This window comes from Argonema antarcticum A004/B2 (assembly GCF_023333585.1).
Classification (GTDB): Bacteria; Cyanobacteriota; Cyanobacteriia; order Cyanobacteriales; family Aerosakkonemataceae; genus Argonema; species Argonema antarcticum.
Map to the genome: position 1 here is coordinate 18,137 of NZ_JAIQZN010000038.1, position 49,441 is coordinate 67,577.

25 protein-coding genes and 1 CRISPR repeat array are annotated in these 49,441 nt (G+C 44.5%); of the genes, 11 read left to right on the forward strand and 14 right to left on the reverse strand.

Going from position 1 to position 49,441, the window contains the following annotated elements; genetic code table 11:
• Positions 1–1,758: CHAT domain-containing protein (locus LAY57_RS17285; protein WP_249068029.1), on the forward strand; the 1,758-nt coding region annotated here is incomplete at its 5' end.
• Between the two features lie 36 nt (positions 1,759–1,794).
• Here LAY57_RS17285 and LAY57_RS17290 read toward each other — a convergent pair.
• The 4 genes from LAY57_RS17290 to pyk all read right to left on the reverse strand — a co-directional run bounded on the left by LAY57_RS17290 (position 1,795) and on the right by pyk (position 10,889).
• Positions 1,795–2,163 carry a four helix bundle protein gene (locus LAY57_RS17290; protein WP_249068030.1) on the reverse strand — a complete coding sequence of 123 codons (369 nt, stop codon included), beginning with the start codon at positions 2,161–2,163 and terminating at the stop codon, positions 1,795–1,797.
• A 43-nt stretch (positions 2,164–2,206) separates the two neighbouring features.
• Positions 2,207–3,325: a dual-specificity RNA methyltransferase RlmN gene (gene rlmN / locus LAY57_RS17295; RefSeq protein WP_249068031.1), complete on the reverse strand. Its 1,119-nt coding sequence runs from the start codon at positions 3,323–3,325 to the stop codon at positions 2,207–2,209.
• Between the two features lie 295 nt (positions 3,326–3,620).
• Positions 3,621–8,600: a PAS domain S-box protein gene (locus LAY57_RS17300; RefSeq protein ID WP_249068032.1), complete on the reverse strand. Its 4,980-nt coding sequence runs from the start codon at positions 8,598–8,600 to the stop codon at positions 3,621–3,623.
• A gap of 495 nt (positions 8,601–9,095) precedes the next feature.
• Positions 9,096–10,889 (reverse strand): pyruvate kinase, encoded by a 1,794-nt coding sequence (pyk, locus tag LAY57_RS17305; RefSeq protein WP_249068033.1) that lies wholly within the window; start codon positions 10,887–10,889, stop codon positions 9,096–9,098.
• Between the two features lie 332 nt (positions 10,890–11,221).
• On the opposite strand from pyk, the gene crtR reads away from it, so the two are divergent.
• The gene (crtR, locus tag LAY57_RS17310) at positions 11,222–12,130 is read left to right on the forward strand and encodes a beta-carotene hydroxylase (protein WP_249068034.1); all 909 of its coding nucleotides are present in this window, start codon (positions 11,222–11,224) and stop codon (positions 12,128–12,130) included.
• Between the two features lie 217 nt (positions 12,131–12,347).
• Here crtR and LAY57_RS17315 read toward each other — a convergent pair whose 3' ends face one another.
• The 4 genes from LAY57_RS17315 to LAY57_RS17330 all read right to left on the reverse strand — a co-directional run bounded on the left by LAY57_RS17315 (position 12,348) and on the right by LAY57_RS17330 (position 16,026).
• Positions 12,348–12,764, reverse strand: coding sequence for a retroviral-like aspartic protease family protein (locus tag LAY57_RS17315; protein ID WP_249068058.1), 417 nt, complete (start codon positions 12,762–12,764; stop codon positions 12,348–12,350).
• A gap of 46 nt (positions 12,765–12,810) precedes the next feature.
• A complete protein-coding gene (locus LAY57_RS17320) occupies positions 12,811–13,251 on the reverse strand; it encodes a retroviral-like aspartic protease family protein (RefSeq protein WP_249068035.1) in 441 nt (146 codons plus the stop codon).
• Between the two features lie 99 nt (positions 13,252–13,350).
• Entirely contained in the window at positions 13,351–14,415 is a 1,065-nt protein-coding gene (gene rtcA, locus LAY57_RS17325; protein WP_249068036.1) for an RNA 3'-terminal phosphate cyclase, read from the reverse strand.
• Between the two features lie 255 nt (positions 14,416–14,670).
• Entirely contained in the window at positions 14,671–16,026 is a 1,356-nt protein-coding gene (locus LAY57_RS17330; protein ID WP_249068037.1) for an FAD-binding oxidoreductase, read from the reverse strand.
• Between the two features lie 152 nt (positions 16,027–16,178).
• Between LAY57_RS17330 and LAY57_RS17335 the strand changes: the two genes are divergently transcribed.
• From LAY57_RS17335 to LAY57_RS17370, 8 genes are all read left to right on the forward strand, one after another.
• Positions 16,179–16,409 carry a hypothetical protein gene (locus tag LAY57_RS17335; protein ID WP_249068038.1) on the forward strand — a complete coding sequence of 77 codons (231 nt, stop codon included), beginning with the start codon at positions 16,179–16,181 and terminating at the stop codon, positions 16,407–16,409.
• Positions 16,410–16,543: 134 nt separating this feature from the next.
• The gene (locus tag LAY57_RS17340) at positions 16,544–19,222 is read left to right on the forward strand and encodes a bifunctional diguanylate cyclase/phosphodiesterase (RefSeq protein WP_249068039.1); all 2,679 of its coding nucleotides are present in this window, start codon (positions 16,544–16,546) and stop codon (positions 19,220–19,222) included.
• 70 nt (positions 19,223–19,292) lie between these two features.
• Positions 19,293–20,252, forward strand: coding sequence for a GTPase Era (era, locus tag LAY57_RS17345; RefSeq protein ID WP_249068040.1), 960 nt, complete (start codon positions 19,293–19,295; stop codon positions 20,250–20,252).
• Between the two features lie 285 nt (positions 20,253–20,537).
• A complete protein-coding gene (locus tag LAY57_RS17350; protein WP_249068041.1) occupies positions 20,538–26,285 on the forward strand; it encodes a trifunctional serine/threonine-protein kinase/ATP-binding protein/sensor histidine kinase in 5,748 nt (1,915 codons plus the stop codon).
• Positions 26,286–26,529: 244 nt separating this feature from the next.
• Positions 26,530–33,117: a non-ribosomal peptide synthetase gene (locus LAY57_RS17355; RefSeq protein WP_249068042.1), complete on the forward strand. Its 6,588-nt coding sequence runs from the start codon at positions 26,530–26,532 to the stop codon at positions 33,115–33,117.
• A 109-nt stretch (positions 33,118–33,226) separates the two neighbouring features.
• Complete coding sequence (locus LAY57_RS17360; RefSeq protein ID WP_249068043.1) at positions 33,227–34,006, forward strand: DUF4058 family protein; 780 nt, start codon at positions 33,227–33,229, stop codon at positions 34,004–34,006.
• Positions 34,007–34,040: 34 nt separating this feature from the next.
• Positions 34,041–37,901 carry a type I polyketide synthase gene (locus tag LAY57_RS17365; RefSeq protein WP_249068044.1) on the forward strand — a complete coding sequence of 1,287 codons (3,861 nt, stop codon included), beginning with the start codon at positions 34,041–34,043 and terminating at the stop codon, positions 37,899–37,901.
• Positions 37,902–38,016: 115 nt separating this feature from the next.
• A complete protein-coding gene (locus tag LAY57_RS17370) occupies positions 38,017–39,051 on the forward strand; it encodes a methyltransferase (protein ID WP_249068046.1) in 1,035 nt (344 codons plus the stop codon).
• Between the two features lie 128 nt (positions 39,052–39,179).
• On the opposite strand, the gene LAY57_RS17375 is transcribed toward LAY57_RS17370, so the two are convergent.
• The 5 genes from LAY57_RS17375 to cas10 are packed head-to-tail and all read right to left on the reverse strand — an operon-like array spanning position 39,180 to position 46,614.
• On the reverse strand, positions 39,180–40,904 hold the full coding sequence (locus LAY57_RS17375) for an RAMP superfamily CRISPR-associated protein (RefSeq protein ID WP_249068047.1): 1,725 nt from the start codon (positions 40,902–40,904) through the stop codon (positions 39,180–39,182).
• Positions 40,904–41,497 carry a protein kinase family protein gene (locus LAY57_RS17380; protein ID WP_249068049.1) on the reverse strand — a complete coding sequence of 198 codons (594 nt, stop codon included), beginning with the start codon at positions 41,495–41,497 and terminating at the stop codon, positions 40,904–40,906. Before LAY57_RS17380 ends, LAY57_RS17375 begins: the two co-directional genes overlap by 1 nt.
• Positions 41,498–41,499: 2 nt before the next feature.
• A complete protein-coding gene (cmr4, locus tag LAY57_RS17385; RefSeq protein ID WP_249068051.1) occupies positions 41,500–42,399 on the reverse strand; it encodes a type III-B CRISPR module RAMP protein Cmr4 in 900 nt (299 codons plus the stop codon).
• Positions 42,400–42,404: 5 nt separating this feature from the next.
• Entirely contained in the window at positions 42,405–43,511 is a 1,107-nt protein-coding gene (locus LAY57_RS17390) for a type III-B CRISPR module-associated Cmr3 family protein (RefSeq protein ID WP_249068052.1), read from the reverse strand.
• On the reverse strand, positions 43,498–46,614 hold the full coding sequence (cas10, locus tag LAY57_RS17395; protein WP_249068054.1) for a type III-B CRISPR-associated protein Cas10/Cmr2: 3,117 nt from the start codon (positions 46,612–46,614) through the stop codon (positions 43,498–43,500). Before cas10 ends, LAY57_RS17390 begins: the two co-directional genes overlap by 14 nt.
• A gap of 236 nt (positions 46,615–46,850) precedes the next feature.
• Between cas10 and LAY57_RS36545 the strand changes: the two genes are divergently transcribed.
• Positions 46,851–47,297 carry a hypothetical protein gene (locus tag LAY57_RS36545; protein ID WP_420839096.1) on the forward strand — a complete coding sequence of 149 codons (447 nt, stop codon included), beginning with the start codon at positions 46,851–46,853 and terminating at the stop codon, positions 47,295–47,297.
• Between the two features lie 46 nt (positions 47,298–47,343).
• Positions 47,344–48,852: a CRISPR direct-repeat array (repeat unit 36 nt; unit sequence GTTTCCATTCAACTAATTTCCCTAGCGAGTAGGGAG).
• Positions 48,853–49,037: 185 nt separating this feature from the next.
• On the opposite strand, the gene cas2 is transcribed toward LAY57_RS36545, so the two are convergent.
• Positions 49,038–49,292, reverse strand: coding sequence for a CRISPR-associated endonuclease Cas2, Ssr7093 family (gene cas2 / locus LAY57_RS17400; RefSeq protein WP_338022429.1), 255 nt, complete (start codon positions 49,290–49,292; stop codon positions 49,038–49,040).
• Positions 49,293–49,441: the final 149 nt, after the last annotated feature.

Sequence of the window (49,441 nt, forward strand, 5' to 3'; positions counted from 1 at the left end):
CCCAATCCCGGTAATCCCAATCCCGGTAATCCCAATCCCGGTAATCCCAATCCCGGTAATCCCAATCCCGGTAATCCCAATCCCGGTAATCCTGACCCAGTTAATCCCAATCCGGGTAATCCCAATCCGGGTAATCCAGACCCAGGTAATCCCAATCCGGGTAATCCAGACCCAGGTAATCCCAATCCGGGTAATCCCAATCCGGGTAATCCTGACCCAGTTAATCCCAATCCGGGTAATCCCAATCCGGGTAATCCTGACCCAGTTAATCCCAATCCGGGTAATCCCACTCCAGTTAATCCCACTCCAGTTAATCCCACTCCAGTTAATCCCACTCCAGTTAATCCCAATCCTGGTAATAATCCTATGAATGGATTGTCGCCAGCGAACCAAATAACAATTTCAACAGACCTCCAAACGATAAGTATTTCGCCCGCACAGGCAGGAAATGCTAGCAGTACAGGCAGAAGTTCTCTAGATACAACTGGGTTACTGCGCGAGAACGTTGCGACAGCCCTTCAAAGAGGCAATTTAGAGGTATTCGTACCCGAAATTGAAAAACTCAGGCAGCAGGAATATGAGAATTACTTTGGCGAAAATATCCCTGGAAACAGTAAAAATTCACTGTCTCTTGTACAGGTTCAGCGCATCCTCAAAAGAATAGCCGAAAGACCGGGGAAAAAGCCAGCAATTCTCTACGTATTTATCCAACCAGAGCAATTAGAACTCGTGTTGGTTACGCCATCAGGCAGACCCATTCACCGCACCATCAGGGCGGCCAATCGCAATGCGCTGCTTAAAGTAGTTGCAGAGTTTCGTTCAGAAGTAACTGATAGTTCTAAAACTGATACGACTTCGTACCTCCCTTCTGCTAAAAAGCTTTATCAGTGGCTAATTGCACCTATCGAAGCCGAACTGCGATCGCAAGGCATAGAAACCCTCGCTTTTTCTTTAGACTCAGGGCTGAGATCGATACCGATAGCCGCCCTCCACGATGGACAAAAGTTTTTAGTAGAAAAGTACAGTATCGGCTTAATTCCCAGCGTCAATTTGATCGATAGCGATTACAAAGATATTAGAAACTCTCAAGTTCTAGCAATGGGAGCCTCAAAATTTACTGACTTAAGTCCTTTACCCGCTGTGCCAGTAGAGTTATTCACCATTGCGAAAGAAATATGGCAAGGTAAAACTTTCCTCAATGAAGGTTTTACATTAGCAAATCTCAAATTACAACGCTCTAACCAACCATTTTCAATTATTCACCTAGCAACGCACGCCGAATTTAGGGCGGGGAAACCAAATAACTCTTTTATCCAGCTTTGGAACTCGCAACTGGGGTTAGATCAATTACGGCAAATGAGATGGAATAAACCACAAGTGGAACTATTGGTACTAAGTGCCTGTCGCACCGCTTTGGGAGATGAACAAGCTGAGTTAGGGTTTGCGGGTTTGGCTGTAGCATCTGGTGTGAAGTCGGCTTTGGCGAGTTTGTGGTATGTGTCAGATCAAGGAACTCTGGGACTGATGACAGCGTTTTATCAGCATTTGAAAACAGCACCTATCAAAGCACAAGCCCTCCAGGAGGCTCAAATCTCTATGATTAGAGGGGATATCCGTATAGAGGATGGTAAAGTGCTAGGACTGGTTTCTCACCCCGAAGGAGTGCCTCTGCCACCAGAACTAGCTTCGCAAGGAAATCAAAATCTCTCCCATCCTTACTTCTGGGCAGGTTTTACGATGATTGGCAGCCCTTGGTAAGTCAAAAGTCAAAAGTCAAAAGTCAAAAGTCAAAAATTACTTTTTCTTGTTTTCTTTAGATTTGACAATCATGGCAGCAATAATGTTCATCAATTCATTTATCTCATTCAGGAGGGGCTGTAATCTGTTTTCTGGAACTATGTTAGCAGCAACAATTAACCTGATCCAGTACCTAGTTTCTCTAGCTTCTTTTAAGGCGATTTCTAGTTTATGGATAAAATCAGCTGTACTTTGTGCAGATCTTGATTCTTCCACATTCGCACCTATGGAAGTTCCCGAACGAATCAATTGTTTTGATAATTCCCTTGCTGGCCCTGGTGTTTCACTTAGAAAACTGCAAAGATTGACTATACGAACAGAAAACTGGAAAGTTCTCTCACAAATATCAAAAGGTTTGTCTGACATATTTTTTGACTTCCTTTGATCCCAGTCTTTTGACTTTTGACTTTTAACTTTTGACTTTTGACTGTCGCAATTGTCCGCAAGCTGCATCAGCTTCCAATCCCCGCGAATAGCGCACGCTAACGGCAATATTTCGCTTTTTCAGGGCAGCAACAAAAGCTTGAATGCGTTTCGTAGTGGGGCGTTGATAGTCAGCTTCCTGGATGGGATTGTAAGGAATCAGATTAACGTGACTCTGGAAACCTTTAACTTGTGCGGCTAGTTCTTCAGCGTGTTCTGGCAGGTCATTGACTCCAGCGAGGAGAATGTATTCAAATGTTACTCTGCGACCAGTGAGTTCGACATATTCCCGACATTCTGCAAGCATTGCTTTCAAGGGATAGTTTTTGGCGGTGGGTATCATGCTTTCCCGCAGAGTTTGATTGGAAGCGTGCAGGCTGACTGCTAAAGTGACTTGCAGTTGATATTGCGCCAGTTGCCGAATGCGATCGCGTATTCCTACAGTTGAGAGAGTGATCGATCGCTGTCCGATCCCCACATCTTCGTTGAGCGATTTAATTGCTCCGACTACATTTTCCACATTTAATAAAGGTTCACCCATACCCATGAATACAATATGGCTGACGCGCCGTTTAAAGTCTTCTTGAACAGTTAAAACCTGATCGATGATTTCATGGCGGGCCAGATTGCGGGTGAAACCTCCCTTCCCAGTAGCGCAGAAGTCGCAAGCCATCGGACAGCCCACTTGGGAAGAAACGCAAACGGTGAGGCGCTTTTCTGTAGGAATGCCAACAGTTTCGATAATTTGACCGTCTGCAAGTCGCAAAAGATATTTAATTGTGTCATCTGGGGCGACAGAGTGATGGTGTAGGGCCGATCGGCCAATCGGCACATCTGCTTGTGCTTCCCGCCACTGTTTGGGAAATACGGAGATTTCGCCGATACTTCTAGCACCTTGTTGATAAATCCACTGGTACAGCTGGCGTCCCCTGTACGCCGGTTGTCCCCGCTGCTGCACCCACTCCGTTAATTGTGTCAAATTTGCCCCCAGAAGAGAAGTGGGAGAGTAGGGAAGCGGGGGAGTGGGAGAGATGGGGAGAATTTCCCTAGACTTGAGATTATTGCCTTTTGGGGCCGATCGCTTCCTTAATTTGCTCTGTACCATAATTCCTGCCAAAAAACGTTCGACTTCTAGGCTAACTGTTTTGGCAACTAATGATCTCGTTTCCGGTTACATCGTTAGTACATGAGTGATGTCGTCAAATTGTTTGTTTTCATCCTTGGTTTGATTTTTTAACGCAGATGAAGACAGATGAACGCAGATAAACGCAGATAAGAATAAGAACAGGAATTTTTTAGATAAACGATGCGTAACGACATCGCACTCACCGAAAAACTGCAACTGGATGTAGTTCTCATGGAGGTGCGGATGCCGTTTGGGCTAAACAATATTTGTCTGGTTAATTTTTAGCTTTTTCAAGAAGTGGTAGCTTCACCGTAAAAGTCGCGCCCTGTCCTTCACCTGAACTGTAGGCAATAACAGTACCGCCATGTAATTCTACGAGATTGCGGACGATCGCTAAACCCAAACCGAGTCCAGTCTGCGATCGCGTCAGTGTGCTGTTAGCATTTTGCTTACTGCTAGTATTCTCTTGACGAAAGCGATCGAATACAAAAGGCATAAACTTAGGACTAATGCCTTTGCCTGTGTCGGTTACCGTAATTTGGGCATTGGCAATTGGCAATTCTTTCCCATTCCCCATTCCCCATTCCCCATTCCCCAATTCGAGTCGAATTTCCACCCGTCCCCCTTTTGGGGTAAACTTGATCGCATTGGAGAGCAAATTCCACACGATCTGCTGCAAGCGATCGCTATCACCCGCAATTTGTCCCACGGGATTGAGGTCATAGTTTAGCACAATACCTTTAGCCTCAGCTGTCGGTCGTACCGTATCGAGAGCAGCCATAATGACGGGGATGGGGTCAATCGGACAGAGATCCAGTTGGAGTTGGCCCCGAATAATGCGCGAAACATCGAGCAAGTCAGAAACCATTTCAGTTTGCAAACGGGCATTGCGCTCGATCGTTTCCAAGGCACGTTCTGTCATAGTAGCGTTAACTTTTCCAGCCCGTAGCAAACTCACCCAGCCCAGGATAGCGTGTAGGGGCGTTCGGAGTTCGTGAGAGAGGATAGCCAGAAATTCGTCTTTGAGGCGATTGGCTTCTTGCGCTTCCAAGTGTGTTCTGGAGTTGTCTACTGCTAGGGCGGCGCGATTAGCTAACTCCTCCGCCAAGGTCAGATCTTCGCTAGTGTAGTAGCGTCCAGATTCCCCAAAAGCAAAGCCCAAAGCCCCCAGAATTCGGCCTTGAGTAACTAAGGGCACGATCGTGACAGATCGGGGTTTTAATGCGTCAAACAGCTGGAGTTGTTCGGGATCGATCGCACTCTCCTGGAGTATGACATCGGGAATTTCAGGATAGAAAGCTGGCTTACCTGTGCGTAAAACTTCTACGACTGGGTGCGATCGATCCGAGTCAAGTCCAGAATTGCTTTGCAGTTGCAGGAGCAGTTTTTCCTGGGTTGAGTCTCTATGGGCGACTGCCAACCGACCGATCTCTCCATCTTCTTTAATAATATAAACGATACACCAGTCAGCAAGGTAAGGCACCGAAAGGCGTGCTAGCTGAGCCAGAGTAGTTTCGTAGTCGAGAGAAGAAGCCAGCACCATGCTAGCCTGGGCGAGGAAAGCAAATCGTCGCTGTTGATCTTCTGCCAAGACACGAGCTGCTTGTTCGCGAATCAGTTGGGCGCGTTCTTCTTCAGCTTGTTTGAGTTCGGTAATATCGCGAATGACAATTAGCGCTGATTCTATTGCACCTTCTTTGTTCAACTCTGGAACTAAGCGAGATTGATAGGCACGCAATCCCAGCACCGTGGGGCTCTCAAATTCAATCGTTTGTTGGATACCACTTTCAAAAACTTGATACAGCGTCCTCTCCCAAAGCAGGCATAAATCTTCGGGCGTTCCCATTTCTCGGAAAGTCTTGCCGATCGAGTTTTGGATTGGCGTTCCTGTTAACTTTTCCACGATTGGATTTGCATACAAGTAACGCATTTCTTTGTCGCAGCGGATAATGATATCGGGTGTATTTTCCACCAATGTTTTGAATTGTTGTTTGCGGCGATGCAATACCTCTTCTGAGAGCTTGCGATCGGTGATATCGCGTTGTATAGCGATCCAGTGCGTGTACCACCCTGTTTCGTCAGCCACGGGAACAACGCTGAGTTCAACCCAGAATTGGGAGCCATCTTTGCGGTAGTTAATTAATTCAACTACCGATGGTTGCCAGTTTTGCAAAGCTGTCCGAAGTTTGTTTAAGGCAGTGCGATCGCTCTTCGGGCCTTGCAAAATTCGCGGCGTTTTGCCCAGCACTTCCTGCTGAGTGTAGCCCGTCATGCGGGTGAAGGCATCGTTAACGTAAATAATTCGAGGCCCTGACTCCTCAATCGGTTCGGCTTCGGTAATGATAACGGCGTCATTGGCGTTGACTACCACCGATTCTAGTAGCCGCAGCCTCTCAAAAGCTTGTACGCGATCGGTAATGTCCTGAACTAAAACAACAAAATAATCAATTGACCTGTCAGCACGACGGACGCATTGGAGTGCAATGGTGGCATTAATCACCCCCCCATCTTTGCGAATAAACCGCTTGTCCATTGAATAGCTTTCGCTTTTGCCCGTCAAAATTAAGTTGAAATACTCAATGTCCGCCGCTAAATCATCGGGATGAGTTAAATCAACCCAAGTCATCTCGCTCAGTTCTTGCCGGGAATAGCCAAAAATGTCGCACAATTTATCGTTTACTTGCAGCCAATTTTTTTCCAGGGATGTGATGGCGATACCGATCAGAGGCAATTCAAAGTAGCTGCGAAAACGTTGTTCGCTTTGCCGCAAGGCTTCCTTTTCTATCTCTAATTCGGTAATCTTTTCTTGCAGCAGCGTATTTGCTTCTGCCAGAGCGGCAGTGCGTTGGGCAACTAAAATTTCTAATTCGGAAGCGAACTTTTGCAGCGCCGCTTCTGCTTGCTTGCGATCGGTAATATCTTCCGCAATCCCAGCGATGCGATCAACTTTTCCTGACTCGTCTTTAATCGGAAAAGCTCGATCCCATATCCACCGCAGCGTCCCATCAGGCTGAAGGATTCGATATTCTGTTTCAGTTCGATCTCCTTGTATGTGTCTAGCTGTGAGAGATTGCACGAACTCGCGATCGTCCGGGTGGATAGCGTCCAAAAAAGATCTAGGTCTAGAGTACAAACTCTGGCAAGTGCGACCCCATATTTGTTCGTAAGCCGGACTGATATACAGAATCTGAACGTTTTCGGGTTCAAACAGCCAGAAAATCTCGTGAATATGTTCTGCCAGTTGGCGGAAGCGTTGCTCGGATTCTTGCAAAAACAAGAGCGTTGTTTGCAATTCTTGCTGACGAATTTGTACTTCTTTCGCTAACACTGCCAAGTTTTCAGTAGCAGATCCCAACTCCTGCTGGAGTATTTCTCTAGCACGCTTCATAGCAATCAGATTGCCCACTCGCGCCTTCAGTTCTTCAACTGAAAAAGGTTTCATCACATAGTCTTGTGCTACTTCTCGCAACAGCTGCACGCGCAACTCATCGTCAGCTTTGGCCGTCAGCAGCACAATTGGCACAACATCAAGTTCTGGGCGTAGGCGGATCTCCCACACCAGTTCTTCGCCGCTCATTTCGGGCATCATCACATCGGTGAGAATCAAGTCGGGACGCAACTCAATCGCCAATTCCAGTGCTGTTCGCCCGTTAAAAGCTGTTACTGTTCTATATTCAGGTGTCAGCGTCTGTGTGATAAACCGATTCATTTCTGGATTATCTTCGACTACCAGTATTAGTGGGGATTCGGAAGAAGGGGATAGAGGAAGAGGGCAAAAATCATCCCGATCCGTAATTTCCTCTACTTGCAGTTCTGCGAGTGTTTGGCGGGCGAGTTCATTATTGATATTTTCCTTATCAATGGGAGTTTGTAAGGTAACACCTGCTGGTGCTAGCAACGGCAGTTCTACAGTAAACTTTGCTCCACCCAAGGCTGAGTCTTCAACTGCGATCGTACCACCGTGCAACTCAATAAATTCCTTGACAATCGCTAATCCCAGTCCAGTACTGCCAAAATTACGACTAATCCCCCGTTCTTCTTGGCGGAAAGGCTCGAAAATAACTTCTCGTAACTCTGGTGGCACGCCAGGGCCACTGTCTTCAACGATGATGGTAACGCGAAGGGGGAGTGGGGGAGTGGGGGAGTGGGGGAGTGGGGGAGTGGGGGAGTGGGGGAGTGGGGGAGTGGGGGAATTATGATGTACATTTTCTCCCGTTCTCCCGTTCTCCCGCTCTCCCGTTCTCCCGCTCTCTAGTTCTGCACTCTCCCCTGCTTCTCTCTGAATTTGCAGAATGCACCCGATCGTGCCACCATTAGGAGTAAATTTGAAAGCGTTGGAAAGCAAATTGAAGCATATACGCTGCAACTTCTCAGGATCGACCTGTGCAGGCAGGGATTGGGGCCCTTCAACTGCAAATGAAATGTGTAAATCTTCGGCTAGCGTTTCAAAGTGAGCGGCAGTGAGTCGTACAAGTTCCGCTAAATCGACTTGAGCGTAGTTCACACTCATTTTGCCTGCTTCTAACTTAGAAACATCAAGCAAATCGTTAACCTGTTTGAGCAAGGTTTGGGCGTTGCGACGCACTACTTGTAAGTCATGGCGATGTTCCTGGGGGAGCTGTTCCGACGCCAGCAATTTCTCTGTTGGGCCCAGGATCAAGGCTAAGGGCGTTCGCAGTTCGTGACTGACGTTAGCGAAAAACTGACTTTTGATGCGATCGAGTTCTTGAAGTTGGTGTGCTACTGTCTCCAGTTCAAGGTTAGCAGTTTCCAGTTTCAGTTTTCGCTCTTGAGAAATTTTAGCCACTTCCACAAGTGTCAACACTTGCGGAACCAGCGAAGGCAATACCGTAGCTGTTGTCACAGATACAACTGCCGTCATTAACTTCAATTCTCCCGATAACCAATAAGTCGGCGTCCACAGCGTCCACACTTCCATCAAGTGGGTACTGCCACAGGCAATAATGAATGTTCCAAATAAGAGAAACATCCAGTGGAACGGGATATCTTGATGAGATTTGTAGACTAAATAGGCTAGGGTAGCTGAAATGGCAATATATGCTCCACCAATCAGCAGATCGGCAGTAACGTGAAGCGACACCAATGCCGGTTTCCACAGATAGCAATGCCCGTGGGGAATAAAATCCTTCGCAACTAATAAATTTTTCAACACCCCCGGCCACAGTACCATTAACGCTAATGCTACTGCCAATACTCCTATGCCATATCCTGTCTTGGGATGATGTATTTTCATTTGTTTTGAAAATTTGGCTCTTTCGGAGTTGTTCTGCTTTTGTGCAAAAAGATAACCTTTTTATTCCTCGGCTCCCGATTTCCTCTGCTACCCTACTCAAATAGCATAGTAAATATGGAAGAGCCTATTTCTAGTTTAATATCAAATCTGTTAGCATTGGTAGTCTATAGTTAATGTTCATTGCTCATTGTTTATTTAAATAGCGATGAACCATGAAGACTCATACAATACCGATGCAACTGGACAGCTATAGCAAAGTGCTTCTGCTTTAGTGCTGAGTGCTGAGTAAAAACACAGTTTCTGCCTTGCTTTGAGCGTTTAATACTGTCCTAAGCGCCAAGGCGGTTGCTATATAAAATATAGTATAATAATTTGTTAAAAAAATTGCTACGGCACAATCAAGCATTTACCCTTTGGGGAGTTATGAGTTACGAGTTTTGAATTAAGAGCTTTCTTTAACTCAAAACTCAAAACTCAAAACTCAAAACTTTTGAGCTAAATCGTCACAGTAACATCGGTCTGAGTATTTGCCATCGCACCGGAATAAACCAGACCCCGCTGCATATCCAGGGTGAGAATTGCCCCATCGCGAATGGTCTGAGTGGCATTCTTGACACCGACAATTACCGGCACGCCCAAACGCAAGCCTATAATGGCCGCATGAGAAGTTAAACTCTCCTCCTCAGTAATCACGCCAGCTGCCTTGCGAATTGCATCTAGAAACTCGGCACTGGTGCGGGGTGCCACTAAAATTTCGCCATGATTGAAATTGCTGATATCCACAGCATTATGAGCCACCCGCGCCCGACCGCTGACGGAACCCGATCCTAAGCCGGTTCCCTTGCCCAGCACAGCGGTTACCACCTCAACTTTAATCAAATCCGTGGAGCCTGCGACCCCTTGGAGAGTACCGGCAGTCATTACTACCAAATCTCCCTGAGAAAGCAGGCCCCTTTCTTGGGCAACGTTAAGGGCGGCTTGAAAGGTTTGACTGGTTGAAGCTAACTCCAACATCAACAGAGGTTTGACGCCCCATACCATTTGGAGTTGCCGCGCCACATCAACGTGGGGAGTAACGGCGAGGATAGGTGTTTTGGGTCGGAATTTAGATACATTCCGAGCAGTAGCACCCGTTTTTGTCAAGCTCATAATTGCAGCAGCTCCCAGTTGCTCGGAAATTTGGCTGACTGCTTGACTGATGGCGTTGGGTATTGAGCGACCGTTGTTTGTGACTGTCTGAGTAGTTATTTGTCGCGCCTGTTCTTGCTCAATTCTGATGGCAATGCGAGCCATTGTGGCTACTGCTTCTACTGGGTATTTGCCGACGGCTGTTTCGTTGGAGAGCATGACGGCATCTGTTCCGTCGAGAATGGCATTGGCTACATCAGAAATCTCGGCACGGGTGGGTCGGGGGTTGCTAGCCATGCTATCGAGCATCTGGGTAGCGGTAATGATGGGAATTCCCAGATGGTTGGCTAAGACAATCAGGCGCTTTTGCAGGATGGGTACGTCTTCGGCGGGTAGTTCGACGCCTAAGTCGCCTCTGGCTATCATGACGCCATCGCATAAGGCCAGAATGGCTTCCATTTGCTCGATCGCTTCGTGCTTTTCTATTTTGGCAATCACCGGCACTCGTTTACCGGCACTGGAAATAAGTTCTTTTATTTCCAGTACGTCTTGGGGATTGCGGACAAACGAGAGCGCTACCCAGTCTACGCCTTGGTCTAGACCAAATACGAGGTCTTTACGGTCTTTGTCGGTTAATGCTCTGATCGATAGGTAAACTCCTGGGAAGTTGACGCCTTTGCTGTTGGAGAGCGTTCCGCCTACAACGATGCGACAGTGCAATTCTTCGGTGGTGCGGTCTACTTTCTCTACAACCATTTCGACTCTACCATCGTCGAGAAGAATGGTTGCCCCCGCTGGAACTTCGGCTGCTAGACGATCGTAGGTGACGGAGCTGATTTCCTGAGTACCTTTGATTTGGCGGTTGGTCAAAATAAAGGGATCGCCTTTTTTAACCTCAATGGAACCAGTTTCAAATTGCCCCAGTCTAATTTTCGGGCCTTGCAAATCTTGCAGTATGCCCACCGGCTGATTCAGCTCGAAGGAAGTCTGCCTGATTAGGCGGATATTCCGCTGGTGTTGGTCATGTGTTCCGTGAGAAAAGTTCAGCCGCAAGGTGGTAGCACCAGCTTCAATCAAAGCCTTCAGGACTTCTGGGCTGCTACAGGCTGGGCCAATGGTGGCGACTATTTTGGTTCGACGCAGGGAATTTCGCAGTTGCATGGATAATTTGGGGGCTAGGGCTAGGGGCTAGGGGAATTTTAGATTTTAGATTTTAGATTTTATTTCAATTTAAAATCTGAAATCTCAAATCTGAAATCTGAAATAAAATGGCTAGGGGCTAGGGGCTAGGGGCTAGAGTTGAGAAAAAGGGCTAAGGAAGAATATACACTAGCCTCTTTGCCCCCTCCCCTAACCCCTTTTCCCTCTTGTGCCTTTTTTCTTTTGAATGAGTGACTTTTGACTTTTCCTAGCAAGTAACTAAACAAAACTTTATTGTTACAGTGTCCGTATCGTATACTACGCGATGGATGTTAACAGGAGTAAAGATACTGATGTCGGAGGCACAGAGGCCGCTGACAGTACCTAAAGAGTTATTGGGTCCTCCCGGCGATTTTAATCCTACGCTACTTATGTTTGTAGCCGCTGTTATTATGGTCATACTTTCGACCTGCGGTTACTGGCTTTGGAATTGGCCAGATCCCTGCTGCTTTTTGACTAATGTCATTGCTTTGCACATGGCAGGGACGGTGATTCACGATGCTTCTCATAATGCGGCTCATCGCGATCGCGTCGCTAATGCTATTTTGGGACACGGTAGTGCGCTGATGTTGGGCTTCGCCTTTCCCGTGTTTACGCGAGTTCATATGCAGCACCACGCCCATGTCAACGATCCGGATAATGACCCGGATCATTTTGTTTCGACTGGTGGGCCACTCTGGCTGATTGCCGCCCGGTTTTTCTATCACGAGGTGTTTTTCTTCAAGCGGCGTTTGTGGCGAAAGTATGAGCTGCTGGAATGGTTTTTGAGCCGGTTATTTGTAGCTACGATTGTCTATATTGCCTGTCAATATGGCTTTTTGGGCTATATTCTCAATTTTTGGTTTTCACCGGCATTGGTGGTGGGGCTAGCATTGGGGTTGTTTTTTGATTATTTGCCGCACCGACCATTTCAGGAGCGCGATCGCTGGAAAAATGCCCGCGTCTATCCCAGTCCTATTCTCAATGTGCTGATTCTCGGACAAAATTATCATTTAATTCATCATTTGTGGCCTTCGATTCCCTGGTATAACTATCAGCCAGCTTATCGTGCCACTCAGCCGCTTTTAGATGAGAAAGGTTGCCACCAATCTCTGGGTCTTCTGGAAGGAAAAGATTTTTGGAGTTTTGTTTATGACATTTTTCTAGGCATTCGCTTTCACGGTTCCAAAGCGTCTAAAAAACGCTTGGAAGAAACATCTTAGTCAAGGGTAGAATGGGAGAAACTATCGCAAGAGCGATCGCGCTATACCTTATAAAAAAGTGCGATCGCTTTTGACATTCAAAAAACCAACTTTTGTGTTAGCCATATAGCAAAGTGCTTCGGCTTTAGTGCTGAGTGCTTCGGCTTTAGTAAAAACACAGTCCCAGCATTGCTTTGCGCGTTTAATACTGTCCTAATCGCCTTGGCGACTGCCATAACTAAATTCTTAGATAACTAGCTGTCGGACTCAAAGGCAAAAGAATAAGTCTTTGATTTTGCAAATCCAGTTCAATACCTAACGCCTCCAAGGGAATTACTCCCAGCAATGGAGATGAGCCTCCCGGCAATTCTAAACATTCAAACGTTCCTTCTCGTCCCATTAAAGAAATTTTGGCATCTTCAAAAATGCGTGCCTGACCTATGCCAGTTGCCGTCTCTACAGGCACTTCTTTGAGAAGTTTTAAGCCAAGTTGAGCAATAACATCCTGTGGCAGACACAAAGTGGTAGCGCCAGTGTCTACCAGCACATTTTTCAAAGTGATTAAACGCACTTCGTCTGGCGCGATAAAACCGCGTTCAGCTAGAACTTGGTCAGCATGATTTGCGATCGATAACGTTGTAGTAATTTTTCCCATTGAGTCCTTGATAGTTAATTCCACGATCGTATCCCTCCTGCCATAATTAAATTCTCAGATAACTAGCTGTAGGACTCAAAGGCAAAAGAATAAGTCTTTGATTTTGCAAATCCAGTTCAATACCTAATGCCTCCAAGGGAATTACTCCCAGCAATGGAGATGAGCCTCCCGGCAATTCTAAACATTCAAACGTTCCTTCTCGTCCCATTAAAGAAATTTTGGCATCTTCAAAAATGCGTGCCTGACCTATTCCAGTTGCCGTCTCTACAGACACTTCTTTGAGAAGTTTTAAGCCAAGTTGGGCAATAACATTCTGTGGCAAACACAAAGTGGTAGCGCCAGTATCCACTAGCACATTTTCCAAAGTTATTGAACGCACTTCGTCTGGCGCGATAAAACCGCGTTCAGCCAAACCTTGATCCAACCGATTCGTGACCGCTAGCGTTGTAGTAATTTTTCCCATTGAGTCCTTGATAGTTAACTGCATAATGATATTACTCCAGGGATTAATCTAGTCTAACAGACCTGTTGTATCTTGGGCGCTATCTTAAAGAGCGCTGAAGCGCAACAACATACCTAATAATTATTATTGGCGCTCGTTAGGAGATGATATTAATGGTGCGATCGCCACAATTTTTTCAGTTTCATCTATATTTATTTCAGCCAAGCCAAACTGCTGAATTACCCAAGCATTTGTCGTTAAATGGGTGCTAATTTCAGCCACGCGATACTGACTTTGTGACGACGCTAAAGCAGATGGTAACAACAATTGATCGGCAAGATGAACATCAACGGGCGCTAGTTTTTCATGGAAATCCAGTAACTCCTCACAAGCCATTTCAGCTACTTTTTCAGCAGGCAAATTCTGACGACCCAAGGCACTAAAGCCAGCTAAACTATTTTTGTATTCAGATGTGAGAAAAATACCCGCTCCTGGTGCAATACCCCGCTCCCGCAGGGGTTTAATATTAACTTGGAGGTTAGCGTCGCGCAAAATATTCTCAGCTCGATGAGCCATTCTGTCGGGAATGTGGGAGGGAAGTTCCGTCACCACCGCGACACCCCGCACCTGTCGCAAAGCGCCGCGATCGAGCAGATTAATCCCCGCCAAGGTATTACCCCCAGTTACCCGCAATACCACCTCTCCGCCACCTTGGGGATACCAACCCCAAGCATTCAGTCTTACGGAAGCTTGCACGCCCATCCGACTTGCGATCGGCAAGTAGACTTCCTGAATATAAGTCACTGGAGGGCTAAAAGGGACGTGAGTTCCCCCTCGCAGCGTTACCTGAGAGTCATCAGCAGCTAGCGCTAAGGGTAATAAGATGGTTTGCAAAACGAGGGTAAGAGCGCCAGCAGAACCGCCTTGCCGCGCCTCCGAGACATCGAAAGTATAGTGTCCCGCCTGCACTTGGCTACCAGGTACAAATTCCAGCATCATCGATCGCAGTGCATCACCGCGCACTTGGGCTTGACAAATTGCCGCCGCTGCCCTTACAGCAGTCAGATGTTGAGCCGCAAGTCCGGGTTTTTTGCGTCCCGCCCGAATGTTTTCGATGCGGATCGTCTCACCAGTAATAGCAGCCAGACTCAGTGAGGTGCGAAGTACCTGTCCGCCACCTTCTCCATAAGAACCATCAATGTGAATCATAGTCAATTTTAGATTTTAGATTTTAGATTTTAGATTGGTAAGTAGGTGAGCCTAAATAAACTCAACACCCAGAAACCCGGTTTCTCGAAGAAACCGGGTTTCTAATGGCGCGGCAGTTTTACGTTTAATTATGCCCACTTACTTATCTTAGTTGAAGCTAGGAGTTTGTATTAGTGTTGATCGGAAGTATGGAATCAATGACAAACTTAAGATTCTTCAAGATTTCTTTTAAATCTAAAATCTAAAATTGTTCGCTTATTGCTCCAAACGTACTCGCATTTTACCTGGATTGAGCAGCCCATAAGGGTCAACCATTTCCTTAAATTTTAGCTGTTCGATATCAACTTTCTTTCTACCTCCCAATTCCAAAATATAAACGTGGGGATTGGCAATAAAGACGCCCTGTTCTTCGTGATAGCGAATAATTTCGTTGAGGCGTTCTTCAGTGGTGTAGCGAACGAGTTGCAAAGCGCCAGGAATTGCTGTACCGCCTACTCGGAAAAATTCCAGGTGCATCATTACTTCGTCGCCGAAGCGATCGTACATATGCTCAACTAGCTTAAGGCTTGTATCTGCGGGGAATATACTTTGCAGGTAAGTTATGGACGGATCGACATTGCGAGCGTGTAAAGTGGTATGGTTCCAGGTAAATTCGGCCAGATGGAAACCTTTACCGGAGTCCTGTGCCAGTTTTTGATAAGTAATTGTGCCGCCGAATTCCTTTACCATATCTTGCAATGGTTCTAGGCAGGTTTCTGCCACCATCAGCAGTGCAGCGTGAGTGCCGTCGGGAATGTATGGGCGCAAAGCGTTAAGATAGCTGGGAATAGGCCACGCTGTAATGCAAATAAGTTTTTTGATCGTTCCATCTGCATTCGCTAGGGCTTGTCCAAATCTGGCAGCTGCCATGAAACTTTCAAAAATAACGATCGCTTCTGCCCAAGGATAAGCTGGCCCCAAGGGAATCTCTAACTCAGTGATGATGCCGTTGATGCCCCAGGCATGATTTACTTTCTGAACGTCGTCTCCTCGTAAGTCGATCGCACGTGGAGTGTCTTCGAGGGTGACTACTCGTAGGGCGAGGAGATTGCCGCGATCGGCCAACAGTCCATAGGTAATAGAACCTATGCCGCCGCTACCACCGGCAATAAAACCCCCGATCGTTGCAGTCCGATACGTCGAAGGTCCCATCCGCATTTCCCAGCCGATTTCTTTGGCTTTTTTATCCAGTTGTGCCAGCTTGACACCAGCTTCTACCCGCGCTACCCCCGGTTTCACCCAGCAGATATTCTGCATTCGAGTCATATCCAAGATGACGCCGCCTTGTAGCGGTACGCATTGCCCGTAGTTGCCAGTACCAGCGCCCCGCACTGTCAGGGGCACCTTATATTTTACGCAGGCGGCAGCTACCCGCAACACTTCTGCTTCGTTGGCTGGACGGACAACCAGATCGCCCGTCTTTCCGGCTAGCTGGGCTTGTAAAATTGGACTAAAAGTATGGTAATCCTGAGATAGTTTAGCTACTTGAGTCGGATCGGTAATAATTTCCAATCCTTCCAGCGCAGCGGTTAGGGCATCCCAGTCGCTAGGTTTCATTGGCGTTGCTGTCATGTTTGGGTGCTAGTAATTATACGGTCAACAATATCAAACGCTTTGCCTTTAGCTATATGGGAGTTTTTTGTACGTAGGTTAACAGAAGTTAAATATTATACTTCGCTTTTTTTCATCTACGTGCATTCTATCAAGCCAAAAAGGCAATCCAAATGGCTTGGGTCAACCCTTACTCCCTTCCCGCCAGATTATCTCCCACTCTCCCACTCTCCCACTCTCCCACTCTCCCACTCTCCCACTCTCCCACTCTCCCACTCTCCCACTCTCCCATTCATTCTTTCAGCGGGGAAGGAGTAGGCAGATCGCACCCTAGCTCCTATAGCAAACATTTGTTTCTTTATAGAGATTTTAACAAAATCTTAAGTATATTAAATATAATTTAAAGATTTTAGCGGAAAAAATGTAAACTTGTATACATAAAGGAAAAATTTAAATCTTAGTCGATCGCAACCTGGTTTTTTAACAAATACTTCAGAAGGGAGCATCACAGACCGCTCAAATTAGAAGGTTTATTAGGATGGCGCATAAAAAAAATCCAAAAGCACCGGACTTAGGGATAACGGAAGAGCAAGCCCAGCTTTACGATCGCGAAAGTTTGCTAAATCGGATTGCGACTCGAATTCGCCGCTCCTTAGAGCTGCGAGAAATTTTGACAACTACAGTACAGGAAATCCGGTCATTTTTAGAGACCGATCGTGTAAAAATTTATTTATTTCATCCAGATGGGAGCGGAGAAGTGATTGCTGAGGCTCGTCGCGGCGCTCGGCTCCCTTCATTGCTGGGACTGCATTTTCCCGCTAGCGATGTTCCTCCCCATAGCCGTCAGATGTTCATTAAAGCTCGTCAGCGGGTGATCGTGGATGTGACTTCCAGGCACAAAACCGTCAGCCAGCTAGATTGCCCGAATACAGGAGAAAGCCTAGTTACGGAAGATATTCGCTACAGCCCGGTCGATTCCTGCCACGTAGAATATCTTACCGCTATGGGGGTGAATTCTTCCCTGAGCGTGCCGATTTTGCACCAAAATCAGCTTTGGGGTTTGTTAGTCTCTCACCATGTCAAGCCAAAAAGCTTTACAGAACAAGATTTAAAAATTGTACAGCTGTTGGTGGATCAAGTGTCGATCGCGATCGCCCAGTCTAATCTGCTTTCCCGCACTCGACAGCAAGCTCAACACGAAGCAGTATGTAACCAAATCAGCCGTCTGCTGCACTCGCCGCTTAACATTACAGAAATTCGGCAAAAAGTGCTGGAGCAAACCGTCAAAGCGTTACAGGGTGCTGGTGGTCGGTTGTATATAACAGCAGAGCCTATAGGTCAGCCCGCGCAACTTTACACCTACGGCGAACAGTTGTCTTTGACCTGTATAGAAGAAAGCCCCTTTTGGCAACAAATCATCAATCCTACCAAAGACACCCCCAATACCAACAACGAAAATAGCTTTGAGTTATTTTTTCTCAATCCTGAGTTAAAGAATATAAGCGATCTGCCGCTAAACACTCAAAACTTTCCTTACATTATTACCGAGATCTATCAAGAGTCTCAACTTGAATTTTTAAAACCGGAGCTAGAATCAACTCCTATTCGTTCCTTGCTTGTCGTCCCCCTGCGGTATCAGCAACAATGCGTGGGGTGTCTCACCATTTTCCGCAATGAGATTGAAACCGAAACATTATGGGCTGGACGTTTAAATCAAGACGAACGCAACTTGCGACCCCGCAGGTCTTTTGAAGCTTGGCGAGAAATCAAAAAAGGAAAAGCCAAAGAGTGGAGTTCCGATGAAATTAAACTCGCGCAAGCTTTGGGAGTTCACCTCTACATGGCGGTGATGCAGAGAAGAGTGGAGGATACAATCCGGCATCAAGCTTCCCACGACCTTCTGACAGGTTTGCCGAATCGGCTACTATTTAATGACCGCCTTTCTCTGGCACTAGCAAAAATCCATCAGCGTCGAGAAATGTTGGCTGTCGTGTTTCTCGACTTGGATTGTTTCAAGAATATTAACGATACGCTAGGTCATGCTGTTGGCGATGAGTTGCTGCAAAATGTCGCCAAACGACTGAAACATTCTCTGCGCGAAAGTGACATTGTTGCCCGTTGGGGAGGTGATGAATTTACCATATTGCTATCGCCCATCCACAGTACAGAGGATGCCGCACAAATTGCCCAGCGATTTCTGGATATACTGAGCGTTCCGTTTAAATTTAGAGAACAGGAACTCAACGTCAAAGCTAGCATAGGAATTGCCCTAGCTCCCTATGACGGTGAAGACGCTGAAACCCTCTTGAAAAATGCCGATGCTGCGATGTATCGCGCTAAGCAACTGGGTCGAAACAATTACCAACTTTATACATCAGCGATCGGCAACAAAGCGTTTGAGCGATTGGTACTAGAAAACAATCTCTATAAAGCATTAGAACGCGAAGAGTTTCTGTTGCACTACCAACCGCAGGTGGACTTAAATACAGGTGAGATTGTGGGCATGGAAGCTTTGATTCGCTGGCAGTCTGCCTCTAGCGGATTAATTCCCCCCGATCGCTTTATTCCCCTAGCAGAAGAAACCGGACTAATCTGCCCGATCGGAGAATGGGTACTCAGAACTGCTTGCGCCCAAAATCGAGCTTGGCAGTTAGCTGGCTTACCGCCGTTACGGATGGCCGTTAATCTTTCGACTCGTCAGTTCCAGCAACGCAATCTGGTAAAAATAATAGCACAAGTTTTAAAAGAAACAGGGCTAGAACCTGGTTATCTGGAAATAGAAATTACTGAAAGCATTGCGATCCAAGATGTAGACTTTACAATTTCAGTATTGCAGTCGTTACAAAGGATGGGAATTCACATTTCGATGGATGATTTTGGCACGGGCTACTCTTCTTTGTGGACGTTGAAACAATTGCCTTTAGATACGCTTAAAATAGATCGCTCGTTTATCCACGGTTTGATGAATGATACAAAGGAAGCGGCAATTATCAGGGCAGTCATTGCTTTAGGGCATGGGCTAAACTTAAAAGTGATTGCTGAAGGAGTTGAAAAAGCGGAAGAATTAGAATTTTTGCGCTTAGTCAAATGCGACGGCGTACAAGGATACTTCTTTAGCCGACCCTTGTCAGCCGAAAATGCAACCAAACTCTATAGGATAAAAAGTCAATCTAAAGCTGGAAAAGACGACTATGATTGCAACTATTTGAGTTGGTAATGAGGTGCAATCGTTCTCTTGTTGATTTTTAATGTTCGATCGGAAGTCATAATTAAAGATGGGTATAAAAATGAGCGAGCAAGAAGATAATTTAGATTTAGAAAGGGCAGACGCATTCAGTATTCCGGTTGCACCGGCGGGATACAAGTCTGGCTTTATTGGGATTATCGGACGCCCCAATGTGGGGAAGTCCACTCTGATGAATCAGTTGGTGGGGCAAAAAGTGGCGATCGTATCCCCGGTAGCCCAGACGACGCGCAATCGTCTGCGGGGGATTTTAACTACGCCAGAGGCGCAGCTGATTTTTGTGGATACGCCGGGAATTCACAAGCCTCACCACCAGTTGGGGAAAGTGCTGGTGAAAAATGCCCAAATTGCGATTCAGTCGGTGGATGTGCTGCTGTTTGTGGTGGATGGTTCGGTGGAAGCTGGTGGTGGCGATCGCTATATCGTCGATCTTTTAACCCACAGCCAAATGCCTCTAGTCTTGGGGTTGAACAAAATAGACCAACAATCTTCAAATTACCATCAGATTGAGGATACTTATGCCAATCTGGCTGGGCCGCACAATTGGCCGATCGTCAAATTTTCGGCCCTCAACGGCGATGGTTTGGAAGCGTTGCAGAAATTTTTAATCGATCGCTTAGAACCTGGGCCATATTATTATCCCCCCGATCTGGTAACAGACCAACCGGAACGCTTTATTATGGCAGAACTGATTCGCGAACAAATTTTGCTTTTAACTCGCGAAGAAATTCCTCACTCTGTAGCTGTGACGATCGAGAAAGTAGAGGAAACACCCACAATTACTCGCGTTTTCGCCGCCATCAATGTCGAACGCGACTCCCAAAAGGGTATTGTGATCGGCAAAGGCGGAATCATGCTAAAAACTATTGGCAGCGCAGCTCGCGAACAAATGCAAAAATTAATTGATGGGAAAGTTTATCTAGAGTTGTTTGTGAGAGTGGAGCCAAAATGGCGGCAATCTCGCAGTCGGTTGGCAGAATTTGGCTATCGTGTCGAGGAATGATATCGATTTGAGATTTTAGATTTAAAATAGCAGTAGTCGAAAAACTTTTCGGCTGTTGTAAACAAACTCAGTACTCAGCACTAAAGTCGAAGCACTTTGCTATAAAAACTGTGGAAATTACGGATTCCAACTAGAGGGCAGGTAAGCTACTATTCTCTCTGTTATAAAACGTTGTTAACCCCAAAACTTTAGCAAAGTATCCTCAAAAATACAAAATTTACTTTAATCGGCTGTATATTTTAGTACAGGATCTACTTTCATCATTTTTAAGATAGGTAAAAATTTATGAATATCAGGGCTGGCTACAAACTAATAGAAAAAATTAACGAGGGTTTGAATACAGTAGTTTATCGTGCAGAGAGAAAGGAAGATAAGAAGGCTGCGATCGTCAAAATCCTTAGAGCCGATTATCCTACGCTCGAAGAGATCATGCAATTGAGACATGAATATGAAATCTCCAGAAATCTAAATTTAGAAGGTATTGTCAAACCATACAGTTTGGAAAATCACCGTAACGGTTTGGCACTGATATTGGAAGATTCGAGCGGAGAAGCGCTCAACAAGTTTTTGTGCGATCGCAAACTGGAACTAACAGAGTTTCTGAACATCGGTATTGAACTAGCAGATACCCTGGGTAAATTGCACGACAACCAAATTATTCATAAAGATATTAAGCCAACAAACATCATCATTAATCCCACAACCCTCAAAGTAAAAATTACTGACTTTAGCATTGCCACGCGATTGTCTAGAGAAACCCAAGCACTCAGCCATCCCACTTTACTAGAAGGAACCCTCGCCTATATATCACCAGAGCAAACGGGACGAATGAATCGCTCCATTGACTACCGCACCGACTTCTATTCTTTGGGTGTGACATTTTATGAAATACTGTGCGGTGAACTACCATTTAAAGCTACCGATCCGATGGAATTAGTTCACTGCCACATCGCTAAACAGCCAGTACCACCCCATCAAGTCCGTTCCCAGGCAGAGCAGTGGGAACGAGGTCAAAAGTCCGTTCCCACTGCTCTGCCTGGGAACAAGGTCAAAAGTGAGTCAGGCAATAAAATCCAAAATAGCGAGATTCCCAAAGCAATTTCTGACATTGTGATGAAATTATTAGCCAAGACTGCTGAAGACAGATATCAAAGTGCTTATGGCCTTAAAGCGGATCTAGAACAATGTCTAAGTCAGTTGCAACAAACTGGCCAAATTTCCCACTTCATTCCCGGTCAGCGCGATAAATCCGGTCAATTTCTCATTCCGCAAAAACTGTACGGACGAGAAACGCAAGTAGCCACCCTGATGGATGCCTTTGACCGTGTTAGCTCTGGCACAGCCGAAATGATGCTAGTTTCCGGTTACTCAGGCATAGGCAAATCTTGTTTGGTTTATGAAGTTCATAAACCCATTGTTGCAGCGCGGGGTTATTTTATCGCGGGCAAGTTCGACCAATTTAAGCGGAATATTCCCTATGCAGCCTTGATTCAAGCATTCCAGGAACTAATTCGGCAACTGTTAACAGAAAGCCCTGAAAAAATTATTTTTTGGAAACAAAAGATTTTAAAGGCTTTAGGGCAAAATGCTAGGGTAATAATAGACGTTATTCCAGAATTGGAATTGATAGTTGGCGTGCAACCCGAAGTTTCCCAGCTAGGAGCGAACGAATCACAAAATCGGTTTAATCTAGTCTTTAAACAATTTATTCATATTTTTACACAAAAAGCACATCCGCTAGTCTTATTTTTAGATGATTTACAGTGGGCAGATTCAGCTTCTTTAAAATTGGTTCAGTTGCTGCTAACTGACCAAGATAGCCAATATTTGTTGCTGATTGGAGCGTATCGAGATAACGAAGTCAGCCCAACCCATCCATTTATGCAGACCTTAGATAAGATTCATTCATCCGGGTCAATAGTAAATAATATTATCCTCCCACCGTTGGCACTTAGTACAGTCAGTCAATTAGTTGCCGATACCTTGGGTGAAAGCAGTTCATCACCAGTGCCTTCTCTTGCTTCCTTATCTCATAAACAAGGAGAACTTGAGGGAGAATGTTTGCTCGCCAGTCAGGATAGAAATGAAACAGAAAAATGCCCGTTATTAGCTGAGCTAGTTTTCAATAAAACTCAAGGCAATCCATTTTTCTTAACTCAGTTGCTCACCTCCCTTTACGCAGAAAAGCTGTTGACATTTGACTTCAATATCGGCAGTTGGCAGTGGGACATTGGGAGAATTCAAACTATTGGAATTGCGGATTATAACGTCGTCGAACTCATCGCCAGAAATATCCAAAAACTGCCACCAGACACCCAGAAAATTTTAAAATTAGCTGCTTGTATTGGGAACAGATTTAATTTAGACGTTTTGGCGATCGTGAATGAACAATCTATATCAGAAACGGCATCTGCTTTATGGGATGGACTTCAGAGCGGTCTAATTCTGCCCATCGGGGAAGGTGCCTACAAAATCCCTTTACTTTTCAAAGGTAATGAGTCCTTGGTAATGGGTAATAGTCAAGAAAACAAATTAGAAATTAACACTTACAAAGTATCCTACAAGTTTTTGCACGATCGGGTACAACAAGCAGCTTATTCTTTGATTCCTACTGACGATCAAAAAGCTACTCACCTGAAAATTGGTCAACTCCTGTTACAGAATACAAATCAAGACGAGCTAGAAGAAAATGTCTTTGATATTGTTAATCAGCTAAATGTGGGAGTAGAATTCATTACAGATCCAGAAGAAAAATACAAGCTGGCTCAATTAAATTTAATAGCTGCTCGAAAAGCTAAAGCAGCGACAGCTTACGAAGCTGCCATCACACAACTAAGAGTAGGGTTGGAGCTATTAGCAGAAAACAGTTGGCAGAGTAACTATGACCTGACGCTCGGACTCTATGTAGAAGCCGTAGAAGCGGAATATCTTAATACCAATTACGAAAGGTCAGCAACTCTTGCTGAAGTTGTTCTGCAACAAGCTAACACCCTGCTCGAAAAAGTGAAAGTATACGAATTGCAAATCCAGTTTTACATGGCTCAAAATCAGATGCTAAAAGCGATCGATACTGGACTGCAAGTGTTGGATATGCTGGGTGTTTCCTTGTCAAATGAAGCCGATGAGGGTGGTTTTTCCGTTAAGTTGCCTTCTCTGACAGATTTAGAAAACATCCCAGAAATGACCGATCCGTATCAATTAGCAGCCTTGCGGATACTGATTAGCATTATTTCTCCTGCTTACACAGTGAAGCCAGATATTGTGCCCCTGCTTGTACTTACCCAAACAAAGCTCTGTGTTGAACATGGTCATTCAGCACTGGCGGCTTTTGCGTATGCTTTTTATGGCATTTTTATATATTTGATGACCGAAAATATAAATGCCGGATATCATGCAGGTCAGCTAGCTTTAAAACTGTTGGATAAATTTAACGCCAGAGAACTTCAATGTAAAGTCTACAATTTATTTCATGGTGTAATCAGACCCTGGAAAGTTCATGTTAAGGACACACTAACATCACTTCGGGAGGGGGTGCAAAGTGGACAGGAAAGCGGAGATATAGAATATGTTAGCTATAATGCTACTGTTTATTGCGCTAGCGTGTTTTTGATTGGAGATCAATTAGACATTGTAGAGCAGCAACAAAGGCACTATCTTAATTTAGCACTGAAACTCAAACAAGACTATTCTATCTATTACATTAAAATATTCCACCAACTGACGTTAAATCTTCAAAAGAAAGCCGATGGTAAATGTCAGCTGGTGGGCGAGAGTTTTGATGAAACACAAATGCTGCCTGTTTTTATTGAAACTAACAATAGAATTTTGCTTTTTATTCTCTATCTTGTCAAGACGATTTTATTTTATTTTTTTAAAGAATTTAATAGTGCCGTTGCCACCGCCAGTTTAGCCGTAGAACATGGAATCACTGTGATGAGCATGATAGTTTATGCTGTTCACAACTTTTATTATTCGTTGGCTCTCCTTTCTCACTATCCCAAAGTTTCAAGTTCGGAACAACAAAAATATTTGGCTATTGTAGATAAAAATCAGCAAAAAATGCGGCGGTGGGCTGATTCTGCTCCATCAAATTTCAAACATAAGTACGAGCTTGTGGAGGCAGAAAAAGCTCGTGTTTTAGGACAAATTTTAGAAGCAATGGAATATTATGACCGAGCTATAATGGGAGCCAAAGAACAAGGATATCTTCAGGAAGAAGCACTAGCGTCGGAACTAGCAGCAGAGTTTTATTTCTCCCTTGGCAGAGACAAGTTTGCTCAAATTTATCTGACACAGGCTTACTATGGATATGTTCATTGGGGCGCGAAAGCTAAGGCTAAAGATTTGGAATCAAGATATCCTGCGGTCTTTTCCGAGATGCTGAAGCGAGAACCCATAGCTATCCAGACTAATAGGACAACGACATCTACCACAGGAGGAAGTTCGGCGGTCTTAGATTTGTCAACTGTGAACAAAGCGTCTCTTGCGTTGGCTGAAGAAATAGTTCTGGATAAGTTGCTGGATAAATTACTTAGAATTGTGATGGAAAATGCTGGAGCTACAACCAGTTGTCTGATTTTAGAAAAAGATGGACATTTACTGATAGAAGCTACGGGTAATGTGGATAAAAATGAGGTCTTATTTTGGTCGCCAACGCCAATTGAAACTACTCATAATTTACCAGTGTCCGTAATTAATTATGTTGCTATAAGTAAAGAAAATGTGGTGTTGAATGATGCAGCCATATCGGCCAGATTTGCAACCGATACTTATATCGAAAAAAATAAAACAAAGTCAATATTATGTACGCCTCTGATCAATCAAGGCAACCTGATTGGAATTATTTATTTGGAGAACAATATAACAAATGGAGCGTTTACGACTGAGAGGCTGGAAGTTTTAAAAATACTTTCTTCACAGGTGGCTATATCGCTAAAAAATGCGATTTTATATGGAAAATTGGACACCACTAGCCAAAACTTGAGAAAAGCCAACGAGCAATTAGAGGATTACAACCGATCGCTCGAACAGAAAGTAGAAGAAAGGACGCTAGAGTTACAAGAAAAAAATAGGTTGTTGAGACAACAAGCAACTCAGCTTGAACTTGCCTTAAAGGAACTGCAAGCGACACAGACTCAGCTGATTCAAACTGAAAAAATGTCTAGCCTGGGGCAAATGGTTGCCGGAATAGCTCACGAAATAAACAACCCAATTAACTTTATCTACGGCAATCTTATCCATGCTACTGAATATTTCCAAGACTTACTCAAGTTGCTAGATTTTTACGAGCAGCATTCTTATAATGCAACATCTGAGATTAAAGAACTTGCAAAAACTATCGATCTTGAATTCATAGTCTCAGACTTCCCTAGACTCATCAATTCGATGCAGGTAGGGGCAGACCGTATTCGCCAAATTGTTCTGTCGCTGCGGAATTTCTCGCGCCTGGATGAGGCGGCAATGAAATCAGTAGATATCCATGAAGGGATAGATAGCGCTCTACTGCTGTTGCAAAATCGGCTGAAAGCCAGGCCAGAACATCCTGGGATTGACATTGTTAAAGAGTATAGCCAGCTGCCAGGAGTAGAGTGTTACGCCAGCTTCCTGAATCAGGTATTTATGAATATACTCAGCAATGCGATCGATGCTATTGAAGAGTCATTTATCATTGCTCCTGTAGCAAAACAAAAGAAAAACGGACTGATTAACATTCGCACCTGTGTCATAAAAGGTGATAAAGTGGAAATCAGAATTGCTGACAATGGATCGGGTATGACAGAGGAAATATGCCGAAGGGTTTTTGACCCTTTCTTTACTACAAAACCTGTCGGTTCTGGTACTGGTTTGGGGTTGGCTATTAGCTACCAAATTGTGGTAGAGAAACATCAGGGTAGGCTGACTTGTATTTCGGCACCAGGACAGGGGGCAGAGTTTGTTGTTGAGATTCCTTTGAAGCAGAAAATTAAGCATAATGAAGGTGAAGTATTAACTAAGATCGGCGCAACACCTCTTTCAACAGATATGCCGAATTAATAAGCACTGACGACTGACGACTAAAGTCGCGGCTAGACAAACTCTCGCCAGAGAAGCGCGGGCTTCAAGAAAAAGGGAGTAGCTAACCCGGATTTGGTATGAGAAAGTGATATTTTCAATCCTTTGTTGTGAGCGTCAGCTCATGGGTAGTCTTGCAGCAGAGGAAAGTAGAATCTCTCAGATGTAGTTTTTAGATCAAATATGGGAACAATAATTTAAGGTTCCTCATCGAAGCAAGAATAAAATGCTCAGTAATTTCAGGGATGCGTGGATCCACCAGCTATTTGAGTTTCAAGTAGAACACTTGCCCGACGAGATCGCAGTAATTTATGAAGGGAAGCAGCTAACTTATCAGGAGCTAAACTCCCAAGCTAACCAGCTAGCGCACCATCTGAGAAGTCTGGGCGTAGGGCCAGAGGTACTGGTTGCCGCCTGCGTGGAACGCTCTTTAGAAAGCGTAGTAGGTTTGTTGGGTATTCTCAAAGCTGGCGGAGCTTACGTACCACTAGATCCGAATTATCCTCCAAGTAGGCTGGCGTTCATGTTGGAGCATTCGCAGGCACCTGTGCTGCTGACGCAACAACATTTAGTCGAATCGCTTCCCGAACATCAAGCCCATGTTATCTGCTTGGATGCAAACCCTGAAACATTACTGGGGAAAGGAACAGGTGTTAGCTTCACCGACGAAAATCCAGACAGTGGGGTGACACCGGATAACTTAGCTTATGTTATTTATACATCCGGTTCGACGGGACAACCCAAGGGAGTGGCGATCGAGCATCGCGGTGCAGTCAATACATTACTCGATATTAACCAACGCTTTGAAGTGGGAGTTGGCGATCGCGTTTTAGCCGTATCATCCCTAAGTTTCGACCTGTCAGTTTATGATATTTTCGGCTTGCTAGCTGTTGGAGGAACCGTCGTTATCCCCAAAGCTTCCGCTACACCAGACCCAGCTGACTGGCTCGATGTGATGACGCGAGAACGAGTCACCCTCTGGGATTCAGCACCACCATTGATGCAAATGCTGGCGGATTATGCGACTGCTGGCGATAAAACTCTGCCATCATCTCTGCGATTAGTCCTACTCAGCGGAGATTGGATACCCCTGAATTTGCCAGATCGAATCAAAGATTTGGTTTCTAAATCCGGGTCTGAAATAAATTTGACCTCTCCCCCAGCCCCTCTCCTGCAAGGAGAGGGGAGTAATCTTACTCCCCCCTTCCCTTGCAGGGAAGGGGGGTCGGGGGGGTTAGGTCTATCCTCAACTCCTGCGGTCATCAGTTTAGGAGGGGCAACCGAAGCTTCCATCTGGTCTATTTTATATCCGATCGCTAAAGTTGAGCCTGACTGGAAAAGCATACCCTACGGTCGGGCCATGACTAACCAGCAGTTCTACGTGCTGAACGAAGCAATGGAAGAATGCCAGGAAGGAGAAGCAGGACAACTCTACATCGGCGGTATCGGTTTAGCTAGGTGCTATTGGCGAGATCCAGAAAAGACCAGCCAGCGCTTCATTACTCATCCCCATACAGGCACACGCCTTTACTGTACCGGAGATCTCGGTCGCTACCTACCCGATGGCAACATCGAATTTATCGGTCGCATCGACAACCAAGTAAAAATTCGCGGCTTCCGCATCGAACTCGGAGAAATCGAGGCGGTATTGAACCAACATCCGGACGTGCAGGTAGCAGTGGTAACAGCACCAGAAGAGATTGCCGGACAAAAACGCCTAGTGGCTTTTGTTGTTTCCAAACTCACCGCAGAACGCATACCCTGCAAAACAGAAGTAATTACCGAATTTGATGACAATAGTTCGGTCAAAGTACAGACAGAGGACATATCCATAGGTGGTATCGGCTTAGTAAATGTCCCGAATCATTGGTTCAAAGATCAATCCATCAACCTGCGCCTTATCCTACCGGGAAATATTCAAGAAAGTAGCTTTCAGGGGACAGTTGCTTGGTGTAACGGAAATCGGGCTGGAATTGAATTATCTCTCACATCAACAGAACAGACTGTTATTCAGCAAAGCATTGATTACCTCTTAGAATCCCAAGGCTTTTTAAAGTTTTTACAACGCACTGCCGCTGGTAAGTTGCGTAGCTTTCTGAAGGATAAGTTACCTGACTATATGGTGCCTTCCAGCTTTGTATTCCTCAATAGTTTGCCCCTAACTCCCAACGGAAAAATCGATCGTCAGAACCTAGTAGCAGATGCTGTTAAAAATTCCCACACCCAATCAGATTTGTCAACATCAACCGTTGCCATTTCCGGTTTAGACTCAAATTTTGTAGCCCCCCGAACTCCCACAGAAGAAGTGTTGGCAGGAATTTGGGCGGAAGTCTTGGGACTAGAACATATCAGCATCCAAGACAAGTTTTTGGAATTGGGCGGTCACTCTTTGCTCGTTACCAAAATCGTCACCCGCATTCGAGAAACCTTTCAGATTGAAATCCCCTTACGTACCGTATTTGAGTCTTCCACAGTAGCTGAACTTGCTCACAAGATTGAAGTTGCTACTCATAAAACGCTTCTCCCCCAAGCTCCACCGATTCAACCAATTTCACGCAACCAAAACTTGCCTCTGTCCTTGGGTCAGGAACAACTGTGGTTCCTGTGTCAACTAGCTCCAGATACGCCATTTTATAACGAACCGATTACAATTCACTTGCCTGGTTCAGTAAACGCAGCCATCCTAGAACGCAGCATCGACGAAATTATCAAACGGCACGAAATTTTGCGAACGACTTTTGCTTGGGTGGATGGAGAACCCATGATGGTAATTCGAGATGCGGCTACTTTTACACTGCCACTGGTAAATTTAGCGGAATTTCCCGAAACTGAGCGGGAGTCTGAAGCTTTGCGAATCGCGACTTTAGAAGCTCGGCTGCCTTTCGATCTAGTCCAAGGGCCACTATTGCGGGCTACTCTCATTCAGTTGAGCGCAACAGATTGCAGGTTGTTCATCACTCTGCACCATATAATTACTGATGCAGTTTCCTTATATAGCGTATTTTTGAAGGAAATTGCGACTTTCTACACAGCTTTCTCTTTAGGCTTACCAGCGCCTCTCCCAGAAGTGTCGATCCAGTATGCAGACTTTGCCTACTGGCAACGACAATCGCTACAGGGAGAGTTCCTCGCTAATCAGCTTGATTATTGGAAGCAACAGTTAGCCAATCTGCCGACATTGCAACTGCCTACTGACCGATCGCGATCGCCAGTACAGAGCTTCCGGGGTGCGAGGCAATGTCTAACACTACCACTGAGCCTAACCGAGATGCTCAAAGATCTCAGTCGTAAGGAAGGTGTCACCCTATTTGTAACCTTAATGGCAGCATTCCAAACATTGCTCAGTCGCTATACGGGACAGACTGATGTTCCAGTAGGCACTGCGGTCAACATCCGCAACCGACAAGAGCTAGAGAGAACAATGGGTTACTTACTCAACAGTTTAGTAATCCGTAGTGACCTTTCTGGTAATCCCAGTTTTAAAGAACTGCTGGCAAGAGTGCGAGAGGTAATATTAGGAGCTTATGCTCACCAAGAATTGCCCTTCCAGAAACTGGTGGAAGAACTGCAACCGGAGCGGAATCTTAGCTACAATCCTCTATTCCAAGTCGCGTTTGTCCTCGAGCCACCGCTTGTCCAAATAGATGGGTGGAGGATTAGCCAGCTAGATGTCGATACTGGCACGGCAAAGTCTGATCTATACCTCGAACTTGATGAGAGACCATCGGGCATCATTGGTCGTATTGAGTACAACACCGATTTGTTTGATGCCGCAACTATCACTAGGATGGTGGGGCATTTTCAGACTTTACTGGAAGGTATCGTCGCTAATCCAGAGCAGAAAATCTCCCAATTGCCTCTGTTAACTGAGTTTGAACGGCAGCAGTTGGCGGCGTGGAATAATACCCAAACCGATTATCCCAAAGATGCGTGCATACACCAGTTGTTTGAGGAGCAGGTAGAGCGATCGCGCAATGCGATCGCATTAGTATTTGAAGATAAGCAACTTACCTACCAAGAACTAAATCAACGAGCAAATCAACTAGCGCACCACCTGCGGAATTTGGGTGTAGAGCCAGAGGTACTGGTAGGGATCTGCGTCGAGCGTTCCTTAGAGATGGTGGTGGGAATTTTGGGCATTCTCAAAGCTGGTGGAGCTTATGTGCCGCTAGACCCAGCTTATCCTCCCGAACGTTTAACCTTCATGCTAGAAGACGCCTCCGTACCAGTGTTGCTGACTCAGGCGAAGTTAGTCGAATCTCTTCCCAAACACCAAGGGCGTGTGGTTTGTATCGACACAGATTGGGAAGTGATTCAGCGACAGAGCGAGGAAAACCCTGAATATAGCTTAAAACCGGATAATCTGGCCTACGTGATTTACACTTCGGGGTCTACAGGAAAGCCCAAGGGTGTTCTAGTGGCGCACTCTGGACTCAGCAATCTAGCGACAGCACAGATCCAAATTTTCAACGTGCAACCAAATAGCCGCGTTCTCCAGTTTGCCTCTTTGAGCTTCGATGCCTCGGTTTCAGAAATTTTCATGGCTTTGGTGGGAGGAGCGACGCTAGTTATCGGAACGCGGGAGTCCCTGTTACCTGGAGCCGATCTAATTCAGCTATTGCGCGACTATGCGATCGCGACTGTTACGCTGCCACCGTCAGTCCTGGCGTTACTTCTCCCAGAGGAACTACCCACGTTGCAAACAATTATCGTGGCTGGAGAAGCCTGTTCCCCGGATCTTGCAGCCAAATGGTCATTAGGGCGTCGCTTCTTTAACGCTTATGGGCCGACGGAATCCACTGTCTGTGCAACAATTGCCGAATATACCGATCGCCATAAGTCACTACTACCCATCGGACGCCCCATTGCTAATACGCAAGTTTATATTTTAGATGCTCAACTGCAACCCGTTCCGATCGGTATCCCCGGCGAGCTATACATTGGTGGCGCTGGTTTAGCACGAGGTTACCTCAACCGCCCCGATCTAACTGAACAGAAATTTATCCCCAATCCTTTTAGTAATGAGCCAAATTCCCGCCTCTACAAAACAGGTGACTTAGTTCGTTATTTATCAGATGGTAACATTGAGTTTCTCGGTCGCATCGACCACCAGGTGAAAATTCGCGGTTTCCGGATCGAACTGGGGGAAATCGAGGCGGTATTGAGTCAACACCCGGATGTGCGAGAGTCTGTAGTCATTAAGCGGGAAGATGAATCTGGTAATCAACGCTTAGTCGCTTATATTGTTTCCCATTTCAGACCAGAACGAGTTCCTTATCAGATCCCCTGTTTGGCTGAATTTGATGGTCATCCGGCAGTGAAACTTCGCACGGAAGACATTTCCATTGGTGGCGTCTGCTTAGTTGATGTACCAGATACTTGTGTTCTTGGTCAATCGGTGCGCTTGTGCTTGCATCTCCCTGGATTTAATGATGAGCTATGGTTGGAGGGAACGGTGGCTTGGTGTCGGAGAAACCAAGCGGGGATTGAGTTGGTGCTAAATGCTAGAGAACAAAATATTTTGCAGAAAAGTATCGAATCTCTTCTGGAAACTCAGGGCTTCTGGAAAGTTTTGCAACGCACGGCAGTGGGTAGTTTACGCAATGTTCTCAAAGAGAAGTTGCCCAACTATATGATGCCTTCTAGCTTCGTATTTTTGAATGCTTTGCCATTGTCTCCCAATGGCAAAATAGACCGCAAAGCGCTGCCAGAACCGGATACTATTAATCCACAATTGGATTATGTGCCACCCCAAAATGAGAGTGAAAATGCGATCGCTATAGATTGGGAACAAGTATTGCACCCAGAAAAAGTTGCTGTCGATGATAGTTTATCAGATGTTGAATTGGGCGACATCGAAGCGCTATTGAGTCAACACCCGGATGTGCGAGAGTCTGTGGTTATGAAGCGGGAAGATGCTTCGGGCAATCAACGTCTAGTCGCTTATATCGTTTCTAAACTCACTCCAGAACGTACTCCCTTTAAGAGTGAGTGTTGGGCAGAATTGGATGGCAATTCACCAGTAAAACTTCGCACGGAAGACATTTCCATTGGAGGTGTCGGTTTAGTGGATGTGCCAGATACTTGTCAGCCCGGTCAATCAGTGCGCTTGTGTTTGCGTATGCCTAGTTCCGGTGAGGAGCGTTGGTTAGAGGGAAGAGTCGCTTGGCGTCGGGAAAATCAAGCTGGGATTGAGTTGGCGCTAAATGGGAGCGAACAAGACCTCGTGCAACAAAGTATAGCGTATCTTCTGGAAACGCAGGGTTTCTGGAAAGTTTTGCAACGCACGGCAGTCGGTAGTTTGCGTAATCTTCTCCAGCAGAAGTTGCCCAACTATATGATCCCTTCCAGCTTCGTGTTTTTGAATGCCTTGCCACTGATATCTAATGGCAAAGTAGACCCTATAGCGCTACCAGTTCCCGATCCTCTTAACATAGAGTTAGAAACAACTTATGTCGCACCGCAGACTGAGATTGAAAAAGCGATCGCAATCGTTTGGCAACAAGTATTGCATTTAGAAAAAGTTGGTGTAGATGATAATTTCTTCGATTTGGGGGGTCATTCACTACTGATGGCGCAGGCTCATAGCAAATTGAAAGAAGTGGTTAACAAAGATGTTTCCATGATTGAATTGTTTAAATACCCAACTATCAGTTCTTTGGCTAAACATTTAAGTCAAAATGTGACAGAAAAAGACTCTTCTGCAAACAGCCTCGAATCTAGTGCCAATAAACAAAAAGAAAATCGCATTCAAAAGCAAAAAGCAGCACTAAATCGACAAAAAGAAAAACGACAAATTCAGGGGAAAGATTGAATAAACAGTCAGAATTCAGAATTCTGACTCGGCGGCTCCTGAATTATATTTCGTTCAAAACGGTTACAATATACTAAGCTCAAATCCCTACAATATGGGAGTTTCATGGATGTCATCCCCTTTCCCCGGTATGAACCCATATCTGGAATTGCCTGCTTTGTGGCACGAGTTTCACAACAGATTGATTGTGGCAATTTCTGATGCCCTTACCCCCTATCTGCGACCCAGGTATTATGTAGCAGTCGAAACTCGTACTTATCTAGATGACGACAATCCTGAATTGCTGGTAGGGATTCCCGATGCGATTGTGTTGACAGCTTCAAGCACCCCTGTAGTAGATTTTACCGCAACCGCTACGCAAACTCGCCCGAAACAAATCCAACTCCCCATGCCTGTCGAAATCAAAGATCGCTATTTAGAAGTGCGGGAGGTGGGTACTCATCAAGTAATTACTGTAATTGAGGTGCTATCACCCAAAAATAAGCGCAAAGGCGAAGGGCGAAGTGCATACGAGAAGAAGCGGCAGCTAGTGCTGGGTAGTTCCTCTCATCTGGTTGAAATCGATTTACTCCGAGAAAATATACCCATGCCTATGATTGGGGTAGAGGAAACGAGCGATTATCGGATCGTGGTGAGTCGAGCTTTTAACCGTCCAATGGCAGATTTATATGAATTTCAACTAAGAGAACCAATCCCTAGTTTCTTATTACCTCTCAAGCCTGAAGATCCAGAATTAACTGTCGATTTACAATCGATTTTGCTGGGTGTTTACGATCGCGGTAGTTACCAATTACGCATCGATTATCGGCAGCCAGTTCCGGGGCCAAAACTATCGGAAACGGATCGGCAGTGGGTGGATGCGCTACTCGTGCCATTTCGAGGTGAGTGATGCCAAAACAACAATTTCAGAGGAAAGAATAAAAATGGATAATTCTGAAAATTCTAACTCTATAGATGCGATCGCAATTATCGGAATGGCAGGGCGTTTTCCTGGTGCGAAAAATGTCGATGAGTTTTGGCGAAATATTCGGGATGGCATAGAATCTATTTCTTTCTTTTCAGAAGAAGAACTGAAATCTTTAGGCATTGATGAGTCAGTGTTGCGCGATCCGCGTTATGTCAAAGCAAAAGCGGTATTAGATGATATTGAGTTGTTTGATGCTGCATTTTTTGGGTTTAATCCTAGAGAAGCTGAAATCACCGATCCGCAACACCGATTTTTCTTGGAGTCAGCGTGGGAAGCGCTAGAAAATGCTGGATATAACCCGGAAACTTACGCAGGGCCGATCGGGGTTTATGGTGGTGCGGGAAGTTTCAATACTTATTTTTTGAATAATCTTTATCCCAATCGTACTTTAAGAGAATCGCTGGGAGATTTTCAACTTGTAATCGCCAACGATAAAGATTTTCTGTCTACTCGCGTTTCTTATAAATTAAACTTGAAAGGGCCGAGCGTCACCGTCCAAACTGCTTGTTCTACTTCATTAGTTGCTATTAGTATGGCTTGCCAAAGTTTGCTAAATTATCAATGCGATATGGCTTTGGCAGGTGGTGTTGCGATCGGTGCGATCCAAAAGACAGGATATTTTTATAAAGAGGGAATGATTCTTTCACCGGACGGACATTGCAGAGCCTTTGATGCGAAAGCACAGGGAACTGTGAGCGGTAATGGCGTGGGAATTGTGGTTTTGAAAAGATTGGAGGATGCAATAGCAGATCGAGATTACATCCATGCAGTCATCAAAGGTTGGACTATCAATAATGATGGTTCTCTGAAAGTTGGCTACACAGCCCCCAGTGTAGAGGGTCAGGCGCAAGCGATCGCAGATGCTTTAGCACTTGCTGATGTGGAACCGGAAACTGTCAGCTATATAGAAGCTCACGGAACTGGAACACCTCTTGGCGATCCGATCGAAATTGCTGCCTTGACGCAAGCTTTCTCCCAGGAAACTAATAAGAAATGTTTCTGTGCTATAGGTTCGGCAAAAACTAATATCGGACATTTAGATACCGCTGCTGGTGTGACTGGTTTAATCAAAACCGTTCAAGCTCTCAAACACAAATTAATACCACCTAGCTTGCATTTTGAACAGCCTAATCCCAAAATTGATTTTGCCAACAGTCCCTTTTATGTTAATACAAAACTGACGGAATGGAAAGCAGGCAAAACTCCCCGTCGTGCTGGAGTTAGTTCATTTGGTATCGGTGGAACTAATGCTCATGTGGTACTAGAAGAAGCGCCGAATTTAGAGCGGGAGAGCAGGGGAGCGGGGGAGCAAGCGAGAGAGTATCAACTGTTAGTTTTGTCTGCCAAAAATAGCGCTACACTCGATAATGCAACTGCAAATTTAGCAAAATTTTTAAACCAGCACCCTGATGTAAATCTTGGTGATGTTGCTTACACTCTGGAAGTTGGTAGAAAGGCTTTTAGCCATCGACGGATAGTAGTTTGCAATGATATTGAAGAGAGTGTAACTGCCCTCAACAATCTTGATCCAAAACGAGTTTTTACAACCTTCCAAGAGTCCAAAGCTCGACCTGTCGTGTTTATGTTTTCAGGACAGGGTTCGCAATACGTGAATATGGGCTTAGAACTCTACCAAGTTGAACCAACATTTCGCGAACAGATCGATTTATGTTCGGACATTCTTCAACCTCACTTGGGAATCGATCTACGCCATGTACTTTATCCCAATGAAGCACAAGCAGAAGCAGCTACAAACCAACTAAAGCAGACCGCGATTACACAGCCAGCGCTGTTTGCGATCGAGTATGCTTTAGCTAAATTATGGATGTCTTGGGGCGTAAATCCTGTATCTGCGATCGGACATAGCATTGGCGAATACGTTGCCGCTTGTTTGGCGGGTGTTTTCTCCTTAGAAGATGCTTTATCGTTGGTAGCTGCACGAGGCAAATTGATGCAACAAATGCCTGGTGGTTCGATGCTTGCAGTTCCACTTCCAGAACAAGAAATTCAACCATTACTGGGAGATAAACTCGACTTAGCCTTAATTAACGGAACATCTGCGATCGTAGTTTCAGGTACTAACGATGCTATCGATGAATTGCAACAAAAGCTATTAGAAAAAGGTATCGATTGTCGCCGCCTCCACACTTCCCATGCCTTCCATTCGCGAATGATGGAACCAATTTTAGAACCATTTATCGAACTGGTCAAAAAAATTAAACTAAACTCACCTAAAATTCCGTACATATCCAACGTAACTGGTACTTGGATTACCGCCACGGAAGCCACAAATCCAAGTTATTATGCTCAACATTTGCGGCAAACAGTACGCTTTGCAGAAGGCTTGCAAAAGTTATGCAAAGAACCCAATCAAATATTATTAGAAGTAGGCCCTGGACGGACATTAAATACCCTGGCGAAACAGCACCCAGATAAAGTTTCTGAGCAAGTTACACTTTCTTCATTGCGTCATCCCCAAGACCAACAATCAGATGAAAATTTCTTGCTCACTACATTAGGAAAACTCTGGTTAGCAGGAGTACAAATAGATTGGTCTAATTTTTATGCTGACGAACAGCATTATCGGATTCCCTTGCCAACTTATCCGTTCGATCGACAACGTTACTGGATCGAACCACCAGGTGTGGAACAACCAATTAAAACTGCTTCACCAAATATCGCAAATGAGCAATCAATAGATTCAAATTCACTACATTTAAGACCAAATTTAGGCAATATTTATATTGCTCCCAGAGATGAAGTCGAGCAAACTATTGCCCAAATATGGCAAGAATTTCTCGGTATCCAGCAAGTGGGAATTCATGATGATTTTTTCGATTTAGGTGGAGATTCATTACTAGCAGTTCAGCTAATAACTAAGATAAGCGAAACACTGCAAAAAACTTTGTCTCCTCATAGCTTATTGCAAGCACCAACTGTTGCAGCATTAGCTGAATTAACCAAAGAAAATTCATCTTTATCTGAAGATTATAAACAACTCCAGTCAACTTCTGAATCCTTGTTAGTAGAAATTCAACGCGGTAGCTTCAAACATCCTTTGTTCCTAGTTCATCCGGTAGGTGGCCACGTTTACATTTATCGAGATTTAGCTCGTTATTTAGGTTCAAATTGGCCTGTTGTTGGGATACAAGCACCTGCTTCAGTTGAGGAAAACACAGTGGAAGAAATGGCGACTCGCTATATTGAAGCGCTGCGGATTCGCCAACCTGAAGGGCCTTATTTTATGGGGGGTTCTTCCTTTGGCGGTACGGTTGCTTTTGAAATGGCGCAACAACTCAACGCGCTAGGTGAAAAAGTAGCATTACTAACCCTGATAGATACTCCTGGCCCTGGTCAAATGCCCGTTTTGTCAATGGAAGATGACACGGCAATTCTAGTTTACATATTGGGTGTTGGTTTCAATCTTTCTCTTTCTTTAGATGTCTTGCAAAAACTCAATGCAGATGAGCAACTTCTCTACTTTTTGGAACAGGTAAAAATTGCCAATAGAGTTGTCCCTCCAGATTTTGGATTGCCGGAAATTCGCCAATTTATTCATTTGTTTAAAGTCCACGCCCAAGCAATGAAAAATTACATACCCCGCACTTATCCAGGTCAAATTATCTTTTTCCGCGCCACCGAACAAAATGAAGTCAATCCCAAAAATCCAGAATTACCTTGGCTCGAAGTTGCTTCTGGAGGAGTAGAAGTGCGAGATGTTCCAGGAAATCACATTACTATGAATTATCCTCCTAACGTTCAGTTTATGGCGGAACAACTTAGAGGATACCTTGATGAGGCAAGGCAGATAATTTAGACGATAGAGGTACGTTGTTGCGCTTCAGCGCACTCTTGGGCTAAAGTTCAACAACGTACCTTAATCATCCCATCTTTTTTAATTCTTAAATAGATAACTTTCAGAAGGAGTTTCCATGACTTTATATTCAGAAAATTCGCAAACCGAAGGTGAAAGCTCATCGTCAGTGCTACTGGAAATGATGTATGGGTATCAAAAATCGCAGGCCATTTTTGTGGCCACCAAACTGGGAATAGCAGATATTCTCAATAACGGTTCTAAGACTGCCGATGAACTTGCCGAAGCTACGGGAGTAGATTCTCGTAGTATTTATCACTTGATGCGTATGCTGGTAAGCGTTGGCGTTTTTTCTGTGGAAAATAATGATAAGTTTCAATTAAATAATCTTGGCAAACATCTCCTGACTGGTACTTCTGATTCTTTGCGGGGTACAGTGATGGCAATGGGTGATGAACTGTATCAAGCATGGGGTAATTTACTGCCCAGTATAAAGTCTGGAGAAACGGCTTTTGAATCTACTTTTAAGATGAGTTTATATAGTTATTTTAAGCAGAATTATGAGGCCAGTGTAAATTTCAATGAGTGGATGAAGGAGACGACAAGGGAGTGGCTGCTTCCGGTTCTGGAAGCGTATGATTTTTCAGAAGTTAAAACACTTGTGGATGTGGGAGGGGGCATTGGAACGCTAACTGCTGTTATTTTGAAGGCAAATCCGCAAATGCAAGCTATTTTGTTCGATCGCGAAGATGTTGTTGTCGATGCGGATAAGGTTTTGGAAGTGGCTGGAGTTGCAGATAGGTGTCGAATAGTGGGAGGAAACTTTTTTGATTCGGTTCCCTCTGGTGGCGATCTTTATTTACTCTCTCGCGTCCTCCTGAATTGGGACGATACTCATGCTATTAAAATTCTGCAAAATTGCTATCAAGCGATGACAGCTAAAGATAAGCTGGTGGTGGTTGATTTTATGTTGCCTCAAGGCAAAATGTCGCCATTTATTGGTATGGGTAGCTTAACTTTGTTCGTTCTAGGTGGTAATTTTATGCGTAGAGAGGATGAGTTTTATAATTTACTTTCATCAGCGGGATTCAAGGTGACTAATACGATCGAAACAAAAGGGCCTGTAAGTGCGATCGAGGCGAAGCCTGCATAAGACATCTTCAAGGGCCTTAAAGTGCGAATGGCTGTAAAACTGTAACTAAGAGCATTTTGGGCATATTTGGTGATGTTTTAGGTGAATGGCCAGAGTTGGATGTAGTTTTGGGGGAAAGTGCGATCGCACTATTGTTGTTCTGGCGCTTGAACTCCAAATAAATGAACAGCACCAGGGATTTTGGATAGGTCATTGAGAAATTGCGATCGCAAATGACTAGAATTAGGTGTTTGTCCACCCATAAACAAGCAAACAACTTCTTGACAATTTGTATTTTGTTCCTTATTAGGAATATTCACCCGCTTAATGCTCACCCAAGAGCAATGAGCATTACCTCCACCTGCCGCATTACCGCCTACATCAATTTTTCTCTTATACTTTAAGTCGTAAATTAAATTCATACCACACCCACGAGTATCAGTAGGATTAGTTATGCTCCATTCAAAATCTTGTCGGTCTAATGGCTCTTGACATGGTTCAGGAACGAGATAAATAGCACAAGTTGTTGGCGAAAAAACTTCTGCTGTCGGATTATTACCCAGAGCGTATCTATCAGACCATTGAAGTTGAACAGCAGTTTGCCAATCTTGATAAAGTTTTTGCCAATCGGAAGGATTACAAGCTATTCCGTACAGTTTAACTTGATATTCATTACTATCCGGTTTTCTAATCTTGTGCGTTAAACTTAAATAAGTTCCTCTGGCGGCAGACCTACCGTTATTCATAACGAAAATATGCAAAGGTCTGCGCCAACCTCTACCTACACCACCAACCATCACTGCAAATTTGACTATAGGCAAAACAATTTGATTTAAAATATTTTTGGTTGCGCTAATTTTTAACTGACCTTTCCAGGTATAAAAACGTGGCTGATTTCCAGAAACTTCTCCCCAATTTTCTCCTTGAATCATTTCTAAACGCACGCATCCTTTTCGACCTTTCCCATCTCCTGCATCCAAGGTGCCGAACAGTTCTCCTAAAGTTTTTTGGGCGTTTTCTGGAGACATTACTCCCAAGAGAAACCGTAAAACCCAAGAGCGTAACCATCCTCGCCAATGGGCGGGGCGCAAATCTGGAGAGTGGGGATCTGCACCGTAGCATCCCTGACTGAAGAGGCTAAAATCAAATTGCTTTACAGCATAGCTAGGGTCAATAGTTAGCTTAGGTAAGTTAGCAGTTTTAATCGCACCATAACCGGAAGCAGTGCGACTACCAACTCCATATAAACTAAGTGCTTGTTGCACCCATCCCCACACTTCCTCAACCTCTGTTTCTGTAACTTTACCGGGAATACCCCGAATCGCGACAGTTACATTTATAGGTTTCTCACCGTTGCCTAGCGTATAGAAAGATAGGGGCGTGCTTTGCCCTTGATGATAAACTTGAAAATGCTCTTGCGGGTTAACAATATCTAATGTTAACTTGGTTGCTTTTTCAGGCCAAGCATCCAAAAATTCAATCTTTCCAGGCGTAATGTTTTCGTTATCTTGAAACCCTAATATTTCAAGCATTCTTGGCTTAATTTCCGGTATTTGTTTTGCCCAAGTTCTTACCAACCCTCGAATGGAAGACCCTGGAATATATCCGTTCAGTGGTAGCACTGATAATAAATTCAAGTTATCACATACATTACGTTTATCTTCTGGTCTTCCGTTATTTAGTTTCCACGCACCGCAAGGTTCACCCGCAGAAACAATCGTTTCTAAATCGGGGTGAGGGAAAGAGCCAACTTTGGCTCGCCACTGGATAGTAAAAGTGGCTTTTTTGAATAAGCCTTTGTACTTTTCCGACTTCTCCAATCGCTTCTCGTGCTGTTTCTCTAGCAGTTCGGCTAATCGATTTCCTGAATACATTAATCCTCCTGATAGGCTCTTGCCCAAAAATTCCAGTGATTGGATAAATTGAGAGATTTTCGCCAACTTGCCATGTACTCAGATGGTCGCTCGTTAGCCATCTTGACTATTTCTTTCATTAACTCTCTTGCCATCTCATTTGGAGCTTCTATTTCCATCAGTTTGCGAGTACCTGACGGATTAATTTCATCAATCATTTGACCTAATAATACTCGCCATACTGGAAAGGTTCTTTTGCGAGTTTCGTTATTTTCTTGTGCATTAGATTGATTGAGATAGCCTACTGCTGAAAGTAACCCAAATATTCGCAAATGCTGAGATAGTCGCAAAATGGCATTCAGATCGTTTTTATCTAATTTTGGCTTGTGGCTAATCTCTAGATATTTCTGAATGTGGTGATGAGCATCTAAACTGATTTGTTCTGGCTTTATCCTGCTAGGTTCGGAAGGTGCGATCGCTTCTTGTACCGCAGGTGTAGAATTTGGCATACTATTAAGCTTGGTAAGATTGCCAGAATTTTGTCCTGCTGGTGATTGGTTGGGAGGATTCGATCGAGAGGGAGGAAATTGAGACGATTTGTGTTTCTTAGACATGATTAAACTCCAACAGGCGCAGCAATGGATTCAGATATAGAGGATTGAAAGGTATTATCGCTAACCCAACTTTGCACCCAACCCCGTCCTACATTTGCTTGTCCGCCAACTTGCAATAAGCCTTGCAGGACTTCCATCATTAAATCGTGTTCAAAAGAGGTAACGGGTTTTTCTTTTAGCAAGCGGTAGCCCCAAGTAAAATACAAAATGGTATCTCTGGGAATGCAAACATCTGTCCAAAATACTTCGGCAGAACCAGCTTGATTTGCTCCTTTTGTTTCATCCTGAATTTTGTTGCGAATTTGCGTCCAGAGTGAATGTTCCATTAAAACTTGGAAATCTGCATCCGGTAGGACAATTTGATTTTGTTCCCAAGTTGGTTTTACGGAATCTTTCAGTGAAGAAGGCCAATTTCCCGAAAGTGCGATCGCCTGTTTTTGTTGGTCAGACATAGCGGATACTTCAATCTGTGCATCTGCTACAACGTAAGTACCCGCACGAGTTCCTACTGGTCGATTTGGAAAAGTAACAAATTGTTTGCCAGAAGCGATCGCACAATCTCTAATTAAAGAGTGACAACTTACCCAAGTGAAAATATCAGCACCGCCTCTTAAAGACATCGTTCGCATGGGAACCCACAACAAACGCGCATCACCAAACCAAACTTGATGCACTCCCATTTGACCGTTATTATCTAATTCTTTGCCAAATAGTAGATCTGCTGATTTTGAATCGAGTAATTTCACTTCATCTCTCAAGCTACCTCGTAAGGAAGAACCTGGTACATAAGGGAAATTGGTATGCACTTCACGGGCAATTTCTAAAATATTGCCCAAATCGCCTTCACCACCACAATGAATAGGTGCAAGGCTGTAAAGATAACCAATCCGAAAGTCTTTCATCTTAATTACTCCTTGTAAGAAACCCACAACAATTCTGAATAACCCAATTGCCGCCAACGTTTAGCTTTTTCCGTTCCCTCCCCACTATCCTGAAACAATCCTTGCGGTTTTTCCAGATAGTAAATACTCCCAGCAGGTGCTGCAAATACTTGCGGTGCAGGAATGCTACTATTTTCTTTAGAAAATATCCGACAACTAATGGGAACTGCCCTATCTGTTGCTACACTCACTAATTGTCCTGCTTTTTGGTTACTATTAGTAGTATGGGCTAATTTCCACTCCCAAGGCCATGCTTGACAAATGGCTTTATTATTATCGTGAAGCCGTTCAAATACTCCCGGTGTGATTAGGTAAGCAAGAGATTTTCCGACTGTTTCAAAATTATTTTCTGATAACTGTTGCAAATCATCCCACTGTGCTATTAAATCATCGCCACGTTGCAAAATTACGCGATGTCCTTCACCACCCAGTCGCAAGGTTGTAGGAGTTTCGATTTCTTTATTAACTCCTATTGCCAAACTCCAATTTGGTTTTAGCCTAATCGCATTCTCGACAAAGTAACCATCGGCATCTTTAACTTGGCGCGTACCTTCTAAAAGGGCGTTGTGCGATCGCGTTTCGATCTCCCAAGGTTGGTCTTCGCCGTCTACTTCAATTTCCCAATCTTCTAGGCTAATTTTTCCGCTGTCTAGATATTTCTTAACTATATTATAAGGCAAAAATTGCCGATATTTGGAATTCTTTTGGTCAAAATCCTCTTCATTTTTACAATCTTTATCTTTTGGGTAGGGACGTGATAATGGGCATGGTTGTTGTTCATCCCATAAAACATGATGTAGGGGCGATTTTTTATTCCATTCTAAAGGAATTAAAGGGGTTGTACCGACAAATCCCAAGGGCCGAGGAAAGTATAAGGTTTGTTGGTTGTAGCAGAAAAATGGGCCTGTGATTTGGAAGTTTATTTTGTCACCCAGGTGTTGTCGTAATGCACCTGCGATCGCATGACCGTTGGGCGGGAAAACGCTGCTTGCCCATGCCCTTTCCCCTGGGGTAAATGGTTTGGCATCCCTGAATAATAAGACATCCAACGGAATAAGATTATACCAGAACATTGGCTTTTTTCCCTGATTTTATGTTACGATTTCGTAAAGTAAAAGCGGCTATTTTTAGCCAGTTTTGAATCTCTCGATCCAAATCTTCTGGGACAGTTGTCTGCCACAAATTATCGATAAATTGAGATAATTTGTGTTGAAATTTATCGCGAACTCCATCATCGCCTTTGAAGAAATCGCGACGGCTGCAAAATGCTTTTGTCCAAGGTAAAATGGCATCTTGAACTGGCGCATTGTGTTGCATCCACAGGGCTGCCGCTTGCTCAAAAATCGCCGGTTCTAAATCATCTATTACTGTTAGCAGTTCTTTCCACTGTTGGAAAGTATCGAATTTGGCAGTAGCTTTTAGAATGTTGCCATTGCTGTAGAGGATGCGGACTTGGACGGCATCTTTTAATTCACCGTCTGGAGATAGATGTTTTTTCGCACCTTCCTTTTCCGCTTCCCACATATTTTCTAAAGCAATTGCGAGGGGAACAGCTTGATTTGCGATTACAATCCCAAAGCTAATCGTAGCTTTTTTTCCCATCGTGAATAACGGTCTATCTGGTAACTTTTCATCCTTCAATTGCCAATAATTTCCGTCATTATTAAATTCATCTTTGGGATCTTTATCTCCTCGGAAACATTGGCGAATATCCCATAACCATTTATCCCATTCCCAGAGATTTGTGTAAGCTAAAACATCATCGCCACCACTATAAATTAACCTTCCAGCATAACGTTGTTCTGTCAGATAAGGAACTAATTGATTGGAAAAGTCTAATAAGGCGCGACTGAGGGCGCTGTGAGTGGATGGCCCCATGCGTTTTTTTTCTAGCAAGAACTTTTTAAATGGTTCTTGCAGTTCTGTTGCCATTTCATTAAGTTTGGGAAGGAGAGAATTGGGAATATATTCGCTATAATTTTCTAGCGGTTCTCCTTTCAGCCAATTTGCCATGCCGTCGCCATCTCCGGCGGCTAAAATATACCAATCGGTAGGATTATTGTTGGGGTAATATTCCTCAATAGTTTGTGATAGTTTTGGGCGTATTTCTTGCCGATTTTCTTCGGGTGCGTCTTCGATTAACCAGCCTACATTTAAGAGGCGGGGATGATATTTTTGGGGTCTGTTATCTGCCCAAGGTATTCCCCAACTTTTCTTCATCGTGTCTGCTACATTTTGGGCGAAATCAAATTTATCGGTAATCGCTTGGCAAGCTTGATTAAAGTTGTCTAAGTCGTCGCTATGAGATACTTTTAAATATCCGGCAACACCCGCAGTTAAATCTGGGTAAGAAGCTGACATTTCATCTTCCTTAATATCCAGCAAATCTGGTAAGATTTTATGTAAGCCTCGCTTTAAGGTTTCTGTGGCATTCAGTTGTTCTATTCCATCAAATAAACCTACTTTGTTTTGCCAATATTTTTTGGTTTCTCCCTCACTCATCCAATCATTTTTTTTACCTTCTGGATGTGGATGCACTACTGGCCCAATGCCGGAAACGGTGGAACGGGGGCCGAAAGCGGTGGGTAATTGCCAATTACGGGCGTTTTTAATGGCGTTCATGGCTAAGCGTGTTTGGTCGAAAATACTTGCCCACCAAGAACCAACATTTAAGTTGGGTTTTTTGGCTTTATAGCTTTGTTTGGAGGAATGACGATTTGAAAAAGCTTCTTTTATTGCTGATTCAAAAACGGCTTGGAGAAATTCTGTTTCCGATTCTATAAATAGTTTTGGTTTAGGACAAGCAAACTCATTTTGTTTGTCTATCCATTCCTGATAATTTTTACGTTTGCGGGGGGAATGATGCAGGATTGTTTGGGGATTTCCAATGGGTAAACCTACCCAATAAGTTTGCCATTGGGCTTTTAGCCAACTATCCCAACTTTGGGGATTGATATTGGGCATCCAAGCTTTATCTTTGAGGCGGTTTAAAACTAAATCGCCTAAATTTTTCCATTCTTGTTTCAGCACTTGTTCGGCATAAGCCATTGCCGATTTGACTGGGTTTTTCTCGGTATTTCCGCCTTGGGATGCGCCGTTATCTGGTAAGATGAAAACGAGGACGTTGGGAAATCCAGCGGTTAGTAGTTTGGCGGGTGTAGGCTGTTTGATGACTTCGGAAAAACTGGCATCTTTGCCGTATTCTTTTAACAGCCAATGGTCGATTAATGGTTGTTCGTAAAGACAGGGATATAATAAGGCATCGGGGCCGTATTTGTTGGCTAATTCCCAAGAAATTTTAGCTGAAAGATAGTGCAGTAACCAGGAACTTGCCCAAAAATCGCGCATTTTGCGGCTGGCTTTGATTAATTCCTGTACGGGTGAGAAGCTGAAAATGGCTAAATGGGGGCGAGATTCGGTAAATCTTTGATATTTTTGGGGATAATCTTCTGGTTTGTTGTAATAACCTGCTAAACTGCCTGCTAATGCGGCTGTTATGCTGGCGTGACTCCAGAGGGAACCATCGGGAAGGCGGGTTTCGGCGGGTAATAGTGGTAAACTGGTTTCTTGGGGGATATTTTCGCTGCGTTCTAAGGCTTTGCTGAGTACGACGGGGTAGCAGCGCCACAACCACCAAAAGACTTTGCGAGCATCTTTTTCTTGTTTGATAGAATCGGGTATGACAGCGGCTTCGACTTGCGCCAGCCAATCGGCCCGATTTCTGCCTAAACCCATTAAAAAATCGTGCCATTGTCCGAGTTTGAGGGTTTGTGGCTGACCGGAAAGTAGATGACGAATTTGCAATCCCGTGTCATTATAATCGATGGTAATGTTAGGAAGTCTGCCGACGGCGGCCCGATCGCTTGCCGAAGCAATTAAATCGCACAAAGCCACCGTATCTAGCCATTTACCGCTCAATGGGGATGTTTTGTGGGATTTTTTGTCTTTTGGGGATACCCACCCCGCCATACATTCCAGCGAGTTCCAGGCTCCTTCCAAGCCACGTCCGCTATTATTGTGTAAGGCTTTCAAAGCGGGATCGTGTAGCAGTCCCCAGATTTTCGCTTGCCAGTATCCTTCCGACACGGGTTTTATCCTTATATATAGTGCTTTGACTTCGATAAGAGTGAGGGGGTGAAAGTTCTCCCTCTCGATTAACTGCACTGTATCAAGCATTACCCTAAAATTGCCAGGATAAGTAAATATCCATATTTTTTTAATCTCAAGTCCTACAAGCTTCTATTGGTCAGGTTTTCCGGTGATGTAGTGAGTTTTGATTGATTATTGGCTTTTGCTTGACAATTTAGTGCGATCGCGCTATGCAGAAAAGAAACCCGGTTTCTGGGCTAACCATTATAATTGACTTAAGCAATTCCTCAATCCAAAATCCCAAATCAAAAATCAAAAATTGAATGACTGTATTTCCTTACGACCAATTTGCTAAAGACTATCTGAAAGAATTGTTATCACCGTTGGGAGAGGTAGAAACAAGTCGTAATATTGCTGGTGAAGTTCGGGAAATCGATGTTTGGTTTGCACCAAGAGCGCAAGTTGTCAATGCTACTGAATTGGGATTACTAGGACGTTTGGCCGCTACGGCAGCGATTTTTGAACCTTTCCGCAACGCTATCAACCTGGGAGATGTGCGTAGCTGTATAGGCAAATTGTTTGATGTTTTTGCTTTTTTAGAACGTCAAGCAAGACGAAATAATACCCGTTTTGAGGAAACAGATTTACCTCATCTGTGGATAATTTGTCCGACTGCATCAGAGTTTTATAGGCTAGTCAAAAGTTACCTGTGGGTTCAGAAACCCGGTTTCTTCAAGAAACCGGGTTTCTCTGTTCTGTTGTTTCCCTAGCGAGTAGGGAGTTTCGCCGTACTTTGTCCTTACCGCTTGGTACTAGGTTTCCATTCAACTAATTTCCCTAGCGAGTAGGGAGACGTCACCAAGCTAATCGCCAAATACGAATCCCTCGGTTTCCATTCAACTAATTTCCCTAGCGAGTAGGGAGGTCGAGAAGCTGGCGGCGGCCATTGCTGCAATACAGGGTTTCCATTCAACTAATTTCCCTAGCGAGTAGGGAGATGACTAAAATCTTCTTTTTCGATCTTGACGGAACATTACGCCAAACGTTTCCATTCAACTAATTTCCCTAGCGAGTAGGGAGAGGGGCCTCATGTGTGTGCCTTTCCGTTGAAAAACGTTTCCATTCAACTAATTTCCCTAGCGAGTAGGGAGCCACTGGTTAGAAGTAGAAAAAGGCTGCATTATGACGTTTCCATTCAACTAATTTCCCTAGCGAGTAGGGAGGGTTTGACCGACCTAGGCGCGTTCTTGACCTCTTTCGTTTCCATTCAACTAATTTCCCTAGCGAGTAGGGAGGAGTGCAAAGAGGTGGCACGTGGCAGTTTCTCAAAGGAGTTTCCATTCAACTAATTTCCCTAGCGAGTAGGGAGGAAATTAAGGTCCACGGTCACTGTGACTATGGCGACTGTTTCCATTCAACTAATTTCCCTAGCGAGTAGGGAGATATGTGCTACCCAATACTTATGGCAAAAGAAGTAGGGTTTCCATTCAACTAATTTCCCTAGCGAGTAGGGAGGCAATTCCACTCCCCCCTAATTAGCGTAGCTGGAACGTTTCCATTCAACTAATTTCCCTAGCGAGTAGGGAGGTTTGCATCTGTGGCAGAAGCGCTGACCGTGAAGAAGTTTCCATTCAACTAATTTCCCTAGCGAGTAGGGAGCTTAGCAACAAAATCAAGGAACAAACAGCCCTTGCAGTTTCCATTCAACTAATTTCCCTAGCGAGTAGGGAGAGTAGAAAGAGCGTTATTAGAAAACATTCTACTTTAAGTTTCCATTCAACTAATTTCCCTAGCGAGTAGGGAGTATCACTGAAAATTACCTCAGCTACTTTACGGTTATGTTTCCATTCAACTAATTTCCCTAGCGAGTAGGGAGCTTAAATTCGTCAAAGTGTCAAGCTCAATAAAGCAATTGCCGGGGTTTCCATTCAACTAATTTCCCTAGCGAGTAGGGAGGTTGCTGTGCCGGGGGGTGTTTTCGTGTCCTTCCCGTGTTTCCATTCAACTAATTTCCCTAGCGAGTAGGGAGTAACTAAAGAAATCTCACACCTGGATTACGGATATGCCCTAGTTTCCATTCAACTAATTTCCCTAGCGAGTAGGGAGCCGAGACAACATCCCACAGCAAATAACAGAGATGTTTCCATTCAACTAATTTCCCTAGCGAGTAGGGAGGGAACGGTCACGTTGTAATCGCCTACCTCTAAGACTGGAAAGAGTTTCCATTCAACTAATTTCCCTAGCGAGTAGGGAGTGGAGTTAATAACAGATTACATTAACTCTTCAGAGGTTTCCATTCAACTAATTTCCCTAGCGAGTAGGGAGACCTGCTTCTGAAACCCTTACCTGGCCTAATGTCCAGAAGGCATTTGCGAAGCTCAGTTAATCCTACCACAAAACCAGACAACCTCGCCTTGGGAAAATCCCCCAAACCCTTACCCAGCACAGCTGCGAGGCTCGCAACGAAACTGCGTCAATCCAGCCATTTTTCCTCAGCCTCGCAACCAAACCTAAATAATCACCGACCCAGGCAACTCAGTCACAGACGGCCCAACGCCCCAAGTTTCCACCTGTCCCAAAGTATGCCCAGACAAAGGATAAAACCGCACATTATCCTCCTCCAGCTTTACCCTTTCCCTCAATCTTTCCCGCAATTCCTCATATTTACTAGAAGACAGCACACATTCAAACACCGAATATTGCACCCGCCGTCCGTACCCCTCCAACAAATCCGACACTTTCTTTCGTCGCTTATCGCAAGGAATATCTTGACACTCCCCAGCCCTAAAGGGACGGGGATTCTTGCTTCAATGAGCAATCTTGCTTAAACGCTGTTTCCAGGTTTAAGTAGAGGATCGTCTCTCCACAAGCGTTAATTTCGGTATGCCCTACCGTATTTGAAACATAACCAAGC

What these genes read in the sequence shown, in the direction of transcription:
- LAY57_RS17290 (WP_249068030.1), bottom strand. Translation starts at nt 2,163, where the DNA reads ATGTCAGACAAACCTTTTGATATTTGTGAGAGAACTTTCCAGTTTTCT.
- rlmN (WP_249068031.1), bottom strand. Translation starts at nt 3,325, where the DNA reads ATGGTACAGAGCAAATTAAGGAAGCGATCGGCCCCAAAAGGCAATAAT.
- LAY57_RS17300 (WP_249068032.1), bottom strand. Translation starts at nt 8,600, where the DNA reads ATGAAAATACATCATCCCAAGACAGGATATGGCATAGGAGTATTGGCA.
- pyk (WP_249068033.1), bottom strand. Translation starts at nt 10,889, where the DNA reads ATGCAACTGCGAAATTCCCTGCGTCGAACCAAAATAGTCGCCACCATT.
- crtR (WP_249068034.1), top strand. Translation starts at nt 11,222, where the DNA reads ATGTCGGAGGCACAGAGGCCGCTGACAGTACCTAAAGAGTTATTGGGT.
- LAY57_RS17315 (WP_249068058.1), bottom strand. Translation starts at nt 12,764, where the DNA reads ATGGGAAAAATTACTACAACGTTATCGATCGCAAATCATGCTGACCAA.
- LAY57_RS17320 (WP_249068035.1), bottom strand. Translation starts at nt 13,251, where the DNA reads ATGCAGTTAACTATCAAGGACTCAATGGGAAAAATTACTACAACGCTA.
- rtcA (WP_249068036.1), bottom strand. Translation starts at nt 14,415, where the DNA reads ATGATTCACATTGATGGTTCTTATGGAGAAGGTGGCGGACAGGTACTT.
- LAY57_RS17330 (WP_249068037.1), bottom strand. Translation starts at nt 16,026, where the DNA reads ATGACAGCAACGCCAATGAAACCTAGCGACTGGGATGCCCTAACCGCT.
- LAY57_RS17335 (WP_249068038.1), top strand. Translation starts at nt 16,179, where the DNA reads ATGGCTTGGGTCAACCCTTACTCCCTTCCCGCCAGATTATCTCCCACT.
- LAY57_RS17340 (WP_249068039.1), top strand. Translation starts at nt 16,544, where the DNA reads ATGGCGCATAAAAAAAATCCAAAAGCACCGGACTTAGGGATAACGGAA.
- era (WP_249068040.1), top strand. Translation starts at nt 19,293, where the DNA reads ATGAGCGAGCAAGAAGATAATTTAGATTTAGAAAGGGCAGACGCATTC.
- LAY57_RS17350 (WP_249068041.1), top strand. Translation starts at nt 20,538, where the DNA reads ATGAATATCAGGGCTGGCTACAAACTAATAGAAAAAATTAACGAGGGT.
- LAY57_RS17355 (WP_249068042.1), top strand. Translation starts at nt 26,530, where the DNA reads ATGCTCAGTAATTTCAGGGATGCGTGGATCCACCAGCTATTTGAGTTT.
- LAY57_RS17360 (WP_249068043.1), top strand. Translation starts at nt 33,227, where the DNA reads ATGTCATCCCCTTTCCCCGGTATGAACCCATATCTGGAATTGCCTGCT.
- LAY57_RS17365 (WP_249068044.1), top strand. Translation starts at nt 34,041, where the DNA reads ATGGATAATTCTGAAAATTCTAACTCTATAGATGCGATCGCAATTATC.
- LAY57_RS17370 (WP_249068046.1), top strand. Translation starts at nt 38,017, where the DNA reads ATGACTTTATATTCAGAAAATTCGCAAACCGAAGGTGAAAGCTCATCG.
- LAY57_RS17375 (WP_249068047.1), bottom strand. Translation starts at nt 40,904, where the DNA reads ATGTATTCAGGAAATCGATTAGCCGAACTGCTAGAGAAACAGCACGAG.
- LAY57_RS17380 (WP_249068049.1), bottom strand. Translation starts at nt 41,497, where the DNA reads ATGTCTAAGAAACACAAATCGTCTCAATTTCCTCCCTCTCGATCGAAT.
- cmr4 (WP_249068051.1), bottom strand. Translation starts at nt 42,399, where the DNA reads ATGAAAGACTTTCGGATTGGTTATCTTTACAGCCTTGCACCTATTCAT.
- LAY57_RS17390 (WP_249068052.1), bottom strand. Translation starts at nt 43,511, where the DNA reads ATGTTCTGGTATAATCTTATTCCGTTGGATGTCTTATTATTCAGGGAT.
- cas10 (WP_249068054.1), bottom strand. Translation starts at nt 46,614, where the DNA reads ATGCTTGATACAGTGCAGTTAATCGAGAGGGAGAACTTTCACCCCCTC.
- LAY57_RS36545 (WP_420839096.1), top strand. Translation starts at nt 46,851, where the DNA reads ATGACTGTATTTCCTTACGACCAATTTGCTAAAGACTATCTGAAAGAA.